61 protein-coding genes, 1 pseudogene and 1 riboswitch (1 of these 63 cut by a window edge) are annotated in these 55150 nt (G+C 58.7%); of the genes and pseudogenes, 32 read left to right on the top strand and 30 right to left on the bottom strand.

Annotation, left to right across the window (positions count from 1 at the left end; genetic code table 11):
• Together ICA15_RS26800 and ICA15_RS26795 are read right to left on the bottom strand one after the other, a co-directional pair.
• Positions 1-871: the start of a DUF3772 domain-containing protein gene (locus ICA15_RS26800; protein ID WP_150605009.1), read on the bottom strand. Its footprint begins 1511 nt before the window's first position; the window shows 871 of its 2382 coding nt (coding positions 1-871); the start codon lies at positions 869-871; its stop codon lies beyond the left edge, outside the window.
• Positions 872-942: 71 nt separating this feature from the next.
• A complete protein-coding gene (locus tag ICA15_RS26795) occupies positions 943-1401 on the bottom strand; it encodes a metallophosphoesterase family protein (protein WP_210555207.1) in 459 nt (152 codons plus the stop codon).
• A gap of 211 nt (positions 1402-1612) precedes the next feature.
• Here ICA15_RS26795 and ICA15_RS26790 point away from each other — a divergent pair, with 211 nt between their 5' ends.
• Positions 1613-2968: an MATE family efflux transporter gene (locus ICA15_RS26790; RefSeq protein WP_210555208.1), complete on the top strand. Its 1356-nt coding sequence runs from the start codon at positions 1613-1615 to the stop codon at positions 2966-2968.
• A gap of 132 nt (positions 2969-3100) precedes the next feature.
• Entirely contained in the window at positions 3101-3673 is a 573-nt protein-coding gene (locus tag ICA15_RS26785; protein ID WP_210555209.1) for a TetR/AcrR family transcriptional regulator, read from the top strand.
• Between the two features lie 29 nt (positions 3674-3702).
• On the opposite strand, the gene ICA15_RS26780 is transcribed toward ICA15_RS26785, so the two are convergent.
• Positions 3703-6429 (bottom strand): beta-glucosidase, encoded by a 2727-nt coding sequence (locus tag ICA15_RS26780; protein ID WP_210555210.1) that lies wholly within the window; start codon positions 6427-6429, stop codon positions 3703-3705.
• A complete protein-coding gene (locus ICA15_RS26775) occupies positions 6426-6668 on the bottom strand; it encodes a hypothetical protein (protein ID WP_191627730.1) in 243 nt (80 codons plus the stop codon). The genes ICA15_RS26780 and ICA15_RS26775 overlap by 4 nt, the downstream gene beginning before the upstream one ends.
• 561 nt (positions 6669-7229) lie before the next feature.
• Here ICA15_RS26775 and gspE point away from each other — a divergent pair.
• From gspE to ICA15_RS26710, 13 genes and pseudogenes are all read left to right on the top strand, one after another.
• Complete coding sequence (gene gspE / locus ICA15_RS26770) at positions 7230-8930, top strand: type II secretion system ATPase GspE (protein WP_210555211.1); 1701 nt, start codon at positions 7230-7232, stop codon at positions 8928-8930.
• Position 8931: 1 nt separating this feature from the next.
• Positions 8932-10134, top strand: coding sequence for a type II secretion system inner membrane protein GspF (gspF, locus tag ICA15_RS26765; protein WP_210555212.1), 1203 nt, complete (start codon positions 8932-8934; stop codon positions 10132-10134).
• A 9-nt stretch (positions 10135-10143) separates the two neighbouring features.
• Positions 10144-10569 (top strand): type II secretion system major pseudopilin GspG, encoded by a 426-nt coding sequence (gspG, locus tag ICA15_RS26760; protein ID WP_150618227.1) that lies wholly within the window; start codon positions 10144-10146, stop codon positions 10567-10569.
• A gap of 2 nt (positions 10570-10571) precedes the next feature.
• Positions 10572-11009, top strand: a complete 438-nt coding sequence (locus tag ICA15_RS26755; protein WP_210555213.1) for a GspH/FimT family pseudopilin — start codon at positions 10572-10574, stop codon at positions 11007-11009.
• On the top strand, positions 11006-11374 hold the full coding sequence (locus tag ICA15_RS26750) for a type II secretion system protein (RefSeq protein ID WP_210555214.1): 369 nt from the start codon (positions 11006-11008) through the stop codon (positions 11372-11374). The genes ICA15_RS26755 and ICA15_RS26750 overlap by 4 nt, the downstream gene beginning before the upstream one ends.
• Positions 11371-11979 carry a prepilin-type N-terminal cleavage/methylation domain-containing protein gene (locus ICA15_RS26745; RefSeq protein ID WP_210555215.1) on the top strand — a complete coding sequence of 203 codons (609 nt, stop codon included), beginning with the start codon at positions 11371-11373 and terminating at the stop codon, positions 11977-11979. The genes ICA15_RS26750 and ICA15_RS26745 overlap by 4 nt, the downstream gene beginning before the upstream one ends.
• Positions 11976-12698: a type II secretion system protein GspK gene (locus tag ICA15_RS26740; protein WP_210555216.1), complete on the top strand. Its 723-nt coding sequence runs from the start codon at positions 11976-11978 to the stop codon at positions 12696-12698. Before ICA15_RS26745 ends, ICA15_RS26740 begins: the two co-directional genes overlap by 4 nt.
• Complete coding sequence (locus ICA15_RS26735; RefSeq protein WP_224450924.1) at positions 12695-13738, top strand: type II secretion system protein GspL; 1044 nt, start codon at positions 12695-12697, stop codon at positions 13736-13738. The genes ICA15_RS26740 and ICA15_RS26735 overlap by 4 nt, the downstream gene beginning before the upstream one ends.
• The gene (gene gspM, locus ICA15_RS26730) at positions 13728-14339 is read left to right on the top strand and encodes a type II secretion system protein GspM (RefSeq protein ID WP_210555217.1); all 612 of its coding nucleotides are present in this window, start codon (positions 13728-13730) and stop codon (positions 14337-14339) included. Before ICA15_RS26735 ends, gspM begins: the two co-directional genes overlap by 11 nt.
• Positions 14336-14851, top strand: coding sequence for a general secretion pathway protein GspN (locus ICA15_RS26725; RefSeq protein ID WP_210555218.1), 516 nt, complete (start codon positions 14336-14338; stop codon positions 14849-14851). The genes gspM and ICA15_RS26725 overlap by 4 nt, the downstream gene beginning before the upstream one ends.
• Positions 14848-17100, top strand: a complete 2253-nt coding sequence (gene gspD, locus ICA15_RS26720) for a type II secretion system secretin GspD (RefSeq protein ID WP_210555219.1) — start codon at positions 14848-14850, stop codon at positions 17098-17100. Before ICA15_RS26725 ends, gspD begins: the two co-directional genes overlap by 4 nt.
• Before the next feature lie 172 nt (positions 17101-17272).
• Positions 17273-17374: pseudogene (locus tag ICA15_RS26715) on the top strand (polyphosphate kinase 2); the annotation flags it as partial.
• 49 nt (positions 17375-17423) lie between these two features.
• The gene (locus tag ICA15_RS26710; protein ID WP_210555220.1) at positions 17424-19184 is read left to right on the top strand and encodes a SulP family inorganic anion transporter; all 1761 of its coding nucleotides are present in this window, start codon (positions 17424-17426) and stop codon (positions 19182-19184) included.
• Positions 19185-19211: 27 nt separating this feature from the next.
• Here the strand turns inward: ICA15_RS26710 and ICA15_RS26705 are convergent, their stop codons facing one another.
• From ICA15_RS26705 to ICA15_RS26690, 4 genes are all read right to left on the bottom strand, one after another.
• Positions 19212-19397 carry a hypothetical protein gene (locus tag ICA15_RS26705; protein ID WP_150605011.1) on the bottom strand — a complete coding sequence of 62 codons (186 nt, stop codon included), beginning with the start codon at positions 19395-19397 and terminating at the stop codon, positions 19212-19214.
• Positions 19398-19628: 231 nt separating this feature from the next.
• Positions 19629-22019: a TonB-dependent siderophore receptor gene (locus tag ICA15_RS26700; RefSeq protein WP_210555221.1), complete on the bottom strand. Its 2391-nt coding sequence runs from the start codon at positions 22017-22019 to the stop codon at positions 19629-19631.
• Positions 22020-22137: 118 nt separating this feature from the next.
• Positions 22138-23121 (bottom strand): FecR domain-containing protein, encoded by a 984-nt coding sequence (locus ICA15_RS26695; protein WP_210555222.1) that lies wholly within the window; start codon positions 23119-23121, stop codon positions 22138-22140.
• Positions 23108-23623, bottom strand: a complete 516-nt coding sequence (locus ICA15_RS26690; protein WP_210555223.1) for a sigma-70 family RNA polymerase sigma factor — start codon at positions 23621-23623, stop codon at positions 23108-23110. The genes ICA15_RS26695 and ICA15_RS26690 overlap by 14 nt, the downstream gene beginning before the upstream one ends.
• Before the next feature lie 214 nt (positions 23624-23837).
• Between ICA15_RS26690 and ICA15_RS26685 the strand changes: the two genes are divergently transcribed.
• Entirely contained in the window at positions 23838-24554 is a 717-nt protein-coding gene (locus ICA15_RS26685; RefSeq protein ID WP_210555224.1) for a class I SAM-dependent methyltransferase, read from the top strand.
• Between the two features lie 112 nt (positions 24555-24666).
• On the opposite strand, the gene ICA15_RS26680 is transcribed toward ICA15_RS26685, so the two are convergent.
• A complete protein-coding gene (locus tag ICA15_RS26680; protein WP_210555225.1) occupies positions 24667-25560 on the bottom strand; it encodes a LysR family transcriptional regulator in 894 nt (297 codons plus the stop codon).
• A 127-nt stretch (positions 25561-25687) separates the two neighbouring features.
• On the opposite strand from ICA15_RS26680, the gene ICA15_RS26675 reads away from it, so the two are divergent.
• From ICA15_RS26675 to ICA15_RS26665, 3 genes are read left to right on the top strand one after another with little or no spacing between them, the layout of a single operon-like run.
• The gene (locus tag ICA15_RS26675; RefSeq protein ID WP_210555226.1) at positions 25688-26875 is read left to right on the top strand and encodes an MFS transporter; all 1188 of its coding nucleotides are present in this window, start codon (positions 25688-25690) and stop codon (positions 26873-26875) included.
• A 27-nt stretch (positions 26876-26902) separates the two neighbouring features.
• On the top strand, positions 26903-27352 hold the full coding sequence (locus ICA15_RS26670; protein ID WP_210555227.1) for a cyclophilin-like fold protein: 450 nt from the start codon (positions 26903-26905) through the stop codon (positions 27350-27352).
• Positions 27353-27377: 25 nt separating this feature from the next.
• Positions 27378-28406 (top strand): alpha/beta hydrolase, encoded by a 1029-nt coding sequence (locus ICA15_RS26665; protein WP_210555228.1) that lies wholly within the window; start codon positions 27378-27380, stop codon positions 28404-28406.
• A gap of 84 nt (positions 28407-28490) precedes the next feature.
• On the opposite strand, the gene ICA15_RS26660 is transcribed toward ICA15_RS26665, so the two are convergent.
• Positions 28491-29489, bottom strand: a complete 999-nt coding sequence (locus ICA15_RS26660) for an NADP-dependent oxidoreductase (RefSeq protein ID WP_210555229.1) — start codon at positions 29487-29489, stop codon at positions 28491-28493.
• Between the two features lie 125 nt (positions 29490-29614).
• Entirely contained in the window at positions 29615-30403 is a 789-nt protein-coding gene (locus ICA15_RS26655) for an SDR family NAD(P)-dependent oxidoreductase (RefSeq protein WP_210555230.1), read from the bottom strand.
• A 160-nt stretch (positions 30404-30563) separates the two neighbouring features.
• Between ICA15_RS26655 and ICA15_RS26650 the strand changes: the two genes are divergently transcribed.
• Positions 30564-31139: a TetR/AcrR family transcriptional regulator gene (locus ICA15_RS26650; RefSeq protein ID WP_210555231.1), complete on the top strand. Its 576-nt coding sequence runs from the start codon at positions 30564-30566 to the stop codon at positions 31137-31139.
• Positions 31140-31258: 119 nt separating this feature from the next.
• Here the strand turns inward: ICA15_RS26650 and ICA15_RS26645 are convergent, their stop codons facing one another.
• The 8 genes from ICA15_RS26645 to ICA15_RS26610 all read right to left on the bottom strand — a co-directional run bounded on the left by ICA15_RS26645 (position 31259) and on the right by ICA15_RS26610 (position 35156).
• A complete protein-coding gene (locus tag ICA15_RS26645) occupies positions 31259-31726 on the bottom strand; it encodes a VOC family protein (protein WP_210555232.1) in 468 nt (155 codons plus the stop codon).
• 116 nt (positions 31727-31842) lie between these two features.
• Positions 31843-32001, bottom strand: a complete 159-nt coding sequence (locus tag ICA15_RS26640; RefSeq protein ID WP_115146881.1) for a DUF2986 domain-containing protein — start codon at positions 31999-32001, stop codon at positions 31843-31845.
• Positions 32002-32276: 275 nt separating this feature from the next.
• Positions 32277-32705 carry a hypothetical protein gene (locus tag ICA15_RS26635; protein ID WP_224450923.1) on the bottom strand — a complete coding sequence of 143 codons (429 nt, stop codon included), beginning with the start codon at positions 32703-32705 and terminating at the stop codon, positions 32277-32279.
• On the bottom strand, positions 32702-33187 hold the full coding sequence (locus ICA15_RS26630) for a GNAT family N-acetyltransferase (RefSeq protein ID WP_210555233.1): 486 nt from the start codon (positions 33185-33187) through the stop codon (positions 32702-32704). Before ICA15_RS26630 ends, ICA15_RS26635 begins: the two co-directional genes overlap by 4 nt.
• 51 nt (positions 33188-33238) lie before the next feature.
• Positions 33239-33670, bottom strand: a complete 432-nt coding sequence (locus ICA15_RS26625; protein WP_210555234.1) for a bleomycin resistance protein — start codon at positions 33668-33670, stop codon at positions 33239-33241.
• 42 nt (positions 33671-33712) lie between these two features.
• Complete coding sequence (locus ICA15_RS26620; RefSeq protein WP_210555235.1) at positions 33713-34000, bottom strand: barstar family protein; 288 nt, start codon at positions 33998-34000, stop codon at positions 33713-33715.
• A complete protein-coding gene (locus tag ICA15_RS26615) occupies positions 34000-34566 on the bottom strand; it encodes an AAA family ATPase (protein ID WP_210555236.1) in 567 nt (188 codons plus the stop codon). The genes ICA15_RS26620 and ICA15_RS26615 overlap by 1 nt, the downstream gene beginning before the upstream one ends.
• Before the next feature lie 113 nt (positions 34567-34679).
• The gene (locus ICA15_RS26610; RefSeq protein ID WP_150605027.1) at positions 34680-35156 is read right to left on the bottom strand and encodes a hemerythrin domain-containing protein; all 477 of its coding nucleotides are present in this window, start codon (positions 35154-35156) and stop codon (positions 34680-34682) included.
• Between the two features lie 346 nt (positions 35157-35502).
• Here ICA15_RS26610 and ICA15_RS26605 point away from each other — a divergent pair, with 346 nt between their 5' ends.
• The gene (locus tag ICA15_RS26605) at positions 35503-36729 is read left to right on the top strand and encodes a zinc-dependent alcohol dehydrogenase (protein WP_210555237.1); all 1227 of its coding nucleotides are present in this window, start codon (positions 35503-35505) and stop codon (positions 36727-36729) included.
• 49 nt (positions 36730-36778) lie between these two features.
• On the opposite strand, the gene ICA15_RS26600 is transcribed toward ICA15_RS26605, so the two are convergent.
• Complete coding sequence (locus ICA15_RS26600) at positions 36779-37156, bottom strand: low affinity iron permease family protein (RefSeq protein WP_210555238.1); 378 nt, start codon at positions 37154-37156, stop codon at positions 36779-36781.
• Between the two features lie 84 nt (positions 37157-37240).
• Between ICA15_RS26600 and ICA15_RS26595 the strand changes: the two genes are divergently transcribed.
• On the top strand, positions 37241-37678 hold the full coding sequence (locus ICA15_RS26595; RefSeq protein WP_210555239.1) for a DNA methylase: 438 nt from the start codon (positions 37241-37243) through the stop codon (positions 37676-37678).
• Here ICA15_RS26595 and ICA15_RS26590 read toward each other — a convergent pair.
• The 5 genes from ICA15_RS26590 to ICA15_RS26570 form a co-directional block, all read right to left on the bottom strand.
• The gene (locus tag ICA15_RS26590; protein WP_042558859.1) at positions 37675-37890 is read right to left on the bottom strand and encodes a PLDc N-terminal domain-containing protein; all 216 of its coding nucleotides are present in this window, start codon (positions 37888-37890) and stop codon (positions 37675-37677) included. The genes ICA15_RS26595 and ICA15_RS26590 overlap by 4 nt on opposite strands.
• A gap of 48 nt (positions 37891-37938) precedes the next feature.
• The gene (locus ICA15_RS26585; protein WP_210555240.1) at positions 37939-38865 is read right to left on the bottom strand and encodes an ABC transporter substrate-binding protein; all 927 of its coding nucleotides are present in this window, start codon (positions 38863-38865) and stop codon (positions 37939-37941) included.
• Positions 38862-39221: a (2Fe-2S) ferredoxin domain-containing protein gene (locus ICA15_RS26580; RefSeq protein ID WP_210555241.1), complete on the bottom strand. Its 360-nt coding sequence runs from the start codon at positions 39219-39221 to the stop codon at positions 38862-38864. The genes ICA15_RS26585 and ICA15_RS26580 overlap by 4 nt, the downstream gene beginning before the upstream one ends.
• Positions 39221-41158, bottom strand: coding sequence for a TonB-dependent receptor plug domain-containing protein (locus tag ICA15_RS26575; protein WP_210555242.1), 1938 nt, complete (start codon positions 41156-41158; stop codon positions 39221-39223). Before ICA15_RS26575 ends, ICA15_RS26580 begins: the two co-directional genes overlap by 1 nt.
• A gap of 92 nt (positions 41159-41250) precedes the next feature.
• A riboswitch (cobalamin riboswitch) is annotated at positions 41251-41457 on the bottom strand.
• Positions 41458-41509: 52 nt separating this feature from the next.
• Positions 41510-42400 carry a LysR family transcriptional regulator gene (locus tag ICA15_RS26570; RefSeq protein WP_210555243.1) on the bottom strand — a complete coding sequence of 297 codons (891 nt, stop codon included), beginning with the start codon at positions 42398-42400 and terminating at the stop codon, positions 41510-41512.
• Positions 42401-42510: 110 nt separating this feature from the next.
• Between ICA15_RS26570 and ICA15_RS26565 the strand changes: the two genes are divergently transcribed.
• The 4 genes from ICA15_RS26565 to ICA15_RS26550 all read left to right on the top strand — a co-directional run bounded on the left by ICA15_RS26565 (position 42511) and on the right by ICA15_RS26550 (position 46338).
• A complete protein-coding gene (locus tag ICA15_RS26565; protein WP_210555244.1) occupies positions 42511-43518 on the top strand; it encodes a zinc-binding alcohol dehydrogenase family protein in 1008 nt (335 codons plus the stop codon).
• 62 nt (positions 43519-43580) lie between these two features.
• On the top strand, positions 43581-44759 hold the full coding sequence (locus ICA15_RS26560) for an L-dopachrome tautomerase-related protein (protein WP_411959669.1): 1179 nt from the start codon (positions 43581-43583) through the stop codon (positions 44757-44759).
• Positions 44760-44788: 29 nt separating this feature from the next.
• Positions 44789-45097, top strand: coding sequence for a putative quinol monooxygenase (locus ICA15_RS26555; RefSeq protein ID WP_150618259.1), 309 nt, complete (start codon positions 44789-44791; stop codon positions 45095-45097).
• 113 nt (positions 45098-45210) lie between these two features.
• On the top strand, positions 45211-46338 hold the full coding sequence (locus ICA15_RS26550) for a saccharopine dehydrogenase family protein (protein ID WP_210555246.1): 1128 nt from the start codon (positions 45211-45213) through the stop codon (positions 46336-46338).
• A 7-nt stretch (positions 46339-46345) separates the two neighbouring features.
• Here ICA15_RS26550 and ICA15_RS26545 read toward each other — a convergent pair whose 3' ends face one another.
• On the bottom strand, positions 46346-46822 hold the full coding sequence (locus ICA15_RS26545; RefSeq protein ID WP_210555247.1) for a thiol-disulfide oxidoreductase DCC family protein: 477 nt from the start codon (positions 46820-46822) through the stop codon (positions 46346-46348).
• Between the two features lie 115 nt (positions 46823-46937).
• Here ICA15_RS26545 and ICA15_RS26540 point away from each other — a divergent pair, with 115 nt between their 5' ends.
• The 3 genes from ICA15_RS26540 to ICA15_RS26530 all read left to right on the top strand — a co-directional run bounded on the left by ICA15_RS26540 (position 46938) and on the right by ICA15_RS26530 (position 48632).
• Positions 46938-47240, top strand: coding sequence for an ArsR/SmtB family transcription factor (locus ICA15_RS26540; RefSeq protein ID WP_150605040.1), 303 nt, complete (start codon positions 46938-46940; stop codon positions 47238-47240).
• 72 nt (positions 47241-47312) lie between these two features.
• Positions 47313-48308, top strand: a complete 996-nt coding sequence (locus ICA15_RS26535; RefSeq protein WP_210555248.1) for a zinc-dependent alcohol dehydrogenase family protein — start codon at positions 47313-47315, stop codon at positions 48306-48308.
• Positions 48309-48329: 21 nt separating this feature from the next.
• Positions 48330-48632: an antibiotic biosynthesis monooxygenase family protein gene (locus tag ICA15_RS26530; RefSeq protein WP_210555249.1), complete on the top strand. Its 303-nt coding sequence runs from the start codon at positions 48330-48332 to the stop codon at positions 48630-48632.
• A gap of 81 nt (positions 48633-48713) precedes the next feature.
• On the opposite strand, the gene msrA is transcribed toward ICA15_RS26530, so the two are convergent.
• Positions 48714-49223, bottom strand: a complete 510-nt coding sequence (gene msrA, locus ICA15_RS26525; RefSeq protein WP_150605043.1) for a peptide-methionine (S)-S-oxide reductase MsrA — start codon at positions 49221-49223, stop codon at positions 48714-48716.
• Between the two features lie 195 nt (positions 49224-49418).
• Between msrA and ICA15_RS26520 the strand changes: the two genes are divergently transcribed.
• The gene (locus tag ICA15_RS26520; RefSeq protein WP_150618265.1) at positions 49419-49643 is read left to right on the top strand and encodes a hypothetical protein; all 225 of its coding nucleotides are present in this window, start codon (positions 49419-49421) and stop codon (positions 49641-49643) included.
• A gap of 60 nt (positions 49644-49703) precedes the next feature.
• Here ICA15_RS26520 and ICA15_RS26515 read toward each other — a convergent pair whose 3' ends face one another.
• Complete coding sequence (locus tag ICA15_RS26515; protein ID WP_210555250.1) at positions 49704-50687, bottom strand: alpha/beta hydrolase; 984 nt, start codon at positions 50685-50687, stop codon at positions 49704-49706.
• Positions 50687-51127: a tryptophan-rich sensory protein TspO gene (tspO, locus tag ICA15_RS26510; RefSeq protein WP_150605046.1), complete on the bottom strand. Its 441-nt coding sequence runs from the start codon at positions 51125-51127 to the stop codon at positions 50687-50689. Before tspO ends, ICA15_RS26515 begins: the two co-directional genes overlap by 1 nt.
• A 183-nt stretch (positions 51128-51310) precedes the next feature.
• Between tspO and ICA15_RS26505 the strand changes: the two genes are divergently transcribed.
• Both ICA15_RS26505 and ICA15_RS26500 read left to right on the top strand, forming a co-directional pair.
• Complete coding sequence (locus tag ICA15_RS26505) at positions 51311-51544, top strand: hypothetical protein (RefSeq protein WP_150618267.1); 234 nt, start codon at positions 51311-51313, stop codon at positions 51542-51544.
• 251 nt (positions 51545-51795) lie between these two features.
• Complete coding sequence (locus tag ICA15_RS26500) at positions 51796-53715, top strand: tyrosine-protein phosphatase (protein ID WP_210555251.1); 1920 nt, start codon at positions 51796-51798, stop codon at positions 53713-53715.
• Positions 53716-53796: 81 nt separating this feature from the next.
• Here the strand turns inward: ICA15_RS26500 and ICA15_RS26495 are convergent, their stop codons facing one another.
• Entirely contained in the window at positions 53797-54765 is a 969-nt protein-coding gene (locus tag ICA15_RS26495; protein ID WP_210555252.1) for an AraC family transcriptional regulator, read from the bottom strand.
• Positions 54766-55150: the final 385 nt, after the last annotated feature.

Below are 55150 nucleotides of genomic sequence, written 5' to 3'. Positions count from 1 at the left end.
TCAGCACTGGCACCAACGGCGCGTGCCGAGTCAGGGCGTAGAACATCAAATGCAGGGCGAGGGCGGTGGTGGCGATCGTCGCCAGCGCCGTTGCAAACGCAAGTGCACTGCGGCGCAAGCGCCCCTCGGGCATGCGATGAATACAAGCCCACGTCAGCCCTCGCTCGGCCAACCGCCGTCCGACCGTCCACACCAGCCATGCCAGCAACATCAGCACCAGCGTGAAAAAGTACTCACCCGGTGCCCATACCGTCGCCCAGATTTTGCGGATCTGGTCGGAGAAATAGTTGAAACGCTGGGCATCACTCTCTGAAGGATTGACCAGCGGCGCCCAGAAATCCGGATTCAGCACGCTCAGTGTGCGCAGCGTCAATTCGCTCTCAAGCAACGTGCGGCGGATACCGGCGATCTGCGTGATCAAATCCGCCGCATTCTGTTTCAACGCCGCCAGACTCTTCAGCGTGCCATCGACCTTGTTCTTCTGCTCCGTCAGCGCCGCCCGCTGCGCGACGATATCTGCCTGCTCCGCCGCCGCCTGGGCATCCGGTGCCGCACCCAACACCCCCAACTGCACCGCCAACTGCGCCTGCTGCGGCAACAACGACGCCGACAACCGATCAACATCCAGAATAAAAGCCTGAACCCGATCCTGCGGCCCTTCGAGCTGATTGAAATTGTTCGCCGACGAAATCTGCTGCTTGAGCGCATCGAGACGCTGTTGCAAGGCTTGCAGATCACTTTGATTAATCACCGGCAGCGGCGCCGCCGCTGTCGTTGAAGGCGCCGGCAGATCCGCAGCCCACAGCGAGAAACTGCCGGGAACGAGCAGCATGAAAGCGACCAGAAACAACGACTTCATCGTGTTACGCATGGGTGGACGGGCTCGAAGGGAACACACAGCCTATGAGGTTAGGTGATCGAGCCGGATGGGGTGGAAAAGTTTCACGGGAGGAGGTGGATCAACTGCGGTTCCAGTGCGTCTGCACGCACGTCGAGCAGGGCCAGAGTCACGGGGAGTTTGAAACGACGGCGACCGGCGCTGCCGGGGTTCAGGTACAGGCGGTTGTCGCGCCATTCGATTAACGGCTTGTGGGAATGGCCGGTGATGATGAGTCGGATGTTGGCGGCGAGGTGTGCAGGGACGTCGGCGATGTCGTGGATCAACAGCGTTTGCCAGCCGTTGAGATCGAGGCTGAGGTGGTCGGGGATATTGGCAGCCCATGGGAGGTTGAGGTCATTGTTGCCGCGCACGGCTTGGACGGGGGCTATTTGGGATAGCCGATCAAGGATTTCGGGACTGCCGATGTCGCCAGCGTGGAGGATGAGGTCGCAGCCCTGGATGGCGGTGAGGGCTTCGGGACGCAGGAGGCCGTGGGTGTCGGAGATGATGGCGGTTTTCATGGGGGGAGATTAGCAGGGAATGAGTGGGTGTTTTTGGCGAGAAGCAGGCATTGGACTGCAACCGTATCTCCTGCCATGCGCTTCATCGCACGGCAGGTCAACTTCTGGCTTACATCGAACGGCTCTCGTATCATCCTCGATGATCCGCCCACCGCCGCTTCAACCTACGCTTTCACCGGTATGCCTGCGCCTTGAATCTTCGAGCATCAACATGACCACTTACCATGCCAGGTTCACGGAGGGGCCTGTCAGCAGACATGTATTGAGCATGGCAAGCACCAGCGCACTGGGCTTGCTCGCCGTATTCCTGGTCGACATCCTGACACTGATGTACGTGTCGATGCTCGACGATCAAAGCCTGCTCGCGGCCGTGGGGCTGGGCAAGACGCTGATATTCATCAACGGTGCGGTTTCCTCCGGACTGGTGATCGGTGCCAGCGCGTTGCTTTCCGAACGTATCGGCCGACATGCTTCCACAGCGTTGGCCAGACTCACCAGCCACATGCTGATCATGGCGTTGGTGCTGTCAGGCTCGATTGTCCTTGTGGAGTTGCTTTTCGCGCTGCCTCTGGCGCGATTGCTGGGTGGCAACCTGGCGGTTTATCAGGATGCACGGCTTTATATGTGGACGGTTGTGCCCTCCAGCCTGCTGATTGCCGGGACACAGATGTGCGTGCAGATGCTTCGCGCTCAAGGCCAGGTGAGGCTGGCGCTCGGCGTTTTGCTGGCGGGGGCGGTGACGTTGGCGGTGGCCGATCCGCTGTTCATTTTTGGCCTGGACATGGGCCTGGAAGGCGCCGGTGTTTCATCCCTGCTGGCGGCGGGGACGTCTTTGATCCTCGGCCTGATTCTGGTCAAACGGCACATCGGTTTGTCGGCGCTGATCAATCTTCGGTTACTGGCGCTGCACACTCGCCGTACTCTGCGAGTCGCGCTCCCGGCGATGGTGGGAAATCTGGCCATGCCCGTGGGCATCACCTATTTGATGGTGGTGATGGCGGGCGTGGGTACGTCGGCATTGGCCGGGATGGCGGTCGTCGATCGAATCCTGCAATTTGGCTACTGTGTGTTCTTCGCCTTGCCGGGGGCGTTAGTGCCAGTGATCGCGCAGAACCTGGGGGCCGGGCGTGATGACCGGGTCAAGGCGATTGTGGTCTTTACCCGCCGCTGCGTCGTCCTTTATGGTGTGACGCTGTGGTTTTGCCTGGCGTTGGCGGGGCCTTGGATCGCCGATTATTTCCATCTGGTCGACGCGGGCCGAGCGCTGTTCATGGCGTTCTGTCAGATCGGTGCGGGGCTCTGGATTGTCTTCGGACTGGACTTCGTCGCGCAGTCGATGTTCCTGACAATGAACCGTGCCTGGTGGGTGCCGGTGTTCGGCTGGATTCGCGGAACCCTGGGAACTCTGCCGTTCGTGTACGTCGGCGTCCATGGCTTCGGTGCCAGCGGCGCGGTGATCGGCATGTGGACAGGCAACACACTGGTGGCCATTGCCGCAATCGTGACGGCCTCGTTTGTAGCGCGAGGATTTTTCGCTCGTCGCGCGCAGGCGTCGCAGTTGCATTGAACCCATACATTCACCGCAGCTGAACCGGCCGTGGTGGCGCAGACTTTTTAACGGATTTTTATGGCAGTCATGGACACTCAAAACCCACTGCAAGCGCAAAGCCCCAAACGTCGGCGCGCACCCAAAGGCGAAATGCGCCGCATGGCGTTGCTCGATGCCGCCACCGAGGTCTTCGCCCGGGACGGTTATCTGGGCGCGTCGATGCGTGATGTCGCGGATATCGCTGGCATCACCACGGTCGGCTTGCTCCACCATTTCCCCAACAAGGTCGCACTGCTGCGAGCACTGCTTGATCGTCGCGATGAGCGAGTGGTTGCTCGCTTTGGTGATCTGGCCACCGCGCCGACGCTGGAAGGGTTTTTGCAGTTTCTGCGATTGAGCATGAGTTTTAGCGTCGAGGATGCGCGCGAGTGTCAGGCATCGGTGATGATCAACACCGAAAGCCTGTCGGAAAAGCATCCAGCCTTTCCCTGGTATAAGGAAAAGTTCGATATGGTCCATGGGCATGCCCAGGCGCACCTTGGGTCATTGCAAGAAGCGGGGGAGATTCGCCAGGACGTGGAGGTGAAAGCGCTCGCCCAGGAGATTTTCTCGATGATGGACGGGCTGCAAATCCAATGGCTGAGAGGGCGGGCCGAAGTGGACGTGTTGAACGTCTTTGACGGCTATCTGCGCCGTCTGGCCGCCGATCTCAAAACGCAGTAAAAGGCTCATCCCTGAGCCTCATGTGACGGTCAGTACGTTTGCGAAGCCGATACTTGCACGGCTTTGCGCAGTGGCACTGGCAGCGGGTTGCTGTCGCGGGTGGTCAATTGCTCCGGGTACAGCGTGATCAGAGTCTGGCTCAGGGCCAGATCCTCTGAGTCGGTACCGACGCGGATCTTGAACTTGCCGGCATCGACGTTCCAGCTGGCGGTGTTATCCACGTAGTAAGCCAGCGAGCGCGAGTCGAGCGGGATGCTCACAGTCTTGCTCTCGCCAGGCTGCAGATACACCTTGGTAAAGCCCTTCAGTTCTTTTTCCGGACGGTCGACCGCAGGTTTCACCGGTTGCACATACAGCTGCGCCACTTCGAAACCGGCCTTGTCGCCCTTGTTGGTCACGGTGAACTTCACGTCAACCGTGGCGCCCGGCGTCAGCACATTGCTCGACAACTTCAGATCGCTGTAACCGAACGTGGTGTAGGACAGACCGTAACCGAACGGGTAGAGCGGCTTCGTGTGTTTCTTGTCGTAGCCGCGATAGCCCAGGTACAGGCCTTCGCTGTAGGTCAGTTCGGTCAGGGCGTTGTCGCCGCGATAAGCTGCCGGATCCGGGTAGGAGGCGTAGCTCGGGTTGTCCTCGATCTTCTTGTCGATCGTCACCGGCAGTTTGCCCGAAGGGTTGACCTTGCCGTAGAGAATCTCGGCCAGGGCCTGGCCACCTTGCTGACCCGGGAACCAGGCTTGCAGGGTCGCGCCGACTTTCTTCGCCCATGGCTGCATGTCCGCTACACCGCCACCGTGCATCACGACGATGGTGTTGGGGTTGGCCTTGGCTACGTGCTTGATCAGTTCCGCCTGTTGATCCGGCAGTTCATAACCGTGGTCGGAGCCTTCGCCTTCGTTCTCATAGTTGGTGCCCGCAGCCACCACGACGGCATCGTACTTCGACAAATCCTGTGGCGGACGCAGCGCCGCCCAGCTCATTTGCACACCGGCAAGACCACCCAGCGCCGGGGTGAAGTTGCCTTGTACGCGTTGGTATTCGAGCTTGACGGTGTATTGCTTGCCGGCGACCAGGTTGGCGGTCTTGCCCGAGGTGGTCAGCGCATTGACCACATCGGCGGAGTACGGCACGCCGTCGCTCTGCACCACGAGCTCATCGTTGACCCACAGCTTGTATGGACCGTCCGCGCGAATCTTGAAGACCTGAGAGCCGGAAACCACAGGCTTGATCTTCGCGGTGAAGCGCGCCGAGAAATTGCCGGCGGTTGGGCTGAAACCTGCGACTGTGGTGGTGCCGGTATTGGTTTCGTTGGTGCTGGTGGTCCAGTTGAAATTCACGCCTGGCTCGACACGGGTCTGCGCCGGGGTGCCGGAAAAGCTGGTGTTGGCGAAGTATTCGGCCTTGACCCCGGAGTTGCTGATGTCGCTGCTGCCGGTGGATGGCTGATACCACACCGAACTCTTCGGATTCAGACTCATCTCGGACAGATAAGTGACGTTCGAGCTGCTCGAAGCCAGTTGCTGCAGGCCGCTCAGTTCAGTCACGTAGCTGTTCGGCGGCGAGTTGGCGGTACCGAACGGCGAGGCCGGCGCCTGGTTGGCCCAATCACCGATAACGGCGACTTTGGCGGTTTTCGCCAGCGGCAACAGCGGCGTACCAGCGCTGGTTTTCTCGTTGCGCAGCAGCACGATCGCCTCACGCGCAGTGTTCAACGCAGCGCGTGCACCGTACTCGGGATGGTCGAGGGTCTTGGCGGTGTTGAGGTTTTCCTGGAAGTCGTAGCTGACCACGGCACGCAGGTTGCGTTTGACCTTGTCGTCGATGACGTTCTGGGTCAGTTGCCCGCTCCACACGTACGGCATCAGGTTGGCTTCGGTGAATTGCAGGCCCGACGGCATGTCGATGTCGGTACCGGCCCACGCGCCTTTGAACGCATTGTGAATGGCGTTGAAATCGCTGATCACGGTGCCCTGATAGCCCCATTCACCCTTGAGCACCTCGGTGATCAGGTGATGGTTTTCGCAGGCGTAGTCGCCGTTGACCTTGTTGAAACCACACATGATCGAGGCGACGTTGGCGTTCTTGACCATCGATTCAAAGCCCGGCAAGTACATCTCGCGCAGGGTACGTTCGTCGGCGACGATGTTTACCGCCTGACGGTTGGCTTCCTGCTCGTTGGCCAGGTAGTGCTTGCCGCTGGCCTGGATGCCTTGGGCCTGGATCGCGTTGACGATGGCCGGCGCGAGTACCGCGCCGAGGAACGGATCCTCGCCACTGACGTACTCCGCCGAGCGACCGTTGTAAGGCGTGCGATAGAGGTTCACGCCCGGGGACAACATCTGCTGGCCGCCGGAGATCTTCGTTTCATAGGCAATCGCCAGGCCGAACTCCTTGGCGCGGTTGATGCTCCAGGTCGCGGCGAGTGCCGACTGCGACGGGTATTGCGCGCCGAAGGTGGCGTTATTGACGTGCACGCCCATCGACGAGTCATACGCCGTAGTGCCCTTGATGCCCCATTTGAGCAGGGACGGGATCATGTGACCGTCGTTGACGCGGGTGAAGTTGATCTTTTCGGACAGGTTCATGTTGTCGAGGATCGAACTGACGCGGGCTTCGACTTCGTTGCCGGTGGCCGGCGTGACGGCGGCGAGCGCGAGATTGGCCTGGACGATACTGAAGGTCAGCACGCTCAAGCCAAGGGTGTGTTTGAAGGCTGACAAGGCAAAAGTCCTGTTGGCGTTGGTCGGGTTCATGGTTGCTGGACCTGCGCGGGAGCGTCATCGGTTTCCACGGGTGCATCGAGCAGGGTGCCAACACCGTTTGGCGTGGCAGGGGCGAGGGCGGCGGCGCCGGTCAGCTGATCGCGCTTGGCCTCGATCTGTTCACGAAGCTGTTGATCCGCGTTACCGCCGTTCGACGAAGAGGAATAATCCGCTGCCATGACGGGCAAACTTTGCGCGCACAAAAGTACTGCGCCCATAAGGGGCGACATGATTCGAAGCATCGATCAGTTCTCGATTGGTGAAGGAAGCGTTAATGCACGACTGCAAACTTGTAGTCTTGAAATCGCACATAAGTCCGAAGCATGCACATGAAAGTTCAATACTCGCAAAACTATTTTTTCAAATGGGAAGTGAAGCGAAGGAAAAGCGACGTTCGGGCGTTGTTTTCGATACTGGCAAATTGATAGGTTTTTGGTATTGATAGCGCGTACCTACAGTAAATTGGTTTTTAAATGCCATCAATCATCGGCGTTATGCGTTAAAGCGGCGTTTTTTACGAAAAAGAAGCAACAAAAAACCACATCATAAACCTAGTTGCAATTAGGTTTAGTGCTCTGATAAGCTTTCCCGGCACTCAGTTTTCAGTCAGTTGCACACGCCTTTTATGGGCTGAAATATCAACGGAAAAATCCCTTTAAATCTTTCACCAGCCGTTTTGGTGATGCGCTAATTACAGATAAGTTAATGATCGATCGATTTCACCCAGTGTCTTCAAGAGCCTGGTTATTTCGATCGTTAGTTGTTTGTGCCCAAGAGAAACCAACAGTGTGATGCAACTTCCTTCGCAGTCCGCAATATGCCAATGGTTGGTCGACAATGCCGAGGTCAAGGCGTCTGACGTCAATCGCGCGCGCAAACTGTGCCTGGCTGAAAGTGGTCGCGAAGAAGAGGTGCTGCGCAATCTGCTGCGTCTGGGCAGTGTCCGTGATGATCAGGCGGTCGAGGCTTACGCGACGTTGCTCGGCGTGCCTCGTCTGCAACTCGATGAAGCCTCTTGGGACATCGAGCCATTGATGATCGGCAGCGAGCGTTTCCTGCGCCATCACGGCCTAGTGGCAGTGGCAGTGGCTGCGGATGCCGCAACGGTGACGGTGGTCGCCAGTCCGCCGCTCAGCCAATACGCCCTGGATGCCATGGGCTACTGCGCGAGCAAAAGTGTGTCGTTGCGGCTGGCGACAGCCGCTGATGTCAACACGCTGATCGAGCGTCTTTACGGCCAGGGCCGCAGCGCCATGGATGCGTTGATCGAGTCGCTGGACGAAAACGATGGTGCCGAAGATGACATCGAACACCTCAAGGATCTGGCCTCCGAGGCGCCGGTGATTCGTCTGGTCAACCTGATTCTGCAGTGCGCGGTGGAACAGCGGGCGTCGGACATTCATATCGAACCTTTCGAGAGCCAGCTCAAGGTGCGCTATCGCATTGACGGAGTGCTGCATGAAGCCGAAGCGCCGCCATCGAGTTCATCCGCTGCGATCATTTCGCGTTTGAAAATCATGGCGCGGCTCGACATCGCCGAGCGGCGTTTGCCCCAGGACGGTCGCATCATGTTGCGCATTCAGGGCAAGGAGCTGGATTTGCGCGTGTCGACGGTGCCCACCAGTTTCGGCGAGTCGGTGGTGATGCGCCTGCTTGATCGGCGCACCGTGAGCTTCGATTTCCCCAGTCTGGGCATGGACGGTGAACGCCTGAACAGCTTCCTCGACGTGCTCGAAAGTCCACACGGCATCCTGCTGGTCACCGGTCCCACCGGCTCCGGCAAGACCACAACGCTGTACACCGCGCTATCCCGGCTCAACACGGCCGAGCGCAAGATCATCACTGTCGAAGATCCGGTCGAGTATCAGCTCGAAGGCATCAACCAGATTCAGGTGAAACCGGCCATTGGCCTGGACTTTGCCAATGCGCTGCGCTCCATCGTGCGTCAGGACCCGGACGTGATCATGATCGGTGAAATGCGCGATCTCGAGACCTGCCGCATCGCCATCCAGAGCTCGTTGACCGGCCACCTTGTGCTCTCGACCCTGCACACCAACAGTGCGGCGGCGAGTATCACCCGGCTGCAGGACATGGGCGTCGAGAGCTACCTGATTGCGTCCACGGTCAAAGGCATCCTGGCTCAGCGCCTGGTGCGCCGCCTCGATCCGCAGACACGGATTGCCTTCGAAGCACCGCCGCAAATGATCGCCGAACACGGGCTTGAGCAGTTCACCGACCAACGACCGATTTTGCTCTATCGCGCGGATACCACGGCGATTGGTGGCGGTTATCACGGGCGCAGCGCGATCACCGAACTGTTGGTGATGAACGAAGAACTGCGCTCATTGCTGATGCGCCAGGCCGATGCCGCCACCCTCGAACAGGCCGCCCGGCGCGGCGGTCTGCGTACCTTGTACGAAGAAGGTTTGCGTCAGGCGGTGGCCGGCATCACCTCCCTTGACGAGGTGCTGCGCGTTACGCGCGGCGACTGATATGAGCCATTTCAAGTACCGCGCACTGGACGCCGATGGCGTTTCTCGACAGGGCAGTCTGGAAGCCGCCGATGAAGCGGGCGCAATCACTGCGCTGCAAAAACGTGGCTTGTTGTTACTCAGCCTCGAAGCCTGCGCCGATGATCGGCTGACGGGATCTTTGCGGCGTGGCGTACTGAATGGCGCCGCACTGGTCAGCTTCACCCAGCAACTGGCGACATTGTTGGGTGCGGGCCAACCGCTGGAGCGCGCGCTGGGCATTCTGCTCAAGCAGGCCACCGATCCGCGGCGCCGAGCGTTGCTGGAGCGGGTGCGTGAGCAGGTCAAGGCCGGTAAACCGCTGAGCCAGGCACTGGAGGAAGAGCACGGCCAGTTCTCCGGTTTGTACATCAGCATGATGCGCGCCGGTGAGGCGGGCGGTTCGCTGGAGCACACCCTGCATCAGCTTGCCGATTATCTGGAGCGCAGCCAGACACTGCGTGGCGAAGTCATCAATGCGCTGATTTATCCGGCCTTCCTCATCGTCGGCGTATTGGGCTCGCTGGCGCTATTGCTGGCGTATGTGGTGCCGCAATTCGTGCCGATCTTTCGTGATCTCGGCGTGCCGATTCCGCTGATCACCCAGACCATCCTCGTTCTCGGCGAATTTCTCAGCGCCTATGGCCTGCTGGTGCTGGCAGCTCTGGTGATGGCGGCGTGGGGCATCGCTGTCGCACGCCGTGATCCGCAACGCCGCCAACGTCATGACCATCGTCTGTTGTTCATCAAGGTCATCGGCCCGTTGTTGCAGCGCATCGAGGCCGCTCGGCTGGCGCGCACGCTGGGGACGTTGCTGAGCAATGGCGTGGCGCTGTTGCAAGCAATGATCATCGTCCGCGAGGTGTGCGGCAATCACGCCTTGCGTGCCCAGGTCGAGCAAGCCACGCAGCGGGTCAAGGGCGGCGGCACGCTGGCGCAGGCTTTCGGCGAACAACCGCTGCTGCCGGAACTCGCCCTGCAAATGATTGAGGTCGGCGAACAGGCCGGCAATCTCGACGCCATGTTGCTCAAGGTCGCCGAGGTTTTCGATGTCGAGGCCAAACGCGGCATCGACCGTTTGCTCGCGGCCCTGGTGCCCAGTCTGACCGTGGTCATGGCCGTGCTGGTCGCGGTGATCATGCTCGCCATCATGCTGCCGCTGATGAGCCTAACCAGTAACATTTGAGGAAAAAACATGTCCCGTCCAAACGCTGCCGGCCGTCGTCGGCAAGGCGGTTTCACCCTGTTGGAAATGCTCGCGGTCATCGTCTTGCTCGGCATCGTTGCCACCATTGTGGTGCGCCAGGTTGGCGGCAACGTCGACAAAGGCAAGTACGGCGCCGGCAAGGCGCAACTGTCCAGCCTGAGCATGAAGGTCGAAAGCTACGGTCTCGATGTCGGCAGCCCGCCGGCCAACTTGCAGCAGTTGCTGCACAAACCGGCCAACGCGGTCGGCTGGGCCGGGCCGTACGCCAAGCCTTCGGATCTCAAGGATCCGTTCGGCCATGCGTTCGGCTATCGCTACCCCGGTGAGCACGGCAGTTTCGATCTGATTTTCTACGGTCAGGACGGTCAGCCCGGTGGGGACGCCTACAAGGCCGACCTCGGCAACTGGGAATAACCGTGCACGCCTTGCAGCGCTCTCGCGGCTTCACCTTGATCGAACTGCTGGTGGTGATCGTCTTGATCGGCGTCAGCATCGGTTTGATCAGCTTCGGCGTGGGCAAGGGCCTGCAATCGGCGAAGGAACGTCAGGCGCTGACGCAATTGGTGCAGTCACTGCGCGCTGCGCGGGTGCAAGCCATCGTCACCGGTCAACCGGCCCAGACGCATTTCGATCTGCACAAGGCGCGCTTCAATGGCCCCGACCATAAGCCGCACAGCTTGCCGCAGGACATGCATGTGCAACTGGTCACCGCCGAGGGACTCGGCGCGGCATTCGAGTTTTATCCGGATGGCGGCTCCAGCGGCGGGCACCTGATGTTGTGGCGCAACGACAAGCGTTGGCGGATCGATATCAACTGGCTGACGGGCAGCGTTCAGTTGCACACGCTCAATTGAACCGCCAGCGCGGTTTCACATTGCTGGAAATGCTTGCTGCCCTTGCTGTGCTGGCGGTGTGCAGCAGCGTCCTGGTAGGGGCGTTCGGCAACAGCGCGCGGGCCTTGCAGCAAGTGCAACGCAGTGATCGTTTGAGTCTGATCGCGCGTTCGCTGATCGACGACGCCAGTGACCGTGCCTTCGTAGCCGGGCGCAGCAATGGCGAATGGAGCGGGGTGCGCTGGCAAATGAATGTAAGCGTTGTCCCCGGCCCTAATGGATCGGCCAATGCTTATCGGCTGGATCTGCAAGTGGACGATGGCGGCCGGCATGCCCGGTACAGCACCTTGCAAGTGCGCAGCGCAGGCAGCGGTGCTGGCCAATGAAGGGTAATCAACGAGGCTTTACCCTGCTGGAAGTGCTGGTGGTGATCAGTTTGCTCGGCGTGTTACTGACGTTGATCGGCGCAGCGATATCGGGTGCCAATCGGGCCATGGCCAAGGCCGAGCGCTACAGCAACCGCCTCGATGAAGTGCGCTCGACGCAGAATTTCTTGCGCAGCGCCATCGGCCAGGCATTGCCTCTGGCGGCGGGAAAACCGGGTGAAAGCCAATCGCCAATTTTTCAGGGTGACGCTGACAGTTTGAGGTTTTACGCGCCGCTTCCCGCGACGGTGGGCGGTGGTATCTATCGGCACCAAGTGAGTCTCGTAGAGGGGCGTTTACAGGTCAGTCTTCAGCGTTTGCAGGGCGAAACCTTGCAGCCGGCCAGGGAACCGCAAGTGCTGTTGCAGCAGGTAAAAGCGCTACATATGAGCTACCGGGGCCTGTCGCCCGAGGGGAAAACCACTGAGTGGCTGGATCACTGGCCATGGCCCGGACGGCTGCCGCGCGCGGTGCGCATCGACGCGCAATTGGCCGGGGCAATCGTGTGGCCGAGGCAGGTTGTTCGTCTGCGTCTGGATTTGTCCGGCGAGAACATCACGCCATGAAGCGTCAGCGCGGCATCGCGCTGCTTCTGGTGCTGTGGGTGTTGGCGCTGCTCGCCACGTTGCTCGCCGGGCTGGTGGGTTGGGTGCATTTACAGAACCGTCAGGCCCTTTGGAAGCGCCAGCATTTACAGGGGCAACTGGCTGCCGAGGCGGGTATCGCCATGGCGGTGCTGGCCCAACTCGATCACGACCCGCAACGGCGCTGGCTGGCGGACAACCAAGTGCATGCCTTGCGTTTCGATGATGCCGAGCTGGCCGTCAGCCTGCGCAGCGAGCAGGGCCAGGTGGATCTAAACGCTGCGCCTGCCGAGTTGCTCGCGCGGTTGTTACAGGCATGCGGCGCGCCCCCCGGGGATGCGCGGCAACTGGCGCAAGCCGTCGAGCGACGTCGCGCCGATGATCAGGCGCCGCTGCGAATGGTCGAGGAACTGCGCGAGCTGCCTGGCATGACCCAGGCGATTTACCAGCGAGCCGTACCCTACGTGACGTTGTGGAGCGGGTTGCCAGCACCGGATCCGCGCTTTGCGACGCCCTGGTTGCAACAGGCATTGAACCTGCCACGAGCACGCCCGAGCGTCTCACCCGCCGGGTCGATCATCACCGTTAAAAGCCGGGCGACCTTGCCCGGCGGCTACACCACGACGCTTCGCGTCACGTTGTTATTGAATCCATCGAAGGAGGGGGCACGACCTTACCGGGTCTTGCGCTGGCAAGAATGAAGCAATTGATCTCACAGCCTCTGGCTCGGCGATTTGCCCAGGTCCACGGCCACTGGCAAAGCCACTGGCGCGGCAGCCTTGCCCAGCGTTTGTGGCAGGCGTGGTTGCAGGAGCTGCGCAACGCACTGCCGGCCCAAGTGCAGCGCGGTTTGCTGCCGCGCAACCGAGAGCATCGGTTGACATGGCCGCTGCCCGAGGCGCTGCCTGATGCTGGCGACGACCGGGTTGTGTTGCTGTTGCCTTATGCGATGGTTCTGGCGCAAACGCTGGATCTTCCGCTCGCGGCCACACGCGATTTGCGCAGTGTGGTCGGGTTTGAACTGGACAAGTACACGCCGTTTCCCCGCGAGGACATGCACTTTGTCACTCGCGTGCAAAGCCGTGGAAAAAGCATCGCGCGGGTGTTGCTGGTGGCGATTGCGCGTGAGCGTCTGCAAACCGTGCTCGATCATTGCCAAGCCCGCGGCCTGCATGTGCACGCCATCGATTGCCGGGGCAGCGACGGCGAACCTTTGGGAGTCGATCTGCTGCCGGACGAATACAAACACCAGCGCGCCCGTCGCAACTACTTGCCGCGTTATCTGGCGATGACCTGCGTCGGCCTGTTGCTGGCGTGCATGGTGCTGTGGCTGGACGCGCGATCGGCGCGTATGGAAGCGATGCAGGACGCCGTCGATCAGCAACGCGAACAAGTGCAGGCGCTGCAAAACTTGCGTCGTGAGTTGGTCAACACCCAGGGTGCCGCCCGCTATCTGGCGCAACGCAAGACTGCCCGGCCCAGCGTGTCCAGTGTGTTGCTGGACCTCACCGGTTGCCTCGGCGCCGATACCTGGGTCGAGCAACTGGACATCAGCGAAGACGGCGGCGTCTCGATCACCGGTCAGAGCGCCCGGGCCAGTGCCTTGATTGCCCGCGCCAAAGACTGCCGAACCCTGAGCGATGCGCAGTTCCAGGGGATCATTCAGCCCGACGAACAGACGGGCAAGGAGCGCTTTTCATTGCACGCGCAATTGCGCAAGGAGCCAGCCGATGCGTCGTGAATTGACCGCGCGCGAACGTCGCGGCGCAGCGCTGATCGTGCTGGCACTGGCCGTGTGGGCGGGGTGGTGGCTGCTGGTGCAGAGCTGGTTTCTCGGCCCCCTGTTGCAGATCGAAAACCAGGCCGACAGCCTGCGCGAACAACAGCAGCGCTACGCCGGCGTCCTGCAGCAACGCGACGCTCTGCAACAGCAGTTGCAACAAGCCCGGCGCGACCCGGCCAGCCGCAGCAGCCTGCTGCCCGGCACCGACCCGAGCGGCGTGGCGGCCGACCTGATGCAACGCAGCCTCGATCTGGTCAAGGCACATGCCGCTCAGGGGCCCGGATGCCAGGTCACGCAACGCATGCCGATCACACCGGAGCAAAACAGCGCCGAACCGTATCGCCAGGTCAAAGTCAGCCTCACCCTCGAATGTGCCATGGAGCCCCTGACCGGGCTGCTGCACGATCTCGAATATGGCCAACCGTTTCTGTTTGTCGACCATCTGAGCATCCGTCGTCAAACCTCCGCGCCAGCCAGCGGAGGTGCAGGGCGGTTGCAGGTGAATCTGCTGTTGCGCGGTTATCTGCAACCGGTCAACGGCAAGGAGCCCGGAGCATGAGGCTCAGCCATATGGATCTGCTCCTGCTAACCATCGCCGCGGCGCTGGGCGCAGTTTTTGTAGTGCTGTTACTCGGCGCGGGACGAGCTGAACACTGGCTGCCCGCCGATCAACCGCGTCATCTGCCGGCCAGTGCAGCGCCAAAGCCGCTGCCAACCTTGACCGCGCAAGACTTGAGCCTCAGCTGGCAACAATCGATTTTCAGTCCCGAGCGCAAACCCGACCTCGTCAGCGGTAAAGGCGGGACGGCCGCGCTGCAAGGCGTTGCGTTGACCGGCGTGGTCATCGATGGCCAGGCGCAGTGGGCGCTGTTGCGCCTGGCCAACCAACGCACGCTCAAGCTCGCGGTCGGCAAAGCGCTGGATAACGGCTGGACCCTGACCGCGCTCAGCCCACTGCAAGCCACTTTCATGTACCAGGGCCAGACCCGCCAGCTGAGTCTGCCCGTGCTACGTCTTCCGCCGCCATCTACGGCGCCCCTTATCACTCTTCCCAATGTACCGAGACCATGAACAATTGCTTTCCTGAAATCCTTCGTTTGCGCAGCCCCTTGCTTTGTCTCGCCACGGCCGTGGCTCTGGCGGGCTGCGCGTCCACGCCGTCGTCGACGCAAAATGACCCGGCCCTGATGCAGGAAGCACTCAACGGTACCGGCTCGCAACGCGCGCCAGTGGTGGATGCGCCCGCCGATACGCCGGGCGCGTCAGTGTCCGATGACGTCACACCGGCGCGCCGGCAGATCATTCGCGGCAGCCAGAACTTTGTGCGTCCGGCAGCGCCTGCCGCCGGCGCAAAGGCTGGCGCCGAGCCAGGCGGGGACATCGTCTTCAACTTCACCGACCAGCCGATCGAAGCGGTGATCAACAGTGTGATGGGCGACCTGCTGCACGAAAACTACAGCATCGCCCAAGGCGTCAAAGGCAATGTGAGTTTTTCCACTTCCAAACCGGTGAACAAGCAGCAAGCCTTGTCGATTCTGGAAACCCTGCTGTCCTGGACGGAAAACGCGATGATCCGCCAGGGCGACCGCTACGTCATCCTGCCGTCGAATCAGGCGGTCGCGGGCAAGTTGGTACCGGAAATGCCGGTTGCCCGACCTTCCACCGGCCTCACCGCACGCCTGTTCCCGCTGCGCTACATCTCCGCCACGGAAATGCAGAAACTGCTCAAACCGTTCGCTCGAGAGAACGCGTTCCTGCTGGTAGATCCGGCGCGTAACGTGCTGAGTCTGGCCGGCACCCCGGATGAACTGGCCAACTATCAGGACACCATCGATACCTTCGACGTCGACTGGCTCAAGGGCATGTCCATCGGCGTCTACGGCCTGCAACGGGCATCGGTGGCCGAATTGATGCCGCAACTGCAAAAGCTGTTCGGGCCTGACAGCGGCATCCCGTTGGCGAGCATGGTCAAGTTCATGCCCAACGAACGCACCAACTCCATCGTCGCCATCTCGTCGCAGCCGGCGTATCTGCAGGAAGTCGGCGACTGGATCGCGACCATCGACGAGGGTGGCGGCAACGAACCGCAGATGTACGTCTACGACGTGCGCAATATGAAAGCCTCGGATCTGGCCAAATACCTGCGCCAGATCTACGGCAACGGCGCGATCAAGGAAGACGCTGCCGCCAAGGTTGCGCCGGGTTTGCGCACCGCCTCGCTGTCGTCGCTCAATGGCAGCGGTAATGGGCTTTCCGGCGCGACGTCGCAAGCATCTGCCGGTCTGGGCGCCGAAAACAATCGGGCGCAATCGAGCGGTGAAGAGGAGGAGGCCGAGGATGATTCCTCTGGTGGCGAATCGGGCGACAGCGAAAGCGCCGACACTGCAGAGTCAGGCGGACAAGCTGCGGAGCAGAGTCTGCAACAAAGCGTGCGCATTACCGCGCAGAAAAGCACCAACCAGTTGCTGGTACGCACGCGACCGGCACAGTGGAAAGAGATCGAATCGGCTATCAAGCGGCTGGACAACCTGCCAATGCAAGTGCAGATCGAGACGCGGATCCTTGAGGTCAAACTGACCGGCGAACTGGATCTCGGCGTGCAGTGGTATCTGGGCAATCTGGCCGGCAATTCATCGAGCACGACGGTCGCCAACACCAGCGGTAATCAAGGCGCGCTCGGCGCCGGCGGGGCAGGGCTCGGTGCAGCGGATTCGCTGTTCTATTCCTTCGTCAGCAACAACCTGCAAGTGGCGCTGCATGCACTTGAAACCAACGGGCGTACGCAGGTGTTATCGGCGCCGTCGCTGGTGGTGATGAACAACCAGCAAGCGCAGATTCAGGTCGGTGACAATATTCCCATCAGCCAGACGACCGTCAATACGAGCAATTCCGACACGACCTTGAGCAGCGTGGAGTATGTGCAGACGGGGGTGATCCTTGATGTGGTTCCGCGAATCAATCCGGGTGGTCTGGTGTACATGGACATCCAGCAACAGGTCAGTGACGCCGATACGAGTAACGTGACCTCCTCTCAACCCAATCCGCGCATCTCGACCCGTTCGGTCTCCACGCAAATCGCTGTGCAGAGCGGGCAGACGGTGCTGCTCGGCGGGTTGATCAAGCAGGACAATGCGGAGTCCACCTCCAGCGTGCCGGGTCTGTCGAAAATTCCTGGCCTGAAATGGCTGTTCGGCAATACATCGAAGTCGCGCGATAGAACCGAGCTGATTGTCCTGATCACCCCACGGGTCGTGACCAGTGCGAGTCAGGCGCGGCAGGTTACGGACGACTATCGCCAGCAGATGCAATTGCTCAAGTGACAAGTCACGTCAGCTCGCAAGCTGCAGGCTTGGGCGAAAGCAGTCACTGCTGACTGCTTTCGGCGGGTTGTGACAGACAAGTATGAACTAAGCTTTTCCGTGCGCTTGAGGATGTAGGGTCTTGGCCATCCTGGCATGGTTGAAGTCATGGATGCAGCCCGAGGTTCCGTGAAAGGATGTCGCGCGCGAGAAGGTGATATTGCCCAAACGGCAGAAGCCAGGCGGCTATCGCGACCCGGATTATCCGCACCGGCGAGTGCCCGAAAAATTCTGACGGGTACGTGTAAGCAAATCTGCGTTGTACATCTAAAGGGCAAAGTTCTATGAGCGATTTGGATTCTTCGCCTCCCGTCCTCGAACCGGGCCGAATTGCCCGTCGCGATGGCGGCGACGAAACCGGCTGGGGCCGCTGGCTTCCTGGACTCCGCACGCTGCGCGGGTATCAGGTTGCCTGGTTGCGTCACGACATCATGGCCGGACTGGTGCTTACCACGATGTTGGTACCCGTCGGCATTGCTTACGCCGTGGCATCGGGCGTCCCCGGCATCTATGGCCTCTACGCGACCATCGTTCCGTTACTCGCTTACGCGTTGTTCGGGCCTAGCCGGATTCTGGTGCTGGGCCCGGATTCCTCACTGGCCGCCGTTATCCTGGCTGTCGTCCTGCCCCTGTCGGGCGGCGACCCGCACCGCGCCGTCGCCCTGGCGGGCATGATGGCGATCGTTTCAGGCACGGTGTGTATCCTGGCGGGCATCATTCGTTTGGGCTTCATTACGGAGTTGCTTTCCAAACCGATCCGCTACGGGTACATGAACGGCATCGCGCTGACCGTATTGATCAGCCAACTGCCAAAGTTTTTCGGTTTTTCGATTGACTCTGACGGTCCGCTGAGAAACATATGGGCCATCTCCACCGCAGTAATGGAAGGAAAGACCAACTGGACTGCGTTCATGATCGGCGCGGCCACATTGGTCGTGATCCTTCTACTCAAACCCTATAAACGGGTACCGGGCATCTTGGCCGCAGTGGTCGGTGCGACTGTCGCCGTCGGTGTGCTGGACCTTGGCGCGCGGGCCGGGGTGTCGGTGCTCGGTGTTCTTCCACAAGGTTTACCTGGGTTCGCCATCCCCTGGATTACCCGCGCTGATATTGTCCCCGTGCTTATCGGCGGTTGTGCCGTCGCTCTGGTGTCATTCGCCGACACCAGTGTGCTTTCTCGTGTCTATGCAGCGCGGACCCGCACATACGTGGACCCGAACCAGGAGATGGCAGGGCTCGGTTTTGCCAATCTGGCGGCTGGATTTTTCCAGGGCTTTCCAATCAGTAGCAGTTCTTCACGTACCCCCGTGGCTGAAGCCGCAGGCGCCAAAACCCAGTTGACCGGCGTTGTTGGCGCGTTGGCAGTTGCCTTGCTGCTGGTGGTGGCGCCGAATTTGTTGGAGAGTTTGCCCAGCAGCGCATTGGCAGCGGTGGTGATCGCATCAGCCATTGGCTTGATTGAAGTCACCGACCTGCGGCGAATTTATCGGATCCAGCGCTGGGAGTTTTGGCTGTCGATCGTGTGCACCCTCGGTGTGGCTGTATTTGGCGCGATTGAGGGCATCGGCCTGGCCATCGTAATAGCCGTCATCGAATTTCTGTGGGATGGCTGGCGACCATATTCCGCAGTGCTGGGGCAAGCCAAAGGCGTCAAGGGGTACCACGACATCCAGCGTTATCCTGACGCGAGCCTTATATCGGGCCTGGTCCTGTTTCGCTGGGATGCACCGTTGTTTTTTGCCAACGCCGAACTGTTCAACGAGCGAGTGCTTGACGCAGTGGCTGCATCGCCTACGCCCGTGCGCTGGTTAGTCGTAGCGGCAGAACCCGTCACCAGTGTGGACGTGACCTCGGCCGACATGCTGGGTGAACTGGACGAAACCTTGCACGCGGCGGGCATCAAGTTGTGCGTGGCCGAGATGAAGGACCCGGTCAAGGACAAGCTGAAGCGATTCGGGCTTTTCGCAAGGCTTGGCGAAACGGCGTTCTTTCCAACTATAGATGAGGCAGTCAGCAGCTATCTCGGCATGCGTCACGTGGATTAGCCGGTTCGGCAGGGCGTCGCAGTCTGACTACATTCTGTTCATTCTGGGTTGAATTTGTTGTCGGGGGATAATTCCCGTCCCCGTGCGAGCCGGGCTGCCATCCATCGTTTGCTTGTTTTGCAAATTTTCTTCTTCTTTTTGGTCGTGACAAGACGCGCCACCGAGACAGATGGTAGCGGCAAGTAAAAAAACAGGACTAAAACGCTTGATCATCGGAACCTCCACGCTTGGAAAATCAAGTGGCTCAGATTCTCTCCATGTAATCGCACTAGGTAAAAGCTTAGGTGAACGCTTGAGTTTACCTATGGCTGCCCGACAGCCGGACCACGCTGATTGTGTCTGGATTGCCTTGATGGCTGGGAAACCGAAAAAGACCCCAAGTCGACGGTGCCCGCGGTAAAGCGGGCACCGCTTCCTATAAGGGAAAAAGGCTTACACGCCTGCTTACCAGTTGTAACTCACTTTGGCGGTAATCTCGCGACCCGGGTTGTAGAAATTCGCTGTGCCGGAGCCGACCACGTGCTGCTCATCCAGCAGGTTGCTGACGTTCACCGCAAGGTCGGTGCCCTTGGCGATCTTGTAGTTGAAGGCGGCGTCGAACAGCGTGGTGCCATCGCTTTTGCCGGAGTTGGCTGCATCGAAGTAATAAGAGCCGACGTAGCGCGCACCCAGGCCAACGCTGACATCAGTGGCGGGGACGTCGTAATAACTCCAGAGCGAAGCGGAATGCTTGGGTGCCGTGGAGAACTCATTACCCTTCAGGGAGCTGCCGTCATACAACGAACCGCGCAGTACCTCGGACTCCATATAGGAATAGCCACCGATCAGGCTGAGGTTCTGCGTCACCTGCGCCTTGGCCTCCAGGTCGAGACCACGGGCCCGCGATTCGCCCACCGTCTGTTGCTCAATGATGCCGCTCGGCAGCACCACGGCGATGGTGACGTTTTCCTGGGTCAGGTCATAAACGGCGGCGGAGAACAGTGCGTCCATCCCCATCGGCGCATATTTCACGCCCACTTCGTACTGCCTGCCCGTCTGCGGTGTTACGCCAACCTGCGGCGGCGAGACGGATTCCACCATGCTCACATAGGTCGACACCTCATCGTTGACGATATAGGTCAACGCACCTCGGTAGGAAGTTTCGGAGAAGGTGTCTTTCTCAGTTGATTGCAAGCCTTTGCTGGTCAGGTCCATCGAGTCGTTGCGCACACCGCCGGTGACGATGAAACGCTCGTAGAACGACAGGTTCTGCTGAAGGAATACGGCCTTGGTGGTCGCGTCTCGCTTGTTCACGGCATACGGCGCGATTGAGCGTGAAACCCCGGTAAACACGGGGTTTGCAATGTCAATCGGGGTCGTCAGGGCGTAGATCGAGCTTTCCTTGGTGGTCGAATCGAGGTACTCCACGCCCACCAGGCTGCTGCTGTCGATGTTCTCGAAGCGGGCATCGTATTGCAGCATCAGATTGCCGTTGAACTGGTCGGCTTCACTGTCCGTGCCAAACTGATAGCGGTCAACAGTAGTCCCTACACGCGCGGCGCTGTCGCTGAGGTAAACGTAGCCAAAATCGTCGGTCAACTTGCTGTAACGCAGATTGCTGCGCAGTACGAAGCCGTTATCGAAGTCATGGGTGATGTTACCGCTGAGGCTGGTGCGCTCGACATCGTGGAAGTTGTAGCTGGGCTCGCCATAGAACTTGCTGCGGTCGTATTCCTTGTCCAGCGGATAACCGCCGCTGTTGGGCGAACTTTCGGTTTTCAGGTAGTCCAGAATCATCGTCGCCGACGTGTAATCCGTCGGTGCCCAGGTGAGGCCACCCATAAACAACTGGTTGTCGTCCTGTGAGTGATCGTACTCGCGGTCGCTGTTCTGGCCTTTGGCAGTAAAGCGGCCAGCCAGGGTTTTCTCGTCGTTCAGCGCATCCCCCACATCGATGCCTGTCTCGACATGGTCAAACGAACCGTAGGTCACATAGCCTTGGCCAAACTGCTCGAAGCGCGGCTGTTTGGTCACGAAATTCACCGAGCCGCCTGGGTCTGCGGGGCCAAACAGCGTGGAGTTGGCGCCACGCAGAATCTCGATGCGCTCATAAGCGAATGGATCTTCGCGTACGCCGCGCATCGAACTCAGGGTCAAGCCGTCACGGTAGGTGGTGGCCTGGAAACCCCGGATCTGGAAATAGTCGTTGCGGTCATCCGTACCATAGAAGTCAGTGATCACGCCCGGCGTGTATTGCAGCGCCTCTTCCGTGGTGCTGACGCTGCGTTGCTCCATTTCCTTGTTGGTAACAACCGACACCGATGCCGGTGTATTGAGAATGCTGGTTGCCACCTTGCCGCCAACCCAGAGCTCCTTGGCGAGCACCGAGTTGGCGTCGTCGTCGGCACTGACCCTGACCTTGGCATTGATGATCAGGGGGGCAAGGCGGTAGTCCTCGACGTCCGTTGCATCGAGCTCCAGCGGGCCGGCGGGCTTTGCTTGAGGGAGCAGCAGGTAGGCGTTCGGGCCTTGCTGTTCGATTTGCAATTCGCTCCCCTGCAGCAACGATGACAGCGCTGCCGACGTATCGAGCGTGCCATTCACGCCAGCAGTGGTGCGGTTCACTACACTCGACGCGTCGAATGAAAGACTGATGCCAGCCTCGCGCGCAAAGCGGTCAAGCGCCGGCGCCAGTGGGCCCGCAGCGATGTTCCACTGCTTGATTTGATTGCTGTGGTCAGCGCTCGACGTTTGCGCCAGCGATGGCAATGCGTAGCTGCTTACGATCAAACCCAACATCGCACCGTGCAAGGCACGATTTAATGGATGGCGCTGTGAAACCGGGGACGAACTCATTTTCTCGCTCCAAGAAAGGACATCGGCAGACTGGCCTGTATTCCGGCCTTCCAAAGAGGTCGAACGAGAATGAGAAACCACCTCATTATTTTTCACGAGCTACAAAGTTCTAATCGGCTCAGGTGGTAGCAGCGGTCACGGTCACCCAATAACGGGTTCGATAATCAATGTGCAGGTGCAGTGACTGCGCGATCAAAGCCAGGACCTGATCGTTGTCGGCGAGCTGGAAGGTGCCGGAAACGCGCAGATCAGCGACCTCTTCGGCGCAGCGCAGTACCCCGGGGCGATAACGCGACAACTCCACGATGAAATCACTAAGGCGCATGTTGCGCGCACTGATCACGCCGTCACCCCAGCTCCATAGGTCAAGACCGTTGTCCCTGACCATTTGGGCGCCACTTGATGTGAACAGCAGCTGATGTCCGGCCTGGACACTGCGGCTGGCAGACGTTTGACTGGAGCCGGGGAATACCGTGACTGATCCTTCCTGAGCCGCGACCAGAGTGCCAACGTCAAGCTCGCGCGCCAGAAAGCGCGAACTCTGAGCGCGCATGATCCCGTCACGTGATTGCACCCAGAACGGTCGCGCTTGAGGCGAGTGTCGATCCGCGCCGACATTCACGATGATTTCACCACGCCGCAGAATGAGCAGGCGTCGCTGAGCGTCGAAATCGCTGTCGACGGCGCTATCGCTATTGAGCTGGATAAGGCTGCCATCATCGAGTTGGAAGCGTCGTTGCTCGCCGGTGCTGCTGCGTTGCTGCGCCAGCATGGCGGGTACGGGTGTGTAGTCCCGGCCGAGCCAGGCTGCCGTGCCAACAGTCGCCAATATGCCCAGTAGCTTCAGGCTTTCCCGCCGGCGCATTCCATGGTGGGGGCCATCAAGGGTTTGTCGGGCCAGTTGAGCTGGCACGCCTGTGAGTTCATCCCCAAGCGATTCCACACGCTGCCACGCCAACACATGCTCTGGGCGTTGCTGCAGCCAGTGCTCGAAAGTGCGTTGTGTTTGTTCATCGGCTTGATTGAAGCGAAGGCGCACCTGCCATTGAATCGCCTGCTCGACAATGGCCGGATCCAGCGCCTGCGGCTCACGCCTCGGCATAACGCAAGCGATAGCAGTGTTGCAGGGCTGTGGCCAGGTCGCGTTCCACGGTCGCGCGGGAAACACCCAGCTTCTCGGCTATTTGCGCGCAGGTCAGACCGTCGAGTCGGGCAAATAAAAACGCCTGGCGAACTCTCGGTTTAAGCGTACCGAGCATGCGGTCAATGCGCTCGAGCGCATCAAGAATCATCAGCCGGCTTTCTTCCGAGGGAACCTCGTGTTGAGGCAGCAACGTGACGCTTTCCAGGTAGGCACGTTCGAGTTCGCGACGACGGAACTGATCAATCATCAGTCCGCGGGCGATACTGCTCAAATAGGCGCGTGGTTCGCGCAAGGGGCTGGACTGACGGGATTTGAGCAGACGTACGAAGGTGTCCTGCGCCAGATCTGCTGCGTTATCGCGACATCCAATGCGTCGGATCAGCCAGCCGTGCAACCACGAGTGGTGGGTGCGATAGAGCAGCCCTAGATCTGCAGTACCTAGTGTTTCGTCGCTGCGCATCGGAATCCCAGCAAGTACATGATTGATAATTAATCGCATTCTACTCACGCGATAGGCCTTAGGTAAATACGTGGCGCTCAGTGTCTGCTTTTGCCGACCGCTGAGCGCCGCTCCAGGCATGCATTCCCCGCAGGAATGCACCGCATAAAATCTATGCATTTTTTTTTATCCAGTTTCTCGGCGTACCTTGCTGCAAAGACAAGGAGATCGCCCATTGAACTCATCCACTGCCAATCCCGCCGATAAATTCGATACCTCCCGCGCCAGCGAATACGCCAGGCAAAGCCGCATCGCATTGGCCGGTTACGATGCCTGTCACGATCTTGCGGCGTGCATGTTGGCCGCCAGTCTCGGTCACTCGCGGTCGGCCAAAGTGCTGGTCGTCGGCGCTGGCGGTACGGCGCAGGAAATCATCGCAATGGCCACGCTGGAGCCGAACTGGCGCTTCACCGCAGTTGATCCTTCCGAGCCAATGCTGGAAGCCGCGACGCAGCATTTGCAGGCCAACAACTTGCTGCACACAACGAAAGTGCATCTGGGGCATGTCGACGACTTGCCAGTGGACGAGTCATTCGACGCAGCGACCCTGATCGGCGTACTCCATCACCTGAATGGCGACGAGCAAAAACACGCCATCCTGCAATCGATCAAGGCTCGCTTGAAACCGGGCGCGCCGTTGATCGTGGCAGGCAATCATTACGCGTACGCGAGTCAACCGCTGTTGCTGGAAGCGTGGGGTCAACGCTGGCGGCAACAGGGCGCCAATGCGGAGGAGGTGAGGGCAAAGCTTGGCAAGATTCTTCAGGGAGCGGATCCGCCGCATTCCGAGGCGGCGGTTCAGGCGTTGCTGCATGAGGCGGGGTTTGGCGAGGCTACGCGGTTTTTTAGCAGCCTGTTCTGGGGGGCGTGGTTAACCTGTCGAACGGTCTGAGCGAAAGCTGTCGGTGTTATTCTCCTGCCGCCGCGCTTGGCTGATGTTTGAAAGAGCATGAATCCTCGGGGCCCGGTCAAAATAACAAATCCCAGAGCATAGGCTCACCCCACTAAACCCCTTCGCGCAGCGCATTCGCAACCAATGTAAATGCAGGCGAAGGTTGCCGCCGGTTGGGGTAGTACAAGTAATATCCAGAAAATGGTAAGCACCAGTCTTCCAGAACCCGCACGAGCCGGCCTTCCTGGAGATGCGGTTCAAACTCCTCTTCGGGGAGGTAGGCAATGCCCAGCCCGGCCAAAGCGGCATAGACGATGTGGGTGGACGTGTTGAAAATGAGCTGGCCGTCTACGCGCACGTTCACTTGTTTGCCGCGCCGCTCGAAATCCCACACATAGAGCCCGCCTGATGTCTGCATACGCTGATTGATGCAGTTGTGGTTCATCAGGTCTCGTGGATTTTTCGGGCGCTCGTGCGCGGTGAAGTACGCTGGCGAGGCTACGACGGCCATGCGTAAGGGCGGCCCTATCGGAACGGCGACCATGTCTTTGTCGATGGTATCCCCAAGACGCACACCCGCATCAAAACGATCCGCCACGATATCTCTGAAGCCGTAATTGACGTCGAACTCGACATTGATATCGGGGTATTCGTGTAGCAATGCGGTGAGTTTTGGAAGGAGTGTTGTCCGCAAAACGTGATCGCCGCAGGTGATGCGTACCGTGCCGGCAGGCTTGTCGCGCAGGTCCGTCAGGATATCCAGTTCCGTTTCGATTTCATCGAAGCGGTGGCCGATCGCCTGCAACAGCCGTTCGCCCGCAGCGGTCGGCGAAACGCTGCGTGTGGTTCGCGTCAGCAACCTGATTTGCAGACGTGCTTCCAGACCGCTGATGGCCTGACTCAGCGCAGACTGCGTGACGCCCAGTACGCCTGCCGCGCGCGTAAAGCTGCCTTCGCGCGCCACCGTTACGAACGACAGCAGATCGTTGAGATTTCTTCTGACCATTTTGTAAACGCCGTCACAGTCGATTGATTAGCTGAGCTTATAACCTTGTTAAGTATTCATTAGCTAGTCGCGGTCGCGTTCACTCGTCACCATTGTCGACATGAATATGAATGCTAGTGAGGCTCAAATGGTCGCTGTCTCCGCCCCCCAGAATGCGCCCGCTCATTGGAGCGGCGTCTTTGCAATGACGCTTTGTGTCTTCGCGCTGATCGCGTCGGAGTTCATGCCGGTCAGTCTGCTGACGCCGATGGCCGATGATCTTCAGGTGACGCAAGGGATGGTCGGGCAGGGCATTGCGATCTCCGGAGCATTTGCCGTTTTAAGCAGCCTGACCATCTCCTGGATGGCTGGAACCCTCAACCGCAAGATTTTGCTGATGGCATTGGCAGGGTTGATGGCCGCCTCCGGCGCGATCGTCGCACTGGCCCCTGACTATCTGACGTACATGGTCGGTCGTGCCTTGATCGGTGTGGTCATTGGTGGTTTTTGGTCGATGTCCGCTGCGACCGCGATGCGACTGGTACCAGCCTCGCAGGTGCCCAAAGCCTTGGCCATCTTCAATGGCGGCAATGCGTTGGCTACCGTGATCGCCGCACCGCTAGGCAGCTATCTGGGCTCGATCATCGGTTGGCGCGGCGCGTTTTTTTGTCTGGTGCCCGTAGCGACGATTGCCTTCATCTGGCTGTGGATCAGCCTGCCGACCATGAAGGTAGCGCCGCGCACGTCGGGAACGGGCAATGCCTTGAAGCTGTTGAAGAACCGATCTGTCGCAATCGGCATGGCCGGGTGCGGCGCCTTTTTCATGGGGCAGTTCGCCCTGTTTACCTACCTGCGACCTTTCCTCGAAACGGTGACGCGTGTCGATGTATCCACACTGTCGCTGATCCTGTTGGTGATCGGAGTAGCAGGCTTTATCGGCACTCTGATCATCGGCCCGTTTTTACGGCGCGGTCTCTTCCGGACATTGATCGTCATACCGATGCTGATGGCGTTGATCGCTTTGGCACTGATTCCCTTTGGATCCTCGGTCGTAGTCGTCGCTGTACTGCTTGGCTTTTGGGGGTTGTTGGCCACCGCGGCGCCAGTCGGATGGTGGAGCTGGATCGCGCAGGCCTTGCCCAACAATGCCGAGGCCGGGGGAGGTTTGATGGTGGCGGTGATTCAACTGGCCATCGCCCTGGGCTCAAACATCGGCGGACTGCTTTTCGATCATGGCGGCTATCAGAGCACTTTCGTGTTTAGCGCAGGCGTGCTGCTACTTGCCGCGTTCGTGACGTTGCTGACATCACGCTCCCCAATATCGCAATCCGCTTGAGTCCGACAACTTTTCGGGAGATAGACCATGAGAGCACTTCGCTGGCTTGGTTTGCTGTCTGCAATGCTCATGCTGGGCGGTTACGTCGCTGTATGTGATGCCGCGTCGGCGTCTTTAAAACCGGAGAAAACTCGCGTGTGGATGACCGTCGGGGAACAACGCTTCGCCATTACGTTGGCCGACAACCCCGCCGCCGGCGCGTTTGCCAGGCTACTGCCGTTAACAATCGAGATGAGCGATCTCAACCGCAATGAGAAACACGCCAGCCTTCCAGAAACTTTGCCCGCCAACGCGAGCAAACCGGGAACGATCCACAACGGCGACTTGATGTTGTATGGCGCGGATACGCTGGTGGTTTTCTATTCAACTTTTAATTCGACGTATTCCTATACGCGGCTCGGGCGTGTGGATGACATCGCTGACCTGGCTCAGGCGCTAGGGCGAGGGGATGTGCGCGTGATGTTCTCTAAAGACTGATCAATCCGAATCAACAGGGATTCCAATGAAAAAGCTCATTGTTCTATTAACGCTTCTTGTCAGTTCACTCTCAGCAACAGGAGCCGATATGTCTAACGGCGCAGATAATTTTTACACCAGCGAAAAAGTGACGGTGCAGAAGGTTACTTTCAAAAACCAATATCAAATGAATGTGGCGGGGAATCTGTTTATCCCGAAAAACCTCGACGCAAAATCGAAGAGCCCGGCGATTGTTATCGGCCACCCGATGGGCGCGGTCAAGGAGCAGAGCGCTAACCTCTATGCCACGAAAATGGCCGAGAAGGGCTTTGTGACTCTGTCACTGGATCTGTCGTTCTGGGGTGAAAGCGAGGGGCGTACGCGCAATGCTGTTTCGCCGGACATCTACGCCGAAGACTTCAGTGCGGCAGTGGACTTTCTCGGTGCACAGCCTTTCGTCGACAAGGAGCGTATTGGCGCAATCGGCATCTGTGGCAGCGGCAGTTTCGTCATCAGCGCGGCCAAGATCGACCCGCGCATGAAAGCCATCGCAACGGTCAGCATGTATGACATGGGCGCAGCCAATCGCAATGGTTTGAAGCACTCGCAAACGCTTGAGCAACGCAAGGCGATGATCGCGCAAGCGGCACAGCAGCGTGATGTTGAGTTCGCTGGCGGTAAAACCGCTTACACCAGCGGCACGGTACATCAACTGGATGAAAACACTCATCCCATTCAACGCGAGTTCTATGACTTCTACCGCACACCTCGCGGCGAGTACACACCGTCCAGTTCCTCTAAAGAGTTGACGACGCACCCGACTCTGACGAGCAACATCAAGTTCATGAACTTCTACCCGTTCAATGATATCGAGACGATTTCTCCGCGCCCGATGTTGTTCATTGCCGGCGCTGATGCGCACTCAAGGGAGTTCAGCGAGGAGGCCTACAAGCTCGCCGGACAACCCAAGGAGTTGGTTATCATCCCGGGCGCCGGGCATGTTGACCTCTATGATCGTGTCAATCTGATTCCTTTCGACAAGTTGGCTAACTTCTTTGAGCACAATCTGAAGTAACCAACACGCAGGGATTGCCTCGTCCAAGAGCCTCACGATCGTGAGGCTTTCGCGAGAGTTCGAGTGACATTCTTTTCAGTACGCTTATTGAATGGTGACGGTGACTTTGCCTTTTGATCTGCCTTGCTCGACGTACTGCAACGCTTGTGCAATCGATTCAAAAGAGAAGGAACGATCAATGACGGGTTTGATGACACCGGCCTCGATTAGCGAGGTGATTATTTGCAGTTGTGTACCGTCAGCACGCATAAACAGAAATGCATAGCTCACCCCGTGCTTGCGGGCTTTTCTGCGGATGCCGCTGCTCAGCAGGCGCATGACTTGCCGCAACACCCAAGACAAGCCTCGCTCCTGGGCAAATTGCGCGGTCGGCGGCCCCGACAGGGAAATGAGCTGTCCGCCAGGCTTGAGAACCTTGACTGATTTCTCCAATACGTCGGCGCCGAGGCTGTTCAACACCACATCGAATTCGCGCAGTTCGTTTGCAAAATCCTGCTGTTGGTAATCGATGACCACATCCGCCCCGAGTGCTTTCACCCAGTCGACATTCGCCGCGCTGGTGGTGGTCGCAACGAAGGCGCCAAGGTGTTTGGCAAGCTGAATGGCCAGCGTGCCGACGCCGCCGGATCCGGCGTGAATCAGCACCTTCTGGCCTGTTTTGACTTGAGCGATCTCAACCAGCGCCTGCCAGGCCGTCAGGGCAGCCAAGGGGATGGAAGCCGCTTCGGCCATATCGAGATTTGCGGGTTTCAACGCGAGCGCGTTTTCGTTCACCGCGATCAGTTCAGCAAACGTCCCGATGCGTGACTCGGGAGGGCGTGCATAGACTTCGTCTCCTGGCTTGAATCGCTTTACCGCCGATCCCGTGCGTACGACTACGCCGGCCAGGTCATTGCCCAATATCAGTGGGAATGTATAGGGCAGGATGAGTTTGAATTCCCCGGTTCTGATCTTGGAGTCCAGCGGGTTCACACTCGCTGCATGCACCTGGACCAGTACGTCATGCACACCGACTACCGGGTCGGGCACTTCGCCGATTCGTCCGTTCTGCTTGCCGTAGCGGTCGATGAAAAATGCTTTCATGTTGCAGATGCTCTGGTCGGTGGAGTGAGAAGGGCGCGGGGTTCCAGGTCGCGATAGGCGAAGGGTATCCCGCCAACCACCACCGACTGATTAGGCGCGTTAATCAATGACGTGCTCGCCATGATTCAGACTAGCGTCAAATAGCGTTGCGCCACGGCGGACTGGCGGATCTGCGACAAAAGCCCCTGACGCGCGGTTTGCAAGGCATCCCAGCGCTCGCCTTCATGCAGCGGCGGAATGGTCACCGGCTCGCGTCGGTCGAAGCCAACCAGTGCGGCGTCGACCAGGTCACCCACTTCCATGATTTCGCTCAAGGTGTTGATGTCGATACCGGCGCGATCCCAGATCTCCGTGCGGGTGGCGGCGGGCAGTACGGCTTGCACATAAACACCCAGGGGCGAGAGTTCCAGGCTCAGTCCCTGGGACAGGAACAACACAAACGCTTTGGTCGCGCCATAGACCGACATGCCGAACTCAGGCGCCAGACCTACCACCGAACCGATGTTGATGATCGCGCCGTCACCTGCTTTGGCCAGGCGTGGTGCGATGGCGCTGGCGAGCCGCACCAGCGCAGTGGTGTTGAGGGCCACCAGTTGTGCAACGTTGTCGGTGCTTTGTTCGATGAAGGTGCCGGACTGCGCTGCGCCCGCATTGTTGACGAGGATGCCGATGCGCGCGTCATCACGCAGGCGCGCTTCAACGGTGTGCAAGTCGCTGAGTTGCGTCAGATCGGCCTTGAGCACTTCGACGGTGACGTTATGTGCGCCACGCAACTTTGCGGCAAGGGTTTCCAGACGCGCGTGGTCGCGGGCGACCAACACCAGATCATGCCCGCGCTGGGCGAAACGCTCGGCGTAAACCGCGCCGATGCCGGTGGAAGCGCCAGTGATGAGAACGGTAGGGCGAGTAGTCATGATGTCAGCTCTTTTCAAGTCACACGGTTTGGGATTGTGGGATGTTCGTACTGCCTGCATTTAGGATGATGATCGGAATCTAAGCTGTCAATGTTTTAATTACGAGCAACATCTATGTATCATCAGGCGATGTATTTCCAGCGGTAGCGAGGTATCCAGCATGCGAGTATCCAAGGCTCAGGCCCAGGCGAACCGGGAACACATCGTCGAAACGGCGTCAGTTGTATTTCGCGAAAAGGGTTTTGATGGTATCGGCGTGGTCGACGTGATGGCCGCCGCCGGTTTTACCCATGGCGGTTTCTACAAACATTTCGGCTCGAAGGCTGACCTGATGGCTGAAGCCTCGGCCAAGAGCCTTGCGCAGTCTCTGGCCAGTGCCGAAGAGCTGAGCGTGAAGGATTTCATCGATGCGTATGTGTCCCGGGATCATCGCGATGGGCGCTCCACGGGTTGCACCCTGGCGGCGTTGTGCGGTGATGCGGCGCGTCAGTCGGACGATTTGAAATCGGCCTTCGCTGAAGGCATCGAGCGCACGTTGCAGATGCTGGGCGAAAAATGCCCGACGGGGCCGGAGGCGGCATCGGGTGAGGCCAGGGTGAAAATGATCGACCTGCTGGCACGTGCGGTCGGCGCGATCATGCTATCGCGCGCTTGCCCGGACGACTCGGCGCTGGCTGATGAGATTCTGGCGGTGTGCCACGCGCAAATGACCGAATCATTGGTCGTTCAGTCGTAGACGGGGTAGATGGATGTCTTACAAAGCGTTCTGACTTGCGTTTATTCCGGTGTTGGCCAAGACGTACTGGCCGAACGCAGTCGTCCAAAGCAGTCTGTTCTGGAGGCCTTGGCTAACGCCTACAGCGAATCAGGGCTAAACGCAGCCTCGACAAATGCCTCGAGCGATTTTTCTTCCAGAATTTCGATGGAAAAGTGTCCGAAGCGTTTGGGCAGCCAGATGATGCGTGTCCCGGACGGTGATTGAAGGTCTGCGCGTAGCAATGGTTGTCCATTTTCATCTTCAGGCTGCACACCGGCGATCAGCAATTCGTCATACGCCTTTTCGATGTCCGGTGTCGAATAGCAGTGACGGTAGATCATCCCTTCGCCAGCGGTATCCAGCAGCGTCTTCAGGTTCCCCGCCAACGGTTGCACCAGCATGAAACGCTCTTGCCCGATCACCGCAATCGAGTAGCGCACAGGCAGTCCGCCTCGCTCCCATATCTGGGTTTTGGAGATTTTGGCTTTGAGGATCAGTGCGTAGTAAGCACACGCTTCTTCGAGATCGTTGACCAGTACGTCGACATGACTGAACTTCAGTTCCATTGAATGCCTCCCGCCGAAACGGCCGTGCGGATTAATCTCGGGGGCCGGGAACTCGATCAAGATTGATGAATGGTTCCCCAACGGTTTCCAGTGGCCGTGCCCTTGAGGGTGTTGCCTCAGCTATCGGTAGAAACGACCGGCTCGGCAACAGTTTCCTCAGCCATCTTCAGCCGGTCAGCCTTGCTGATGTACTTTTCTTTTTTCGGGGCCAGTTTCGCGCTGGCCTTTTTGGCTTTTTCCCTGAACAACTGCTTCAGTTTTTTCTGGCGGTTCATGTTGATGACTCGGGTTGTCTGTTGAATATCGACGATCGAAGGGTTTCTCGCTCGCCTTGACCAGAGAGTCGCATAAGCAAGTGTCGCTGTCTCTGGCCCAAAAGGGCAGGCATCCTGACGCATGGCCGGGGTGCAGGCAACATCAATTCCTGACATCGCAATAAAGTCCCGAACAGACTTGATCGTCGGTGCCGGCGCTTCTTCCATGGACGAATGCCCCGCACGCGGAATCAAGTGAGCGTAGACGCGTTTTGGCATCTGCATTTGAGCGTCGATCAATACGGCCGGTTACGCGCGCAGTCGGGCGGGAGATCACCAATCTGGATCAGGCCGACCATAACGGAAGGGTCGTCTCTGGAGCCCCAGGACACCGGCGCCCCATGCGCCACCAGGTCGTAGATCCTGCTCACGCCGAGCAACTGACCATTGCGGTTATCGTATAAGCGGAAAAAGGCCGGGCTCTCCCAACGGATGAACCAGGACAGATCTTGCGGATCGTCAGGATGGAACTGAGGATGAAAGGAGTTTGGCAACACCCAATAAGGCCTGAATGCCTGGACCCGAACGCAGCCATCGGGGCTGATGTCAGCGTCGCCGTAAGGGTTGGCCAGCGCTTTTTCCCACCACTGGGACGCCGCCCACAGTCCAATGTAAAACACCCCTAAACCGAGGACGATCATCAAGAGTCGGCGTTGCCTGCTCATGCCAGACGCATGCCCATTTCAACTGCACGGTCCTCGAAACCGAACTCCGCATACATGCGCGCCGCACGTTCATTGAACGGCCAGACTGTAAGGCGCAAATCCTGTGCGTCATGTTCAATCGCCCAGTCCCTGACGAGTTGCATCAGCGCCCGACCAATGCCTTTGCCGGAAAACCGCTCGACGACACACACCGAGCCGATGCGCACCACCTTTTGTGGCTGCATCAGCGGTGGCGAACTGGCCGACAGACTGCCCGTAATGAATGCGGCGGGTTGATCGCCGACGTGCGCAATAAACACCACCTGATCCGGCTTCTCGAAAACCCCCGACCAATGCGGCAGGTCGCGGGAGAAGTCTTCGGTAGCGGGAGCATAAATATCGGGACGGGCGGCGTGGTGTACGGAGTTGAGCAACTGGCCCAACTCGCACATGGTCAGTGCGTCTTCAGCGGTTGCGATGCGGTAGGTGATGGTGTCGTCCATGATGAGTCACGTTCCTTGAGTAAGTGGAGGGGGCGCGGCAAAGCCATATCTTCAGGTTGAACTGACCGGTCGCTCCCCCAGACGCTCTACCAGCCTTACCAGATAACCATCCGGATCCTGAACGATGAATTCGCGTTGCCCCACTTCTACCGTATCAGCCCGGTACCAGGTGTCCCGGCATTCCCGGTAAAGTGCAAAGCCTGCTTCGCCAAGTTTGCGGATGACGGGGTCCACAGCCTCGACATCAATCTGCAAATTGATGCCTCTGCCAAATGGTTTGCTCAGCGTAGCGGTCAGCCATTGACCAGCATTCGGATTAACTTGCTCGAGCATGACTTGCGCGCCGTTCAGATCCAGATAAGCAAAGCCATCTTCCGCACGCTGATAAGCAATGCTGAAACCAAGGCATGACACCCAGAAAGCCAAGCTGTTATCCAGATGGGTAACCATGAGTTCAGGAACCAGTTTGTTGCGTTCAAACATGAGATGACTTCCTTTTCGAGCTGTAGCCCATGAATTGAATCTTCAGTCGAATGCCACAGCGGGCGCTGATTCTGGATACTCGCTCGCCATTTGTGCCAGACATTTTTTCAGCAGTGCCGCCTCTCTGGGCAGGCGGCTGGAAAAACCATCCCAGCCGCAAATGTTCAAATGCATGGGCATTTCGACGAGCCCTGTGATGGCGTCCCAAAAAGCGTCCCAGTTGCAGCCGTACCAGTCGGGGAATCCGAGGGCTTCTTTCAACATGCCATGGAGTGCCTGGCTACTTTGCACTTCACTTAGATCAATACTCACAAGCTCAAGTCGCGACATCATTCAGCCTCGCGAATAACGCTATCGCTGTCGATGCTGTGACCACGTGCCGGTTTGTTCAGACCCGCCACAAACGCCGAAATCTGCCGCGTCCCGCTCAGGTGAATAACCGGAATCTGCGGTGCAATCGCCATTCGCCTGGCCTCGCTGCGTGGGCGATTGACTCGGTCAAAGTGCCAGACATATTTCAGAAGGACCAGAAAGGCTTTATCCATTCGTTCGGTGCATCCTGCCGGCAGATCCGCCCGTGGCCGGTTCAATGCACTGCGCATGATGACCCGTCGCAGGCAGGTCAGGCGCGGGGTTTCGAGCCAGATGATCAGGTCTGTACGGGGCAGGCGCAGATCGAAGGTGCGTTGGGAATAATTGCCTTCACATACCCAGGCATCTCCGGCGATGGCTTGTCGTACCCGCTCGCGGAAGACCTCGTCATCCGGTTCGATCCAGCCGGGTTCCCAGAACAGCGGATCAAGGTGAACAACGGGCACGTCCAGACGCTGGCCGATTTCCCGGGCCAATGTGGACTTCCCACTGCCGGAGTTGCCCAGAATGGCGATGCGTTGCATATGCAAATCCCTTGCGGCAAAAGTTGGCAATTCTAAGCCACCAAGGCCTGGGGCAGGCCATCGACCGCAAAAAAAAGCCCGGCAGTACGCCGGGCTCGGGATCGCTCAAAGCATTACGCAGCCATATTGCCGGCCGCCATGTCCTTCTTGTAGCTGGCCTTCATGGCTTCCATTTGCGCGCCGAGTTCATCGAGCTTGGCTTTGCCCAAGAGCTTTTTCGCCTGAGGGAACATTTCTGTTTCTTCCTCTTCGATGTGGTGCTCCAGCAACTCCTTGACCACTTTCACCCGGCCGGCAAATTCCGGCGTGCCGGGATCGGTCATTTTCAGGTCCGGCAGCACCAGCGAGTCCACCGTGCGGTGCTCTTCCTTGGCCTCGAAGTACATGATGTCCTGCTCTTTGCTACCGGCTTCCTTGAACGCGGGGTAGAGGATTTCTTCTTCCAGACGCGTGTGGATCGAGATTTCCATTTCCAGCTTGGCCAGCAACTCGGTGCGTTTTTTCAGCGCCCGCTCGGTGGATTCGCTCAGTTGGGTGAGGATGCCTTTTACTTTTTCATGGTCGGCTTTGAGAAGGTCGATGGCGTTCATGGTGGTTGCCTCTGCTATCACGGGTTGTACACAGGCCGTTGTGCCACGGCGCTATGGGATTCGCTGTAGCTATCGCATTTGCTGTGCCAACTTGCAGCGCAACCCTAAACCGCGCTGGATCAAAGGTTTGCGCCGCATGCGGCAAAAAGCCTTCGTGCAGGCTGCATGAACTGCGTCCGGCGGGCATTGCAGATCACAGTCTGTATGAGGTTTGCCGAAGAACAACCGCAGGTCTCCCTACATTCCACTAATCCGAATAAGCAAAAACGCAATGAACTCGTGGCGGCTTTCATCCTTCCGAAAATGAAGCAGCAATCCTTTCATCAGAAAGTACGAGGACGCCCCCATGCGAGCAATGACTTACCACGGCGCACATGATGTCAGAGTCGAAACCGTGCCGGACCCGATCATCGAAGCGCCTGACGACATTATCCTGCGCGTCACGGCCACGGCCATTTGCGGCTCGGATCTGCACCTGTATCGCGGCAAGATTCCCACCGTTGAGCATGGCGATATCTTCGGCCACGAATTTATGGGAATCGTCGAGGAAACGGGCTCAGCAGTGACGGCCGTGCAGCGCGGCGATCGCGTGGTGATTCCTTTCGTGATTGCGTGTGGTGATTGTTTCTTCTGCCAGCTGGAACAGTACGCCGCATGTGAAACCACTAACTCGGGCCCGGGTGGGGCGTTGAACAAAAAGGTCATTCCACCGCCGGCCGCGCTGTTCGGTTACAGCCGCCTGTACGGTGGCATTCCCGGTGGCCAGGCGGAATTGGTCCGGGTGCCGAAGGCCAACACCGGGCCCTTCAAGGTGCCGGGGACCTTGTCGGATGAGAAAGTGTTGTTCCTCTCCGATATCCTGCCGACGGCTTGGCAAGCGGTGACCAATGCCGGTATCGGCCAAGGGGCGAGCATTGCGATTTTTGGCGCCGGCCCTGTCGGTTTGCTCAGCGCGGCGTGCGCCAGAATGCTCGGTGCCGAACGCATTTTCATGGTCGATCACCACGCCTATCGACTCGAATATGCGCAACGCACGTACGGCGTGATCCCGATCAATTTCGATGACGACGATGACCCGGCAGACACCATCATTCGCCAGACCCCGGGCAATCGCGGCGTGGATGCGGTAGTCGATGCGGTGGGTTTTGAAGCTAAAGGCAGCACCACGGAAACCATCATGGCCACGCTCAAGCTTGAAGGCGGCAGCGGTAAAGCGCTGCGTCAGTGCATCGCAGCCGTGCGTCGCGGTGGCGTGGTGAGTGTACCGGGGGTGTATTCCGGACCGATTCACGGCTTCCTGTTTGGCGATGCATTCGACAAGGGCCTGACATTCAAGATGGGCCAGACCCATGTCCAGCGCTTCCTTCCTGAGCTGCTGGGGCATATCGAGACCGGACGCTTGCAGCCTGAGGCGATCATCACCCATCGGATGTCGCTTGAGCAGGCGGCCGAGGGCTACAAGATCTTCGACAAGAAAGAGGAAAGCTGCCGCAAGGTCATTCTCACGCCGGGCGGCAGCGATGTGCCGTTGGCGGAGACGTTTGAGACGCCTGCATTAGTGCCGGCGACCTGAGTCATTGTTCATGGGCAGTGGAGTGCGCAGGCACTCCATTGTCTGACGTTCACTCCACTTTCGACTCGACATCGATCTCATCGGCTTCACCGAGCGCTCTGTAGTGCTTGCGCAATTTACGCAGTTCACGGGTGCCCATTTTGTCCAGCCCCAGCGTGGCGTTCTGCGCATCCTTGGTGGCGCGAATCAGTTCGTCGATCTTGAGATGCAAGATATCGTTGTCGCGGTTTTGCGTGTTTTGGATCAGGAACACCATTAGAAACGTGATGATCGTGGTCGAGGTGTTGATGATCAGTTGCCAGGTGTCGTTGTAATGAAAGAAGGGCCCGGTAAGTGCCCAGATGATGATCAGGACAATGGCGGCGATGAAGGTTTTGGAGCTGCCGGCCCAATTGGACAGGGCCTGGCAGAAAGACGCGAATTTCATGTTCGTACAAGCTCTTGAGGAAGGTGAGGGATAGACCTCAGCAGTCCTTTGAAATTCTTTTTTACAATTTGGTGAGGCGGATTCATGGGTAAAACCATCTCGGCAGAAGATCTGGAGATCAGCTTTGGCGACGCGGCAGATGAGGTGGCGATGTTCAAATGGTTGATCGCCAGTTTCCTGATGGGCAAACGCATACAGGCTGATATTGCTGCGCAAGCCTATCGGGTGATCGTCGAAAAGCGTCAGCGCGACACGCCGCGCAAGTTGGCGAACTGCAGCCATCGTGAATTGGTGGTGATGCTTGGCGAAGCGCATTACGTGAGGTACGACGAAACCACCGCTACGCGCCTTCTGGCGTTGGCACACAAGCTCAATGATGAATACGCAGGGAAGGTCGGCAATATCGTGGTCGAGAGTGCCGACCGCCAGGCGTTCGAGAAACACCTGGCGGAATTTGACGGGATCGGTCCGAAGACCGTCGAGATTTTTATGCGTGAAGCAGGGCCGGTACTTTTTGGTTAACGGCCAGGACGCGCGGCGGTGCTCGGGCTGATGTGTTTAGGGCCGGCGATTGCCCAGGCGATGAGCCCGAACAGCGGCACAAACACGATCAATACAATCCAGACCCCCTTGTTGTTCGATTTCCCCTCACTCTTGCGCACCCGATTGATGGCCCACAGTTCAATCAGTAGAAGAACTGCCGCCAGTACGATCCACACGGTTTCGATATGCATTGGCTACCTCCTGATGGTCTTTCTTAGGTGGCTTGAGGTTCGGCGGGTTCATTTATTTTTCTGCAGCGCCTGGAATTGCTGCGCCAGGTGCAGCGCGACACGGCCGCTGCCCACCGTCGGCAGCAGGTGGGTGAAGGGGATGTCGATCAGGCGATTCTCACGCACGGCGCGCAAGCGCGATAACACCGGATCATTTTGCAGCAGCTGACGTTTGCGCCAGGCCGGCGACCATTCGGCGTCGGCCAGCAAGATGACGTCGGGATCGCTGATCAGCAGGGTTTCGCGATCTATGGTCACGCGATACTGGTTGACCTCGGCGAATAGATTGCGCGCCCCGGCAGCAGCGAGCAGGGTGGTCACGAAGCCGCGCCCGCCCTCTGAATCCAGACCGTTGACCTCGCTGTCCAGATAGAACACCGACAGCGGCTTTTCGCTGCCGATCAGTGCGCGGGCGCGGGCCAGATCGGCGTCCATGGCGGCGCTCAGTTGCTGCGCTTTTTGCTGTTTGTGCAGCAGCGCACCGAGGGTCAGCAGGTCATTGCGCACAAGCTCGAAATAATCCAGCGAATGCCCCGCGCAAGCGGACTCCAGTAAATAGGAGGCCACGCCGTTGCGCGCCAGACCCGAGCGTGATGTCACGCCATCGCCGAACGCCGTGGCAAAGCCGCCGACCACCAGATCCGGTTTCTGCGCGTACAGCACTTCGCTGGATGGATAGCGCGGCGCGATCACCGGAACCCCGGCGTACTCGGTCTTTCGACTCCCGGTATGGGTGTCGTCCAGATAGGCAACGCCAACTAACGTCGGGCCTGCATCCAGGGCGATCAGCAGATCAGCTGCGTGCTGATTGAGTGCGATGATGCGCGATGGCGGTAATTGTGCAGCGCTCCAGGTTTCGCCGCAGTTTCGATAATTGTCAGCGAGTGCCGGTGATGTGCAAAGCAGGGCCATCAGGCATAACCCAAGCGTTCTCATGCGCGCTCCTTGATCAGTAAATCCTCGACCATCTCACCACCGACCAGGTGCACCTCGACCAGCCGTTGCACGTCGGCGTCGCTGTGCACGCCATACCAGCAGGTCTCGGGATACACCGTCAGAATCGGCCCTAGGTTGCACGGAAACTGACAATGCGTGCGCGTCAGTAACACGCCGCCCGGGGTTTCGATGCGGTTGTGCGCCAGCAGGTGCCGGCGCAGGGTTTTCCATAACTGCAAGGCGCCGCGCTGGGTGCAGCGCGGGCCGGTGCAGAGGAACACGTGGCGCGCATGTTCGGGAACGTGCGACCAGTCCGGGTGTGTGTCGATGCCGTCGACCGTTTTGAAGTCAGCCATCAGAAGCGGTACGTGTAGCGTACTTCTGAGGTGAACGGCCGTCCGAGGTTGTCGACGTTGCTGGCGCGGCTGGTGACGTAATCGCGGTCGAAGAGGTTCTCTACCAGCAGGCTGACGCGGTGTTGACGGGCATTGTCGAGGTAGCGATAAGCATCGGCATCGATCACTGAATAGTGACCGTACTCGACCTGTTTCGAGCTGGTCACATCGCGGATATAGCGGATCGCGCCGCCGGCACCCCACATGCGATTTTCCGACTCGAAGCCTATGCGCGAACGGGCGAAGAAGCTCGGGATGTCATTGATGGTCACGCCGCTGCGCGACTCGGTGAGGTTGCGGGTCATGTCCGCTTGCAGGCTCCATTGCGCGTTGATCGCCAGTTTCGCGTCAGCCTCGAAACCGCGCATGCGCACCTGGCCCTCGCCGTTGACCCAGTGGCTATCGTCGAGGGTGATCAGGTCGTCGATCTTGCGTTTGAACACGGTGACGCTGGCACTGAACGCGCGATCGAGCAGCAGGCCCTTGTAGTCGAGGCCCAGTTCGGCGTTGCGGCTTTTTTCCGGTTTAAGGTTGCGGTTGCCGATCTCGTCGCCCGGTTCGTTGACGAACAATTGCTCGGCGTTCGGCAGTTTGTAGGCGCTGCCGTACTGACCGCGCAAGGCCCAGTTGTCGTTGAGATCGTAGAGCGAAGTGAGCATGCCGACCGTGGCGCTGTCGCCGCCGCCCATGGCTTCGTGGCGAACGCCGACGCTCGGGTGCCAGTCGGGCAGGGCGTCGATTTGCGGACGCAACTGGGTGTAGATCGCGTGGGCTTCGGCCTTATCGTTGTCGATGATCAGCACATCGTCCTGGCCTTTGAACCATTGGTTGTCGGTGCCGAACACCAGCACATGACCGCCGGACGATTCAGCCTTGCCTTCGGCCTGCACACCCCAATCGGTAAAGCCCCAATAGTCGTTGTGGTTGATGGCTTTGGTGGCGCCGCCCTCGACATTATTGATGCGTGTGTAGCGGGTGTCCCAATCGTTGATATGGCCTTTGACGAAGTAGCTCAGACGCTCATTGAGATTTTGCTCGAAGGTCGCCGTAGCGATCTGTTGCACGCGGTCGTTGGTGGTTTTGTGGTTATCGACCGGGCGGGCGAAATCGAGGTTGGCGTCGGCATATTGATAGAACAGCTCCAGCCGCGAGTCGTCGCCAAACGACTGAATCGCCTTGCCACCGAACGTGGTGACTTCATAGGCGCGTTTTTTCTCGGTGACGTTTTTCATGTCGCGGTTGCGAAACGGCTGGTAACCGTCGGAGACGTTGTGGCTGACATAGGCCAGCAAGCCCAGATCGCCGAAACCGTTGCTGAAGATGTTCTCGACCCGGGCATCGCCGGTGGTGCCGCCGAAGGTGTCGAGGCCCATGTTCACCTCGCCCGAGGCCTTTCGACTCTGCGGCGAACGGGTGACGATGTTGATCACCCCCGACACCGCTTGCGTGCCGAACAACAGGCTCTGTCCACCCTTGAGCACTTCAATGCGTTCGATGGCGTTGGCCGGCAAGGTGTCCAGGTACAAGCCGCCGTACAAGCGGTTGTTCAGGCGTACGCCGTCGAGCAGGATCAGCGTATCGTCGTTGCGCCCGCCCAGCAGGGAGTAAGTGCCGTAGTCGAACGGGCCGTTTTTCGGGGCGACATAGAGGCCGGGAATGAACATCTGCATGACGCGACTGACATCCGCCGCGGGGCCGGCGCGCTCGATCTGTTCGCGGCTGACGATGTCCACTTTGCTGCCGTAATGCGCCATTTCGGCGACGGTGGTGGACTCCACCGACGGTGCGGAAACGATTTGCTGATTGAGTTCCAGTGGCGCGTCGTCAGCCAGCAGCAGCGGACTGAACAGGCAACCGAATAACAGGGATGGAGCAGAGGTGTTGAAAGGTCGAATCATTGTCTTCTCGAAAGGATCTTCGCAGAAGAGCATGCAGGAGAAGGCATCGCGCACACGCCGACACCGGCCCATGCCCGCCCACCGCAGGATTTTGCCAAACAGAAATTTCGGGCCGGTCTCCGGGCTCGCGCGTATCGATGCTTTCACCTTCCCATGGCCGTCTGGCCACAGTGGTGTGTCGAAAGCATCACGCGCATACCGTTGCGGGGGCAGCACCGGACTTGTTCAAAAAGAACGTACCGGTTTCCCGTTTCACCCCATGCACGGCGGCATGGGACACCTGAAACTGGACGGCATCTGAACACTCGAATGACCGTTCGTCAACGCCGCAGCTATTATCGGACGCTCAGTTCAGCCCGGCTGTAGAGCGGCAAACTGGTGGCTCAACCACGTATACAGTTGCGAGACAGCGGGGGAGATTTGTTTGCGATGCGGGCACACCAGACTCAACGGCGAGGCCTCTCCCGCAAAGTCCGGCAGCAGCACAAGCAGGCGTCCTGCGCTCACGTCAGCGCTGACATCCAGCCAGGATTTGTTGGCGATACCTTCACCGTCCAGTGCCCAGCGCCGAACCACATCGGCGTCGTCGCTGAACAGCGGGCCAGAGACTTGAATCGTCTGTCCGGTCAGGCACCATTTGTCGTAGACCCGACCATTCTGCAGGTAGAGCAGGCAAGGATGATTCAACAAGTCGTCCGGCGTTTTCGGTTGCCCGTGGCGTTGCACATAGGCTGGAGATGCGACCAGCACCCGGTTATTCCAAGGCGCGAGTGGCAGAGCCACGTAGTTGGCGTCTTCGTTGGTACCGTATCGAATGGCGACGTCCACCGGGTCGCGAAACAGATCGGCTTTCTGGTCCGACAGCACAAGGCGCAGTGTCAGTTCCGGATGTTGACGACGGAACATCGTTAACCACGGCAGCAGAATATTGCGCCCCAGATCAGACGGTGCAGTGACTTGCAGCACGCCGCGCAGCGTGGCGTTTTCACCACGCAGATTTTCCTCGCCTTGCTTCAGGGCTTCGAGCACGGCGTGGGCGGTGGGCAGGTATTGCTCACCTTCGGCAGTCAAACGCAGGCTGCGGGTGGTTCGCGCAAACAGGCGCACATCCAGTTCGCGCTCCAGGCGTTTGATGGCGGCGGCGACCTGCCCCGGCAACAAATCGGCCTCCAGCGCCGCGGCGGTAAAGCTGCCCAGCGCTGCGCTGCGGGTGAACAGGGCGAGATCATCGATGCGGATCATTTTCTCTTCTGCAGTGAAAGTGTTGGCGCATTCTGCAGGTTTTTCTTTCTCCGTGGGAAGTCGAAGATGGTGGCACGTGAATGCTTCAACCCTTCAGACAGCGAGTCCCCATGAAAGCCATCACCTTTTTACAACACGCCCTGCCCATTGAAGATCCGCAATCATTGCAAGACATCGAGATGGCTGCGCCAGTGCCCGGTCCGCGTGATCTGTTGGTCGAGGTACGTGCCGTTTCAGTCAACCCGGTCGACACCAAGGTGCGCGCCGGTACTTTCACCAAAGAACCGAAAATCCTTGGTTGGGATGCGGCCGGCATCGTCCGCGAAGTCGGTTCGCAAGTGACGCTGTTTCAACCGGGCGACGAAGTGTTTTACGCCGGCTCGATTATTCGCAGCGGTAGCTACAGCGAATTGCATTTGGTGGATGAGCGGATTGTCGGGCGCAAGCCGCGTTCGTTGAGTGCTGCCGAGGCGGCGGCATTGCCGTTAACGTCGATCACGGCGTGGGAATTATTGTTCGACCGTCTCGGTGTCGCCGAGGCCAGCGGGGAGGGCAAATGCCTGTTGATCACCGGCGCGGCAGGTGGCGTCGGTTCGATGCTGGTGCAACTGGCTCGCCAGTTGACCCGACTCACGGTGATTGGCACCGCCTCGCGCCCGGAGACCGCTGGTTGGGTGAAGCAGTTGGGCGCCCATCACGTCATTGATCACAGCCAGCCACTGCTCGCTCAGTTGCAGGCCCTCGGGATTGCCGAAGTCGATTACGTCGCCAGCCTGACCCACACCGAACAGCACTTTCTACAGTTGATCGAGGTGCTGCGACCGCAGGGGCGTTTAGCGGTGATTGACGATCCCGAGAGCCTTGATGTGATGCCGCTCAAGCGTAAGTCGTTGTCGCTGCATTGGGAGTTGATGTTCACCCGTTCGTTGTACGAAACGGCGGACATGATCGAGCAGCATCACCTGCTGAGCCGGGTCTCTGACCTGATTGATCTGGGGGTTTTGCAGACTACCATCGGCGAACACTTCGGGGCGATCAACGCGGCAAACATGCGCCGGGCTCATGCGCTGGTCGAGAGCGGCAAAGCCCGGGGCAAGATCGTTCTCGAAGGTTTTTGATAACCGTCACTTGAATCGTCAGACAGGCTCCATAAAGGGCCTGTCAGGAGCACTTTATGCGTATGAAAAAACTCTCCGCGGTTATCGCCTTGTTATCGGCTGCCGCGTTTGGTCCGCCGTTCGCCCATGCCATCAACGCTGTCGCCTTGCCGGCGAATGCACCCGCCGATCGATCCTTCGGCAAGCTTGAACAAGTGCATGCGTTCTACGATGCGATGCCTACCGGTGTGACCGTCAGCGAGACCGGGCGGATTTTCGTCAACTTTCCGCGCTGGGGCGACAACGTGCCGTTCACCGTGGGTGAGATCCGCGACGGCAAAGTGGTGGCCTATCCGAACGCCGCGATCAACACGGAAAACCCCAACGACCCAAGCGACGGATTAATCAGTGTGCAAAGTGTGGTGGCCGATGGTCAGGGGCGTGTCTGGCTGCTCGACACAGCAGCGCCGGGCTTCGCTGACCCCAAGCCGCGAGGAGCGAAGCTGGTAGCGATAGACCTTGCCAGCAACAAAGTCGTCAAGCGGCTGGTGTTCCCGGACAACGTCATGTTGCCCAGCACATATGTCAACGACATGCGTTTCGACTTTCGCAACGGCGCCGAGGGCACCGTGTATCTGACCGACTCCTCGCTGCGAGGCCCGGGCGCGATCATTGTCATGGACATCGCCAGCGGGCGTGCCATGCGTCGTTTGAGCGGCGTGCCAGCAACGTCGGTTGATCAGGCTTTCGTCCCGGTCGTTGAAGGCTTGCCAGTGATGGTCGAAGGCGCCGGCGGCAAACCCAAACCGCTGGGTGTGGCGTCGGACGGTATTGCCCTGTCAGCCGATGGCCAGACGCTGTATTTCACGCCTCTGTCCAGTCGACACCTGTATGCCGTGTCCACTGCGCTGCTGCGCGATGCCACCGTCAGCGAGCAACAACTGGCTGCCGCCGTACAGGATCTGGGCGAGAAAGGGGCCTCCGATGGCATGGAGGCTGACGCCGACGGCGCCGTCTATGCCGGGGACTACGAACACAACTCGATCCGCAAGCGGCTGCCGGATGGCCAATGGCAGACGCTGGTGCACGACCCTCGTTTGCTCTGGCCTGACACGTTGTCGATTGGCCCAGATGGCTATCTGTATTTCATCGCCAACCAGTTGCACCGCCAGGCGGCGTTTCGCGGCGGACAGGATCAACGACAGAAACCCTACAGCCTGCTGCGTCTGGAAATCGATGCGGCGCCTGCGCCTACGCGGTAATACCTGTTTTATCTTTCGGAGAACTGATGATGAATGCGTCCACTGAAGTGTTGGTTTCAATTGCCGTACTCAAGGCCAAAAAGGGTCAGGAACAGGCCTTGAAAGAAGGGCTTCTGGCACTGGTCGAACCGACCCGGGCAGAGCCAGGCAATCTCGATTATGTGTTGTTTGAACTGCGCGACGAGCGCGGCACCTTTTACATGCGTGAGGCGTTCAAGGATCAAGCGGCACTGGATGCGCACTTCGCCATGCCCTATTTCCAGCGCTTCGCTGCTTCGGCGGATGACCTGCTTGAAGAGCCCTTGCAACTGATCTTTCTTGAACAGGTATCGAGCTGACGGCATCGCGCAATTGTTGAGTGGCTTGTGGGTACCCGGGTCTATATTCTTCACGGCTGTTTATGCGCGTCGAATAGTGGCTGAGAACAGCCTTTCAATTAGGGAAGAATTGAATGCCGTTCAGGGTGATGGTGGTCGGTGGCTACGGTAATTTCGGTAGCATCGTTTGCGGGCATTTGGCGGTCATGCCGGGGGTAGAACTGCTGCTCTCGGGACGCGACCCGCATAAGTTGCAGCGCAAGGTCGATGAGCTGAACAGCCAATCGGCTGCTGTCGCCGAAGGTTGGTGCGGTGATGTCATGGGCCCTGCGTTCAGCGCCGCTTTGCGCTCGCTGAGTATCCGCTTGGTCATCCACACCGGCGGGCCGTTTCAGGGGCAATCCTATGCGGTCGCCGAGAACTGCATCGCTGCCGGAGTGAATTATTGCGACCTGGCGGACTGCCGAACCTTCGTCAACGGCGTGGGTATTCTCGACGCACGGGCGAAAGCGGCGGGCGTGGCGATCCTCAGTGGTTGCAGTTCGGTGCCGACGCTTTCGTCAGCGATCATCGATCAGCAGCGTCACCGATTCTCGCGTATCGATTCGATCGAATACGGCGTATCCGCTTCGACGAAAATGCCAGGCCTGTCGACGATCGAAGGTGTGCTGGCCTACGCCGGCAAGCCGATCAAACAATTGAAAAACGGCAAGGTGCATGAAGTGTCGGGTTGGCAGGATCTGACCCTGCGCAAAATACCGCAACTGGGCACCCGCTTGCTGGCGAATGTCGACGTGCCGGACCTGGATATTTTTGCCGGACGCTATGGCGCGCACACGCTGAGCTTCAAGGCAGGTGCGGGGCTGAAACTCGCCGGTGTTGCCAACGCTTTGTTAGCGCAGGCAGTAAAAATCGGGCTGGTTCGCGACCATCTCCCTTGGGCCGCCAGACTGCATCGGCTGGGCTGTCGATTCGAGCGATTCGGCGATGGCAAAAGTGCCATGTACATCGACGTTCAGGGCGCTGGCGTTGAAGGACAACCGCTGACCATGACCGCACAACTGACCGCTTTTAATGACAAAGGCCCGGAAATCCCCAGCTGCGCCGCCGTCGCACTGGCCGCGAAAATGGCTGCAGGTTATGTTCCGCAACCGGGTGCCCGGCCTTGCGTCGGCGAAATCAGCGTCGCTGAATACCTGTCCGCGATCAACGATCCGGGCAACTTGAGCCTGTCCGTGCAGTTTTCTGACGGGCAGTCCTGAGCACGCTTTATCGGTGTGCTTGTGCTGAAGATGGCGCAGGCATTTTCAGAAATCGCTGCTCGTGATCAGGACTCGGCAGCAAGCAGCTGTCGTACTTGCCGAACAGCCGATAACGGTTCAACGCGATGCGGTCATAAGCCCAGTCCCGCAGCGCCCGCGGGAAAACGCGCAGCAAGCGCAAGGGCTGCCAACGGCCTGACAACTGGCCGATGACCTCGAAAAAGGCCTCCGATCGCTCCCAGTAATTCCGGTCACGAATCACCGCCATGGTGTTGAACTGGTCCATCGGCAACCCGGCCCACGCGAGCAGCGCCTGCCCCTCGGGCGACTGCACTGCTGCCAGCCGCACACGCCGCTGATGATCATGCCGAATCAGAAACCGCGCCCAGCCATTGCATAGCTTGCACACACCGTCGAACAGCACCACGGTTTCGCCGGGTTTGAGCAATGGCGCGGGGGTAGGGCGGGTTTGCGCGGTTGGCATGAGCGTGAGTCCATCGCAATCGGGTTGCTGCGGATCATATCGCAATGCTCCCGGTCGACTGAAATGTGCTGGATTCTCGTATTGACATATCGAAAAATGTCGATATCCTCGCGGCATGGACTTACTCGAAATATTCAAAGCACTTTCAAACCAGACCCGACTTGAAATCCTCAAGGGTTTGAAAGACCCCGAAAAGAACTTCCCGCCACAGGATGAAGGTGACGTTCATACGGTGGGCGTTTGTGTGAGCAGTATCCAGGAAGGTGTCGGGCTGTCGCAGTCGACGGTGTCTTCTTATCTCGCAACGCTGCAACGCGTGGGTTTGGTTGAAGTCAGGCGTATCGGTCAATGGACCTACTACAAACGCAATGAAGCGGCCATCAGCGTTCTTGCCGAGATCATCGGGAAGGACCTGTAGTTTTCAGCTGTCTTTTTACCTGAAGATATCGAGAAATCTCGATATCCCTTTTTGTCGAAATGAGGATATACGATGAAAGCTCTGATACTTAAATCATTTGGCGGCCCGCAAGCGTTCGAACTTTGCGACGTGCCCAAGCCCGTGCCCCAATCTGGGCAAGTTCTGGTACGGATTCACGCTACTTCGATCAACCCGTTGGATTTCCAGGTTCGCCGCGGCGATTATCCAGATCTTGTGCAACTGCCGGCCATAACCGGGCATGACGTTTCAGGCGTCGTCGAAGCAGTGGGGCCGGGCGTGACAACCTTCGCTCCCGGAGACGAAGTCTGGTACACCCCGCAAATATTTGACGGGCAAGGCAGTTACGCCGAGTACCACGTTGCATCCGAAAGCATTGTCGGCAAGAAGCCTGCTGCGCTAAGCCATCTGGAGGCAGCCAGCCTGACGTTGGTCGGCGGGACGGCGTGGGAAGCATTGGTCGTACGTGCCGCGCTCAGAGTGGGCGAAACCATTCTGATACACGGTGGTGCCGGGGGCGTCGGGCATGTGGCGATCCAACTGGCAAAAGCCATCGGCGCCAAGGTGTTCACGACCGTGCGCGAAGCGAACAGTGAGTTCGCACACAGTATGGGGGCCGATGTGATCATCGATTATGAAAAGGAGGATTACGTCGACGCCATCCTGCGGGAAACCGCTGGGCGCGGAGTCGATGTGGTGTTCGACACTATCGGCGGCAACACATTGTCACGCAGCCCCGACGCGCTCGCTCAATTGGGGCGGGTTGTCTCGATTGTGGATATCGCGCAGCCACAAAATGTCGTTCAGGCCTGGGGCAAGAACGCCAGTTATCACTTCGTTTTCACCCGACAAAACCGCGGCAAGCTTGATGAACTGAGCGCGTTGATTGAACGCGGTCAACTGCGCCCGCACGTGGGGGCCGTCTATTCGCTTGCCGACATTCCACTCGCGCATGCCCGGCTGGAAAGCCCCAACAATGGAATTCAAGGGAAGATCGCGATTGCCATCGAGGACAGTCTCATTGCGTCAGTACGCACTTTCAAACATTGAAAACCTATTTGGAGACACGCCATGATCTATGAAATCGCTTTGCTTCCCGTTCGAAAAGAACAAATAGAACAGTTCCGCCATGCGTTTGCCGAGGTCGCGCCCTTACTTACTCGCGCAAAGGGTTACCTCGGTCACACGTTCGCGCAAGGGCTCGAAAGTCCCGAGGTCTTCAACCTGATTGTGCAATGGCAAACACTCGAGGATCACACGCCGGGTTTTGAAGCGAGTGATGACCATCAGAGGTTCATGCTGGGCTTGCAGGATTACTTTTCGCAAGAGCCGACGGTGTATCACATTGACGGGCCGGAGTTTGCTAAAGGCTGACGGGAAAAGCCGAACAGCCCCCGGTGCCTTTTAGAGAAAGGTATAGGGGGCTGATGTCGGAGATCTGCGAACTCACTTTGGCTAACAGTCGCGCTTGGGCAACTTCCAGTTCGGGCGGATAAAGTGGCAGGTGTAGCCATTCGGAATACGCTCCAGGTAATCCTGGTGTTCCGGCTCCGCTTCCCAGAAGGGCCCCGCCGGTTCGATTTCGGTGACCACGCGGCCTGGCCACAATTTTGAAGCGTCAACGTCTGCTGCAGTGTCTTCGGCAACATCGCGTTGCTGTTCGCTGAGGTAGTAGATCGCCGAGCGATAGCTGGGCCCGAGGTCGTTACCCTGACGATTGGGTGTGCTCGGATCGTGTATCTGAAAGAAGAACTCGAGGATCTGCCGGTAACTGATCACGGCGGGATCGAAGACGATTTCGATCGCTTCGGCATGATTGCCATGGTTGCGATAAGTGGCATTTGGCACATCGCCGCCGGTGTAGCCGACCCGCGTTTGCAACACACCGGGGTAGCGCCGCAGCAGGTCCTGCATCCCCCAGAAGCAACCGCCGGCGAGGATGGCAGTTTCGGTTTGGCTGGTCATGGGTCTGTCCTTCCCCTCGGGGAATGTCGGGTGTAGTCATTGTTATGAGGGCGTGTCGGCGAATTCCAAGGCTGAAGCGTTCAATTGAATCATTGACTGCGTCAATAACAGCCATTAACCCAATCAGGTTCTCATATCGAATGGGCGGCGTAAGATCGGCTCCATACCCAACCACTGCACACGGAGCACATCAATATGAAACGCCAAACCATCCTCGGCCTCGCTTTCTCGCTGTTCGCACTGAATGCTGTTGCCGGCGCTACTCAAACCGATCCACTGTTCAGCGATGCGGTTGCAGCAGCCACTCAGACTGACCCATTGTTCAGCGACGCTGTGGCTGCTGATGGTGCGGATCGTCTGAAGGGCAATCTGGTTGCCGAAGGTGGTGCAGATCGGCTGCTCGAGCGCCGTGCCGTGTGAATGCATGGCTTGATCGCAGTTCTCAAAAGAAGCCCGGCCTTATCAGCCGGGTTTTTTACGTCAGTTCAATAACGAATGCCCGCTGACCCTAGCGCAAATCCATTCACGGCTGTAGCTCAATACGCTTTCAGCAATGGCGGTTGGAAAATGGATGAAACCGTGGGGCGAGGAGGGCAGCAGGTACATCTCGACAGGCGCCGATCGCATCCAGCGCTCGGCCATGTCGAGGGTGTCGTCGCGTAGCGGATCGAGTTCCCCGGCAAACATCAGCGCCGGCGGGAAATCACTGAAGTCGCCATACAGCGGTGACAACGGTGGCTGACGGCGCTCTTCGTCACTCAGGTCTGGCGTGAGCATGCGCAACGCTTCCACCATGCCGGGACCGTCCAGTACCAAAGTTTGCGGCGGCGCTGAGCGGACGCTCGGCGTGCCGGTCAAATCGTATACCCCGTAATACAGCAGCGCGCCGCTTACCCGTTGCAGCAAATCGGGCGATTGCTTGAGCCCCAACAAAGTAGCTGCCGCCAGATGACCTCCGGCCGACTCGCCAACGACAATCACCGGCAGATCGGCAAACTCGTCGTCAGTCAGTAACCATCGAGCCGCCGCCAGACAGTCTTGCATCACTCCTTCAATGGGGGTCGATACCGCGAGCCGATAATCCACCGAGACGACAGTCACATTGCACGTATTAACGATGGCAACGTTGAAGTTGTCATTCATCTGCGCGTTGCCGATCACCCAGCCGCCACCGTGATAATCCAGCACAACGCCTTTTGCTCGACCTTTGGGCCGAATGATCCGCACGGCAACCGGTACGCCGCTGCTATCAATCACCCTTCTTTCAGCCGTGAGGCCATTTTTGCGCAGCTTGCTCGCGCCGCCGATCTGGCTGGCGCGCAGCAGCGTTTGAATCATCCTCGGCAGCACGCGATTGCGGATTTTAAAGCGCGGCAACCAGGCGAGTTTTTTGTTGAAGGCGTGTACCTGCGCCAACTCACGCTCGCCCTCCGGCCAGGGGGCTTTTCGGGTGAATGTGTTCATCAGCGGTTCTTGATCAGAATGGAGAAATTCAACGCCGCGGCGACGCATAGCCATGCCAGATATGGAAACAGGATTAAACCAGTGATCAGATCAAGCTGCACGGCCAGTACCACCATTGCCGCAACGACCAGCCAGAGCAGCGTCAGGATCACCATGGCGGCAAGAATTTGATGTGCGCCGAAGAACACCGGAGTCCACAGTGTATTCAGGGCAATCTGCGCGGCCCACAAAGCCAGTACCGTCTGACTCCCGGGAATAAGGCTCAAGCGGTAACCCGCCCAGGCCAGCAACAGATAGATCACTGTCCAGGCCACCGGAAAGGCCCAGTTGGGTGGCGTGAAGCCGGGTTTGGCCAGCGATTCATACCACTCGCCCGGTTTGAACATGACGCCAGTGGTCGCGGCGGCCGCGCACGCCAGAAGGAATATAAAGAAGGTCATCGCCAGTCCTTAGCTGTGATCAGCTGTTTGGGAGTGTAAGAAAAGGACGCCGGGTGGCGCGAAAAGTTTGCATTGAGTGAAGACATTTCTCCAGGCGCGCACGGAGCGACATGCAGTTGAACTAAAAGCTGACTGGTGCGTCAGGATAAACAGTTGCTTCTTCCTACAACCCTGGATGAAACCATGCACACCTATCTTCTGGAATACCTGTTCAACGGCGAGCCTCGCACTCACACCTTCGAGCTCAAGGAGCCTCAATTGGCCGATCACGAGGCGGCCATGCATCTGCTGGAACTGCATCTGGGTGATGCCGAAAACGGCCTGATCATGCCCACCGCAGACTCGACGCCGCAGGAAATTCTGCAGCAGGCCGAGCGGGTAGGGATTACACAGATTCAGGTGATCGCTAATCACTGAAGCATATCCAAGGAGCTGCGGCACGCTGCGATCTTTTGATCCTGGTTTTTAAAAGCCAGATCAAAGGATCGCAGCCTCGTCTCTCTCGAATGCTCCTACATGGATTTGGCTTGCGACTCCCATGGATGGACAGATCGCGCACCGCACGGCCCGATCGCGCCGCCATTTCCATCTGCACTCAATCTGTCATATTCAGTATCACTTCATTACCGATAGTAGCCAGCCCAACGCTTATTCCATGAGGCTGCACTGTGTTCCGACGTCTTCTGTTTTCGCTGTCCGTTATGAGTCTGTCCATCGCCGCTGCCAACGCCGCCGAATCCCTCCCGCTCGATACGCCGCGCCTTAGCGGCATCGACAACTTTCGCGATATCGCTGGCCTCACCACCGCGTACTCCACGGCCAATGACGGCACGATGCGCAGCGGCGTGTTTTACCGTTCCAACGCGCTGACCCCATCGGCGGCGGATCTGGAGACCCTCAACAGTCTGGGCATCAAGGCCATTTACGACCTGCGCACCCCAAGCGAAATTGCAGCGACCCCGGACACGCTACTTACCGGAGCGACCTACGAAAACATCGACATCATCGGCAGCACGACCTCCGGTGCGAACATCACTACGTTCTCGTTTAAAAGCGCCGCCGACGCCATCGCGATGATGGAGCAGACCAATCGCGCGTTCGTCAGCGATGCGGGAATGCGCGGCCAGTTCGGCAAATTGTTCAACGAGCTCGCGAGTGTCGATGCTGCCCAGCTATTCCACTGCACCGCTGGCAAGGACCGTACAGGCTGGACGGCCGCTGTGTTGCAGAGTATCGCTGGCCTCGACGATGCGACGATCATGGCCAACTATCTGGCGACCAACGATTACACTGCCGCTCGCGTCGCCGCGACATTGAAGGCACTACCGCCGAGCATGGCGGTTATCTATGAGCCGTTACTCGGCGTCGAGGCAAGTTACTTGCAGGCAGGTCTCGATGAAGTGGCCGCGCAGTACGGCACGATGGATAACTACCTGAAACAAGGTTTGGGTCTGTCACAGGAAACGATCTATGTCCTGCGCGGCAAACTGGTCGAGTACAACAGCTTGCCGGGTCAGGCGGGTCTGGTCGGCAACGCTGCGGCAGGTGCCGAGTTGCTGCGACAGTTACAGAACTCTGACTTGTCAGGCAGCTACAGCGCCTATAACTACTACCTGCAATCAGCCATCGATGCCGGAACCCTCGGCGGTGTCGAATCCACGGTCGGTGGTCAGGTCCACGCCGACGCGGCCAGCTACCTGCTGCGCCAGAACGCGCTGATCGACCAGGCCGCCGCACCGTTCGCCAGCGGCACCGACCTGAAAATCGGCCAATACCGTTTGTGGACCACTGCGCTCGCAGGCTACCTCGGCACCGACGGCTCCTCCCACGCCGAAAGCAGCAACGAACACAGCCAGGGCCTGATGGTCGGTATCACCCAGCGATTCTCCGAACAACTCAGTGCACGCGGCGGCTTCGGCTATAGCAACGGCACCGTCGGCGGTGCGGGTGGTGAGGCTGATACAGATTTCACCTTCTTTAATATGGGGGCTCGCTATGGCTTCGCCAGCCTGGAGCGTGGTTTGTTTGTTGATGCCAACGTCAGCGCCGGTTACGTCGACTACGACAGCAAACGCGAACTCGGTGGTGGCCTCGGCACAGCCAAAGGCGACACTCACGGCAATCTCACCGGTGCGACTTTGGCATTGGGTTACCGCGTTCCAATGAGTAGCGTGATTATGGAACCGAGCCTCGGCGTACGCGTCAGCCACCTCGACCTGAAGGGCTTTAACGAGAAGGGCAGCGAACTGGCGCTGGACGTCGATGACAGCAAGCAAACCCGCCGCAGCGCTGTTGCCAATCTGGATATGTCGTTTGCCCCGATCGCAATGGGCTCCTGGCAACTGGTGCCGGGGGCGCGCGTGGGTTACGAGCATGTGCTTGGCGACCACCAGGTCGACAGCGAAAGTCATTTGCTGGGACTTGATGTCGAACAGCGCGCCGCTTTTGACAACCGTGATCAGTTCACTGGCGGCGTTAACATCATGGCCAGCCTGGGGCCGATGAGCGTGGGCGCTGAAGTCGGTGCCAGCGGTGGCGGCGACAGCCATGGTTTCGCCGGCAGCCTCAAGGCCAGCTATGCGTTCTAAATAGGGACTGCCTTCTATATATAGCGAGGGCGCACGCGTGCTCGCTCTATATAGCCAGTTATTTAATGAGCAACCTTAAAGTCAGCCCCGAGACTTCAAATCCGCAGGGCTGACCCCATAAGCATTTTGAAAGTACTGACAAAACCGCCCGACATTGCTGAACCCAAACCTCGACGCCACGCCAGTCACCGAGTTCGAATGCCGCTGAGCAAGCGCCTCATAAGCCCGTTCCAGTCGCACCTGCCGCTGATACGCCACAATAGACGTCCCGACAAACCGCCGAAATCCCTCCTGCAATGCCCGCTGACTGACATTACTCAGGCGTGCCAGATCGACGCCACTGATCAGTTGCTCTGGGTGCGCCTGAATAAACTCAACCGCCAACTTCACATGCCGCGGCGCTACCAATGGTGCCGGGCGGCGTAACGCCTCAGTGAAATTGTGCGGCCACGCTTCCAGCACCGCATCGATCAGCATCTCCCTGAGGCGTGCCGGCATTAATGTCCCGCTATTAATAAGCAGATCGAACTCGGTGCCCGTCGCCAGATCAATCAGGGCTTTTATTCCTTGAAACGCTGCGGCGGTCAGATCGACCATTGGCTCGAAGATGACCTTTTGTGGAATCGGTTTGCCCAGCAGCGCCGACAACCGTTCGGTGAGCTGCCCACGATTGATCGACATTCCATGTTGCGCGTGATTGTTGTGGAAGTGCATCGAGCGGATATCGGCTTTGTCGATCGCCAGGCCAATCTGCGAAACGCCGATAGTCTCGGTGGTGTGGTTGAAGATGATGGTGCCGGCGGTGGGGATGACGAAGGTGATCTCGTCCTGCGGGTCGGGGAAGGTGACAGTGAAGTCGCCGTGGTAATACATGCGACGGAAGCTGACACCTTCGTGCCGACCGTAGACGCCGCTGATGATGATATTAGAGGGCAGCGGTGGCATGTCTGAATAGCGGTTGCCGAATAGCCTGGAGAAGAGAGCGCCGAAGTCGTCGCTGCGAAGGTTATCGGAGCGCAGGATGATTTGCTGGCGTGGGGTTGGGAACACTTTGGGTGGTTCCTTTATCGGGGGTGCGCGTTGGGGTGGGGACTTGGTTCGGCGGGGGAGGTTAGCAGTCGCAGATAACAGGATTGTGACGGTCGGTGCAGACTGGGCTGCAACCGTTTGATTCCTGTCAGGAAAAGAATTTTCCAATGGGGGTTGACCCTAAGTTTCAGTCCTGTATTATTCACCTCCCGCCAGACAGCAGATTGCTTCTAGCGGGTGTAAGTGATTGATTTTAAATGAAAATAATCACTTGACAGTAAATGAGGCTGCTGTAGAATGCGCGCCTCGGTTGAGACGAAAGATCTTAACCAACCGCTCTTTAACAACTGAATCAAGCAATTCGTGTGGGTGCTTGTGGAGTCAGACTGATAGTCAACAAGATTAT

Source organism: Pseudomonas sp. P116, assembly GCF_020149425.1.
Classification (GTDB): domain Bacteria; phylum Pseudomonadota; class Gammaproteobacteria; order Pseudomonadales; family Pseudomonadaceae; genus Aquipseudomonas; species Aquipseudomonas anatoliensis.
Note: the sequence above shows the minus strand (reverse complement) of the source record. Positions and strands in the feature narration are given on the sequence as shown.

Coding starts and splice junctions, on each gene's coding strand:
- gspM (WP_210555217.1), top strand. CDS start 13,728: ATGCGTCGTGAATTGACCGCGCGCGAACGTCGCGGCGCAGCGCTGATC.
- ICA15_RS26655 (WP_210555230.1), bottom strand. CDS start 30,403: ATGACTACTCGCCCTACCGTTCTCATCACTGGCGCTTCCACCGGCATC.
- gspD (WP_210555219.1), top strand. CDS start 14,848: ATGAACAATTGCTTTCCTGAAATCCTTCGTTTGCGCAGCCCCTTGCTT.
- ICA15_RS26780 (WP_210555210.1), bottom strand. CDS start 6,429: ATGAACCCGACCAACGCCAACAGGACTTTTGCCTTGTCAGCCTTCAAA.
- ICA15_RS26650 (WP_210555231.1), top strand. CDS start 30,564: ATGCGAGTATCCAAGGCTCAGGCCCAGGCGAACCGGGAACACATCGTC.
- ICA15_RS26550 (WP_210555246.1), top strand. CDS start 45,211: ATGCCGTTCAGGGTGATGGTGGTCGGTGGCTACGGTAATTTCGGTAGC.
- ICA15_RS26530 (WP_210555249.1), top strand. CDS start 48,330: ATGATCTATGAAATCGCTTTGCTTCCCGTTCGAAAAGAACAAATAGAA.
- gspG (WP_150618227.1), top strand. CDS start 10,144: ATGTCCCGTCCAAACGCTGCCGGCCGTCGTCGGCAAGGCGGTTTCACC.
- ICA15_RS26620 (WP_210555235.1), bottom strand. CDS start 34,000: ATGTCGCGACTTGAGCTTGTGAGTATTGATCTAAGTGAAGTGCAAAGT.
- ICA15_RS26635 (WP_224450923.1), bottom strand. CDS start 32,705: ATGAGCAGGCAACGCCGACTCTTGATGATCGTCCTCGGTTTAGGGGTG.
- ICA15_RS26640 (WP_115146881.1), bottom strand. CDS start 32,001: ATGAACCGCCAGAAAAAACTGAAGCAGTTGTTCAGGGAAAAAGCCAAA.
- ICA15_RS26560 (WP_411959669.1), top strand. CDS start 43,581: ATGAAAAAACTCTCCGCGGTTATCGCCTTGTTATCGGCTGCCGCGTTT.
- ICA15_RS26535 (WP_210555248.1), top strand. CDS start 47,313: ATGAAAGCTCTGATACTTAAATCATTTGGCGGCCCGCAAGCGTTCGAA.
- gspE (WP_210555211.1), top strand. CDS start 7,230: ATGCAACTTCCTTCGCAGTCCGCAATATGCCAATGGTTGGTCGACAAT.
- ICA15_RS26515 (WP_210555250.1), bottom strand. CDS start 50,687: ATGAACACATTCACCCGAAAAGCCCCCTGGCCGGAGGGCGAGCGTGAG.
- ICA15_RS26570 (WP_210555243.1), bottom strand. CDS start 42,400: ATGATCCGCATCGATGATCTCGCCCTGTTCACCCGCAGCGCAGCGCTG.
- ICA15_RS26585 (WP_210555240.1), bottom strand. CDS start 38,865: ATGAGAACGCTTGGGTTATGCCTGATGGCCCTGCTTTGCACATCACCG.
- ICA15_RS26605 (WP_210555237.1), top strand. CDS start 35,503: ATGCGAGCAATGACTTACCACGGCGCACATGATGTCAGAGTCGAAACC.
- ICA15_RS26595 (WP_210555239.1), top strand. CDS start 37,241: ATGGGTAAAACCATCTCGGCAGAAGATCTGGAGATCAGCTTTGGCGAC.
- ICA15_RS26625 (WP_210555234.1), bottom strand. CDS start 33,670: ATGTTTGAACGCAACAAACTGGTTCCTGAACTCATGGTTACCCATCTG.
- ICA15_RS26540 (WP_150605040.1), top strand. CDS start 46,938: ATGGACTTACTCGAAATATTCAAAGCACTTTCAAACCAGACCCGACTT.
- ICA15_RS26740 (WP_210555216.1), top strand. CDS start 11,976: ATGAAGCGTCAGCGCGGCATCGCGCTGCTTCTGGTGCTGTGGGTGTTG.
- ICA15_RS26680 (WP_210555225.1), bottom strand. CDS start 25,560: ATGGTCAGAAGAAATCTCAACGATCTGCTGTCGTTCGTAACGGTGGCG.
- msrA (WP_150605043.1), bottom strand. CDS start 49,223: ATGACCAGCCAAACCGAAACTGCCATCCTCGCCGGCGGTTGCTTCTGG.
- ICA15_RS26590 (WP_042558859.1), bottom strand. CDS start 37,890: ATGCATATCGAAACCGTGTGGATCGTACTGGCGGCAGTTCTTCTACTG.
- ICA15_RS26745 (WP_210555215.1), top strand. CDS start 11,371: ATGAAGGGTAATCAACGAGGCTTTACCCTGCTGGAAGTGCTGGTGGTG.
- ICA15_RS26580 (WP_210555241.1), bottom strand. CDS start 39,221: ATGGCTGACTTCAAAACGGTCGACGGCATCGACACACACCCGGACTGG.
- ICA15_RS26695 (WP_210555222.1), bottom strand. CDS start 23,121: ATGCCGAGGCGTGAGCCGCAGGCGCTGGATCCGGCCATTGTCGAGCAG.
- ICA15_RS26575 (WP_210555242.1), bottom strand. CDS start 41,158: ATGATTCGACCTTTCAACACCTCTGCTCCATCCCTGTTATTCGGTTGC.
- ICA15_RS26725 (WP_210555218.1), top strand. CDS start 14,336: ATGAGGCTCAGCCATATGGATCTGCTCCTGCTAACCATCGCCGCGGCG.
- ICA15_RS26645 (WP_210555232.1), bottom strand. CDS start 31,726: ATGGAACTGAAGTTCAGTCATGTCGACGTACTGGTCAACGATCTCGAA.
- ICA15_RS26545 (WP_210555247.1), bottom strand. CDS start 46,822: ATGCCAACCGCGCAAACCCGCCCTACCCCCGCGCCATTGCTCAAACCC.
- ICA15_RS26670 (WP_210555227.1), top strand. CDS start 26,903: ATGAGAGCACTTCGCTGGCTTGGTTTGCTGTCTGCAATGCTCATGCTG.
- tspO (WP_150605046.1), bottom strand. CDS start 51,127: ATGACCTTCTTTATATTCCTTCTGGCGTGCGCGGCCGCCGCGACCACT.
- ICA15_RS26790 (WP_210555208.1), top strand. CDS start 1,613: ATGACCACTTACCATGCCAGGTTCACGGAGGGGCCTGTCAGCAGACAT.
- ICA15_RS26665 (WP_210555228.1), top strand. CDS start 27,378: ATGAAAAAGCTCATTGTTCTATTAACGCTTCTTGTCAGTTCACTCTCA.
- ICA15_RS26785 (WP_210555209.1), top strand. CDS start 3,101: ATGCGCCGCATGGCGTTGCTCGATGCCGCCACCGAGGTCTTCGCCCGG.
- ICA15_RS26735 (WP_224450924.1), top strand. CDS start 12,695: ATGAAGCAATTGATCTCACAGCCTCTGGCTCGGCGATTTGCCCAGGTC.
- ICA15_RS26555 (WP_150618259.1), top strand. CDS start 44,789: ATGAATGCGTCCACTGAAGTGTTGGTTTCAATTGCCGTACTCAAGGCC.
- ICA15_RS26775 (WP_191627730.1), bottom strand. CDS start 6,668: ATGTCGCCCCTTATGGGCGCAGTACTTTTGTGCGCGCAAAGTTTGCCC.
- ICA15_RS26710 (WP_210555220.1), top strand. CDS start 17,424: ATGAGCGATTTGGATTCTTCGCCTCCCGTCCTCGAACCGGGCCGAATT.
- ICA15_RS26630 (WP_210555233.1), bottom strand. CDS start 33,187: ATGGACGACACCATCACCTACCGCATCGCAACCGCTGAAGACGCACTG.
- ICA15_RS26600 (WP_210555238.1), bottom strand. CDS start 37,156: ATGAAATTCGCGTCTTTCTGCCAGGCCCTGTCCAATTGGGCCGGCAGC.
- ICA15_RS26565 (WP_210555244.1), top strand. CDS start 42,511: ATGAAAGCCATCACCTTTTTACAACACGCCCTGCCCATTGAAGATCCG.
- ICA15_RS26675 (WP_210555226.1), top strand. CDS start 25,688: ATGGTCGCTGTCTCCGCCCCCCAGAATGCGCCCGCTCATTGGAGCGGC.
- ICA15_RS26505 (WP_150618267.1), top strand. CDS start 51,311: ATGCACACCTATCTTCTGGAATACCTGTTCAACGGCGAGCCTCGCACT.
- ICA15_RS26795 (WP_210555207.1), bottom strand. CDS start 1,401: ATGAAAACCGCCATCATCTCCGACACCCACGGCCTCCTGCGTCCCGAA.
- ICA15_RS26660 (WP_210555229.1), bottom strand. CDS start 29,489: ATGAAAGCATTTTTCATCGACCGCTACGGCAAGCAGAACGGACGAATC.
- ICA15_RS26700 (WP_210555221.1), bottom strand. CDS start 22,019: ATGAGTTCGTCCCCGGTTTCACAGCGCCATCCATTAAATCGTGCCTTG.
- ICA15_RS26610 (WP_150605027.1), bottom strand. CDS start 35,156: ATGAACGCCATCGACCTTCTCAAAGCCGACCATGAAAAAGTAAAAGGC.
- ICA15_RS26690 (WP_210555223.1), bottom strand. CDS start 23,623: ATGCGCAGCGACGAAACACTAGGTACTGCAGATCTAGGGCTGCTCTAT.
- ICA15_RS26615 (WP_210555236.1), bottom strand. CDS start 34,566: ATGCAACGCATCGCCATTCTGGGCAACTCCGGCAGTGGGAAGTCCACA.
- ICA15_RS26520 (WP_150618265.1), top strand. CDS start 49,419: ATGAAACGCCAAACCATCCTCGGCCTCGCTTTCTCGCTGTTCGCACTG.
- ICA15_RS26705 (WP_150605011.1), bottom strand. CDS start 19,397: ATGATCAAGCGTTTTAGTCCTGTTTTTTTACTTGCCGCTACCATCTGT.
- gspF (WP_210555212.1), top strand. CDS start 8,932: ATGAGCCATTTCAAGTACCGCGCACTGGACGCCGATGGCGTTTCTCGA.